The 40738-nt window shown below is 51.6% G+C and carries 35 protein-coding genes; 10 read left to right on the forward strand and 25 right to left on the reverse strand.

The features are described from left to right. Window positions 1–19: 19 nt before the first annotated feature. The 4 genes from B0I18_RS07295 to B0I18_RS07310 form a co-directional block, all read right to left on the reverse strand. Window positions 20–379, reverse strand: coding sequence for a hypothetical protein (locus tag B0I18_RS07295; RefSeq protein WP_106521967.1), 360 nt, complete (start codon window positions 377–379; stop codon window positions 20–22). 40 nt (window positions 380–419) lie between these two features. Next, window positions 420–767 carry a cytochrome c maturation protein CcmE domain-containing protein gene (locus B0I18_RS07300; RefSeq protein ID WP_106521968.1) on the reverse strand — a complete coding sequence of 116 codons (348 nt, stop codon included), beginning with the start codon at window positions 765–767 and terminating at the stop codon, window positions 420–422. Window positions 768–836: 69 nt separating this feature from the next. Further along, the gene (locus tag B0I18_RS07305; RefSeq protein WP_106521969.1) at window positions 837–1412 is read right to left on the reverse strand and encodes a DUF417 family protein; all 576 of its coding nucleotides are present in this window, start codon (window positions 1410–1412) and stop codon (window positions 837–839) included. A 26-nt stretch (window positions 1413–1438) separates the two neighbouring features. Then, a complete protein-coding gene (locus B0I18_RS07310; protein WP_106521970.1) occupies window positions 1439–2284 on the reverse strand; it encodes an alpha/beta hydrolase in 846 nt (281 codons plus the stop codon). Between the two features lie 129 nt (window positions 2285–2413). Between B0I18_RS07310 and B0I18_RS07315 the strand changes: the two genes are divergently transcribed. After that, window positions 2414–3007 (forward strand): Crp/Fnr family transcriptional regulator, encoded by a 594-nt coding sequence (locus B0I18_RS07315; protein ID WP_106521971.1) that lies wholly within the window; start codon window positions 2414–2416, stop codon window positions 3005–3007. 79 nt (window positions 3008–3086) lie between these two features. Here the strand turns inward: B0I18_RS07315 and B0I18_RS07320 are convergent, their stop codons facing one another. The 3 genes from B0I18_RS07320 to B0I18_RS07330 form a co-directional block, all read right to left on the reverse strand. Further along, complete coding sequence (locus B0I18_RS07320; RefSeq protein WP_245882066.1) at window positions 3087–3707, reverse strand: DUF4269 domain-containing protein; 621 nt, start codon at window positions 3705–3707, stop codon at window positions 3087–3089. Continuing rightward, complete coding sequence (locus B0I18_RS07325) at window positions 3670–4479, reverse strand: helix-turn-helix domain-containing protein (protein WP_106521973.1); 810 nt, start codon at window positions 4477–4479, stop codon at window positions 3670–3672. Before B0I18_RS07325 ends, B0I18_RS07320 begins: the two co-directional genes overlap by 38 nt. 84 nt (window positions 4480–4563) lie before the next feature. After that, window positions 4564–5559, reverse strand: coding sequence for an SDR family NAD(P)-dependent oxidoreductase (locus B0I18_RS07330; protein WP_106521974.1), 996 nt, complete (start codon window positions 5557–5559; stop codon window positions 4564–4566). Window positions 5560–5939: 380 nt separating this feature from the next. On the opposite strand from B0I18_RS07330, the gene B0I18_RS07335 reads away from it, so the two are divergent. Together B0I18_RS07335 and B0I18_RS07340 are read left to right on the forward strand one after the other, a co-directional pair. Continuing rightward, window positions 5940–8852: a sensor histidine kinase gene (locus tag B0I18_RS07335; RefSeq protein WP_181358364.1), complete on the forward strand. Its 2913-nt coding sequence runs from the start codon at window positions 5940–5942 to the stop codon at window positions 8850–8852. After that, window positions 8846–9607, forward strand: a complete 762-nt coding sequence (locus B0I18_RS07340) for a LytR/AlgR family response regulator transcription factor (protein ID WP_106521976.1) — start codon at window positions 8846–8848, stop codon at window positions 9605–9607. Before B0I18_RS07335 ends, B0I18_RS07340 begins: the two co-directional genes overlap by 7 nt. Before the next feature lie 4 nt (window positions 9608–9611). Here B0I18_RS07340 and B0I18_RS07345 read toward each other — a convergent pair whose 3' ends face one another. Beyond that, window positions 9612–10313: a LytR/AlgR family response regulator transcription factor gene (locus B0I18_RS07345; protein WP_106521977.1), complete on the reverse strand. Its 702-nt coding sequence runs from the start codon at window positions 10311–10313 to the stop codon at window positions 9612–9614. Beyond that, on the reverse strand, window positions 10313–11386 hold the full coding sequence (locus B0I18_RS07350; protein ID WP_106521978.1) for a sensor histidine kinase: 1074 nt from the start codon (window positions 11384–11386) through the stop codon (window positions 10313–10315). The genes B0I18_RS07345 and B0I18_RS07350 overlap by 1 nt, the downstream gene beginning before the upstream one ends. On the opposite strand from B0I18_RS07350, the gene B0I18_RS07355 reads away from it, so the two are divergent. The 3 genes from B0I18_RS07355 (at window position 11385) to B0I18_RS07365 (ending at window position 13784) form a co-directional block, all read left to right on the forward strand. Then, window positions 11385–11636 (forward strand): hypothetical protein, encoded by a 252-nt coding sequence (locus B0I18_RS07355; protein ID WP_106521979.1) that lies wholly within the window; start codon window positions 11385–11387, stop codon window positions 11634–11636. The genes B0I18_RS07350 and B0I18_RS07355 overlap by 2 nt on opposite strands. Window positions 11637–11735: 99 nt before the next feature. Beyond that, complete coding sequence (locus B0I18_RS07360) at window positions 11736–12272, forward strand: hypothetical protein (protein ID WP_146146679.1); 537 nt, start codon at window positions 11736–11738, stop codon at window positions 12270–12272. A 189-nt stretch (window positions 12273–12461) separates the two neighbouring features. Continuing rightward, a complete protein-coding gene (locus B0I18_RS07365) occupies window positions 12462–13784 on the forward strand; it encodes a TCR/Tet family MFS transporter (RefSeq protein WP_106521981.1) in 1323 nt (440 codons plus the stop codon). Window positions 13785–13864: 80 nt separating this feature from the next. On the opposite strand, the gene B0I18_RS07370 is transcribed toward B0I18_RS07365, so the two are convergent. The 14 genes from B0I18_RS07370 to B0I18_RS07435 all read right to left on the reverse strand — a co-directional run bounded on the left by B0I18_RS07370 (window position 13865) and on the right by B0I18_RS07435 (window position 28948). Next, window positions 13865–14323 (reverse strand): YciI family protein, encoded by a 459-nt coding sequence (locus B0I18_RS07370; RefSeq protein ID WP_106521982.1) that lies wholly within the window; start codon window positions 14321–14323, stop codon window positions 13865–13867. Between the two features lie 68 nt (window positions 14324–14391). Beyond that, a complete protein-coding gene (locus tag B0I18_RS07375; protein WP_106521983.1) occupies window positions 14392–15165 on the reverse strand; it encodes a helix-turn-helix domain-containing protein in 774 nt (257 codons plus the stop codon). Window positions 15166–15176: 11 nt separating this feature from the next. After that, window positions 15177–16583 carry a tetratricopeptide repeat protein gene (locus B0I18_RS07380; protein ID WP_106521984.1) on the reverse strand — a complete coding sequence of 469 codons (1407 nt, stop codon included), beginning with the start codon at window positions 16581–16583 and terminating at the stop codon, window positions 15177–15179. A gap of 121 nt (window positions 16584–16704) precedes the next feature. After that, complete coding sequence (locus tag B0I18_RS07385) at window positions 16705–17124, reverse strand: VOC family protein (RefSeq protein ID WP_106521985.1); 420 nt, start codon at window positions 17122–17124, stop codon at window positions 16705–16707. 76 nt (window positions 17125–17200) lie between these two features. Next, window positions 17201–17767: a Crp/Fnr family transcriptional regulator gene (locus B0I18_RS07390; protein WP_106521986.1), complete on the reverse strand. Its 567-nt coding sequence runs from the start codon at window positions 17765–17767 to the stop codon at window positions 17201–17203. 12 nt (window positions 17768–17779) lie between these two features. Continuing rightward, window positions 17780–18514, reverse strand: coding sequence for a protein phosphatase 2C domain-containing protein (locus B0I18_RS07395; RefSeq protein ID WP_106521987.1), 735 nt, complete (start codon window positions 18512–18514; stop codon window positions 17780–17782). A gap of 56 nt (window positions 18515–18570) precedes the next feature. Next, window positions 18571–18948 carry an iron chaperone gene (locus B0I18_RS07400; RefSeq protein ID WP_106521988.1) on the reverse strand — a complete coding sequence of 126 codons (378 nt, stop codon included), beginning with the start codon at window positions 18946–18948 and terminating at the stop codon, window positions 18571–18573. Between the two features lie 85 nt (window positions 18949–19033). Continuing rightward, window positions 19034–19852 carry a penicillin-binding transpeptidase domain-containing protein gene (locus B0I18_RS07405; RefSeq protein WP_219905917.1) on the reverse strand — a complete coding sequence of 273 codons (819 nt, stop codon included), beginning with the start codon at window positions 19850–19852 and terminating at the stop codon, window positions 19034–19036. A gap of 10 nt (window positions 19853–19862) precedes the next feature. After that, on the reverse strand, window positions 19863–20348 hold the full coding sequence (locus B0I18_RS07410) for a GNAT family N-acetyltransferase (protein ID WP_106521990.1): 486 nt from the start codon (window positions 20346–20348) through the stop codon (window positions 19863–19865). A 128-nt stretch (window positions 20349–20476) separates the two neighbouring features. Then, entirely contained in the window at window positions 20477–21355 is an 879-nt protein-coding gene (locus B0I18_RS07415; protein WP_106521991.1) for a cupin-like domain-containing protein, read from the reverse strand. Between the two features lie 136 nt (window positions 21356–21491). After that, window positions 21492–23441, reverse strand: a complete 1950-nt coding sequence (locus B0I18_RS07420; protein ID WP_106521992.1) for a peptidylprolyl isomerase — start codon at window positions 23439–23441, stop codon at window positions 21492–21494. Window positions 23442–23555: 114 nt separating this feature from the next. Next, window positions 23556–26795 (reverse strand): M1 family metallopeptidase, encoded by a 3240-nt coding sequence (locus B0I18_RS07425; RefSeq protein ID WP_106521993.1) that lies wholly within the window; start codon window positions 26793–26795, stop codon window positions 23556–23558. Between the two features lie 148 nt (window positions 26796–26943). After that, a complete protein-coding gene (locus tag B0I18_RS07430; protein WP_106521994.1) occupies window positions 26944–27201 on the reverse strand; it encodes a hypothetical protein in 258 nt (85 codons plus the stop codon). Between the two features lie 304 nt (window positions 27202–27505). After that, the gene (locus B0I18_RS07435; protein ID WP_106521995.1) at window positions 27506–28948 is read right to left on the reverse strand and encodes a S1C family serine protease; all 1443 of its coding nucleotides are present in this window, start codon (window positions 28946–28948) and stop codon (window positions 27506–27508) included. Window positions 28949–29734: 786 nt separating this feature from the next. On the opposite strand from B0I18_RS07435, the gene B0I18_RS07445 reads away from it, so the two are divergent. The 3 genes from B0I18_RS07445 to lolA1 all read left to right on the forward strand — a co-directional run bounded on the left by B0I18_RS07445 (window position 29735) and on the right by lolA1 (window position 35671). Beyond that, on the forward strand, window positions 29735–32302 hold the full coding sequence (locus tag B0I18_RS07445; protein ID WP_106521997.1) for a T9SS type A sorting domain-containing protein: 2568 nt from the start codon (window positions 29735–29737) through the stop codon (window positions 32300–32302). Window positions 32303–32648: 346 nt separating this feature from the next. Further along, the gene (gene fusA / locus B0I18_RS07450; protein ID WP_106521998.1) at window positions 32649–34796 is read left to right on the forward strand and encodes an elongation factor G; all 2148 of its coding nucleotides are present in this window, start codon (window positions 32649–32651) and stop codon (window positions 34794–34796) included. Window positions 34797–35029: 233 nt separating this feature from the next. Next, window positions 35030–35671 (forward strand): outer membrane lipoprotein periplasmic chaperone LolA1, encoded by a 642-nt coding sequence (gene lolA1 / locus B0I18_RS07455; protein WP_106521999.1) that lies wholly within the window; start codon window positions 35030–35032, stop codon window positions 35669–35671. Window positions 35672–35769: 98 nt separating this feature from the next. Here lolA1 and hutI read toward each other — a convergent pair whose 3' ends face one another. Then, window positions 35770–36999 carry an imidazolonepropionase gene (gene hutI / locus B0I18_RS07460; protein ID WP_106522067.1) on the reverse strand — a complete coding sequence of 410 codons (1230 nt, stop codon included), beginning with the start codon at window positions 36997–36999 and terminating at the stop codon, window positions 35770–35772. 267 nt (window positions 37000–37266) lie between these two features. Between hutI and B0I18_RS07465 the strand changes: the two genes are divergently transcribed. Then, on the forward strand, window positions 37267–40008 hold the full coding sequence (locus tag B0I18_RS07465) for a T9SS type B sorting domain-containing protein (RefSeq protein ID WP_106522000.1): 2742 nt from the start codon (window positions 37267–37269) through the stop codon (window positions 40006–40008). A 439-nt stretch (window positions 40009–40447) separates the two neighbouring features. Here B0I18_RS07465 and B0I18_RS07470 read toward each other — a convergent pair whose 3' ends face one another. Next, a complete protein-coding gene (locus tag B0I18_RS07470) occupies window positions 40448–40654 on the reverse strand; it encodes a hypothetical protein (RefSeq protein ID WP_106522001.1) in 207 nt (68 codons plus the stop codon). Window positions 40655–40738 lie beyond the last annotated feature (84 nt).

The following is a 40738-nucleotide window of genomic DNA, read 5'->3' on the forward strand; positions in this document are numbered from 1 at the left end:
GTAATTATGCTCCTAAGCGTTATTGCTGTGTGACTGCTTTTAAAAACATACTTATCTCATCGTCCACATTGCCCTTGTATCTTTCGATGGCAGCAACAATACTACCGTCTCTTAAGTAAACAAGCTCTCCCCTGCCATGACTTATAAAGTTATACCGTTGTGCAAACAATTGGTAGGCCGCGGTATCGATATCATAGATATAAAGCGGGCTGCCCGGGTCGCGCTCTTCCAGGTGTTTTAAAAAAGACTTTAAGATCATATAACTACTGCTCCATGAAGGATAGCAGAAGACCAGGCCGTTTTCCGGAACCTCTTTGCTATTCACAACATAGTTGCGAAAGCCGGACTGCGTCAATATTTCCTTTAAATAATCGGGCATGTTTATCGTGCTTGATATTCCTGGTGTTGCTGCTCCGGTATTACCCGCGTATCCTTACCTGGTTGCAATAAAAAAACTCCTGTTGTATATAGCCGGTAATGACCAATTGCTTTGACTTTGCAAATTCGGCAGGTGGCGGTCCCTGCAGCACTACCTTACACGAGGTGCCATTTTTATCGCGGGCCGTAAAGATAAAATGGTCCGGCACGGCAGTATCGAAATGCGCGGGTTGCAGGGTATCCAATATGCCGATCACCTGGAAAGAGCTACCCGGGCTTTGCCTGGCTGAGGTAAATGTTGCGTAGGTGCTGATCTTTCCGAACAGCGCTACGATAAGGGCAATGCCCGTAGCAACGAGCAACAGGATGAGCATACTGCTTTTCTTCATCAGCTGGGGTTAAGACAGGCAAAAATAATAAAACTCCCGGCCTCCGGGGCAAGATGCCGGAATAAGTGGCTAGACGGCTTGAGGCTTCAGGCGTTGCAGGTAATACTTTGCCGTATCGCTGAGCAGCACCAGCGCAGCCCCGAGCAGCGCAGCGTCTTTAAGTACGAGCCTGCCCCGGCCCGAGAGAAAAGGGAATCCCGTATCCTTGTCGCCCAAAGCCGGTACCCAGCTTTCCGGTGTGGTAACCAGGAAGGACAAGGTGCCCAGCGTCATCAAAAAGATGAATGCCGTGCCGATCATACTCCATACCGGCGTTACTGTATACATAAGCGGCGCCAAACCCAGGATGACCAGGAATATACCCAGGCCTTTCGAAAAGCCATAGGTATTGTTTTGCTCATGCCAGCTGTGGTTGCCGGCAATGAGCTCGCCTTCCTTGTTCATATGCGTTTTGTAACCGGCGGGATGATTGTAGAAGAACGACATAAAAGGGCTGTTGGCTACAAAGGGTACGATACCGTCGGCTTCATAGTTAAAGAATTTGAGCCCGCCGATCCACAGGAATATAATGGCTACAGCAACCCGCAGCAATTTTTTGCCCGCGCCTTCCATACCCGCCAGGGCCCTTATAATCTTATGTTTCATGAAAAATAAATAGCCTGGTTGATAATTTACAGGGCTTCCTGCGTGGTGCTTTGATGTTCGCCGGCAAACGTGTGCATGGCCTGTAATGCCTGTTGCGCGGCCCTTGTATCGATGTCCATAAATGGCCATACATGTTGCTCGGCTTCAAATGCGAGCAGTTCGGCTTTGACGCCGGCAGCAACCAGCCTTTGGTATAGTTGTATGCTGTCGCCTGCCAGTATCTCGGCGGTGCCGTAAAGAATCTGTACCGGGGCAAGACCTTCGAGCGACGCATAGACCGGCGAAAGCAGCGCGGTATTCAATGGGGTGGTGCCGGCATATAATCCTGCAGCCCATTCCAGGTAGGGTCGGTTTAGCATAATATCTTTATCCTGGTTGGTGTTATAACTCGCGTTTGTACAGGTCAGATCTACCCAGGGCGATACCAGGATGCTGTAGCAGGGCCGGGTACCACCAAGCTCCCTGAGTTGGAGTTGTATGGCTATACTGAGATTACCGCCCGCACTATCGCCGATCATACCGAAGCGGATTGCCGGGTATGTGGTCCTCAGCGCGTTGATTACTGCAATGCCGTCATCGATACCTGCAGGAAAGGGATGCTCGGGCGCCAACCGGTACCCGATAAGCAGGATATTGCGTTCCAGCGCCGATGCGATATGGCTTACCATCGGGGCATGCGATTCCAGGGATCCGTAAATAAAAGCGCCACCGTGGATATAGACGATCACTTCTTCCGTTAGGGTCTTCCCGGGTCTTACCCAGGTGCATGGCACCCCGGCCAGGACCAGGTGTTCAAAGCTTACGCCTGCTGCGGGCGGGTACTGCCGGCCCAGTAGTTCAAAGCCGGCGCGTCCTGTTGTTACTGCTTCCATGAATGATATTGACAGGCACAAAATTCGTGGCGGGTAACCGGAAAAAAAATTAAGGTATCTTAGTTTTTTGAATAGCGCCCGGATCGGAACTTTGCAAGTTATCAGCTGTTCAAAGCCTGTAGTTGTTTTATGAATAAGCCTTTCTCAAATTTCCTGGCCAATATAAAACGGTATACGGTCCTTACGCCAATGGAGGAGGAGGAACTGTGCGGGCTGTTGCTGCTGAAGACCGTAAAGCGGAAGCAGCTCCTGTTGCGGGAGGGAGAGGTTTGCAGCTACGAATATTATGTGCATACAGGTTGTCTCAGAACCTATTATACCGATGGTAAAGGCACGGAGCATAACCTGTACTTTGCCGTAGAGGACTGGTGGATATCCGACCTGTACAGTCGCACTACCGGTAAGCCGGCGCATTGCACCATTGCAGCCCTCGAGGATTCGGAGGTAATCGGTATCCGCCAGGATGACCTGGAGGCTTTTATGATACGGGTGCCTGCCATGGAGCGTTTTTTTCGGAAGGCTTACCAGCAGGCCCTTATCGCCAATCATCTCCGCAGTCTGCGCATGTTGTCGGTGAACGGGCAGGAGCGGTATAAACTGTTCCGAGAACAATTCCCGGAGCTGGCCGGGCGGGTACCGCAAAAACATATTGCTACGTTCCTGGGGCTTACGCCCGAGTTTTTTAATACCATCCACGCCCGGGTATTGCGGCAGGATCAGTAAGCGGTCGCAAAACATAACATCGCCACGCGGTCCTCAACAGGTAAATAGGATAACTGTTAATCGCGTTCGATATCCGGGCCTACCGTTGGCCGGCGAGTTGTTGTGCCACGGCAACAATGTCGGGGCGCAGCAGTTCCCGGTAGGGATCGCCTGGAAGCCCTAAGGCCCGTGCAAATGCGGGTTCTGTTTTATATCCCTGGTTTTTTAGATCAATAACCTGTTGCCGGAGTGCCGGCCCGAAGGCCAGTAATAACCGGTATTCGGCAAGCATATGCCGGTACCCCTGCTGTTGTGTTACCGCAAGCTGCTGACCAAAAACTTCGATTTCGAAACCGCCGCATATAAAACCTGCAATAATTGCCGTGCCTTCCGGAAGCTGCCTGGTACGGATCTTGAAATGCGCTTCCTGACCGAAACGTGCGGTAACTACCGTTGTAAACCGCGTTGCATCGCTAAAGCAACAGAGGATGTCGAGATCGCTTCCGCTTATATCGATAGCCAGGGGGATGGTGCCGGCCAGCACTGGTGTAAAGCCCTGGAGCTGTTCCATGATCCGGAATTCGGTCAGCGCTGCATAGGCTTGTTGCTGGCGGGTGTTGCCTTGTCGTAAATAGGTAATGTCGGTAAAGTCCATAAGCGGGTTGGTCGTGTGGTATGCTGTACTACAGGGCGCGGGGCAAGTTACTGGGCGGATAGCCAAAGTATTTTTTAAACGCATGCGAGAAGTGCGAAAGGTTCTCGAAGCCTACTTCATAACATACATCCAGCGGCTTGTGCTTTTGCGTGGTCAGTTGGTAATGCGCGAGCTCCAGGCGTTTGCGGGTAAGCCACCGTTGCGGTGTCATATCGAAGGCTTTTTTAAAGTCGCGTTTAAATGTAGTAAGACTGCGGCCGGTCAGGTAACCAAAGCGTTCCAGGGGCAGGTTAAACATAAAGTTCCTTTCCATGTAGTCAGCCAGGTCTATTTTACCGGGCGTTTCGAAATTGGCCAGGACCCGATCTGTTTTTTTATCGATCGCTCTCAGGATGCTGATGGCCTCGGCGATCTTCAGGGCGGCAATATCTTCGGGCAATACATCCATATCGAAATAAGGAATAAGCGAGGCCAGGCAACTCTCGAGCAAGGGGTGTTTGTTGTAACAAAGAATACCGGGCGAGGGGAGCGGCGCCGGATTAACATCCAGCTTGCTGTAATAAGTGCGCAGGCGTTCTGCCGATAAATGCATCACTACCGTTTTATGGGGTAGTCCATCAGCAGGGTAATTGATGATCGTAGCCAGTTGGTTGCGCGGTATCAGGAAGATATCGCCTGCTTTAAAGATATAAGTTGCATCGGCCTGTACGATTTTCGTAGTACCCGACAGGAACCAGATCAGCATATGGTGATCAAACACAATATCGGATTTGAAAAACTTATCCTCATAACAGGAAAGTTTGATGTCTGCTGTAATGTATTTGGCTTTGTATTCCATCGTACCCTGTTTTATAAGCCGGTGTCCTGCAAAATTATAAAGAAGCGGCACAAGTTGCGCCCGTGCCGCGGTACCTGCTATCGCTTAATTTACCGGGAAACGGATACCGGTCGCCTGCTCGCTCCATTGCCATAAGCGGCGTGCATCGTTTTTATCGAGGCTATCGGCGGTTACGCCCTGTTGTACCAGGCGCTCCGCTGCCAGCGGTGCTATGTCGGCGTCCTCGCAGTATACGCCCCCAATCCTGTCGAGCATAGGGCTCGTGGCACACCAAACGGTGGTGGCTGCGCCCTGGGCTATGGTTTTCAGAGACGCTGCTTTTTCCGGTGTCAGTTTGCCTTCGGCATCGTAGTAGCCCAATTGCTGAAACAGTTCCAACGGGGCTTCCCGGGCAAGTTCCGTGCCGTTTATAGCGCCGGGATGTAGGGCATAACTGCGCACCCCGTAAGTCCTGGCCCGCTCGTCAAGGGCCAGGGTAAAGAGGTTGAGCGCTGTCTTGGATTGGCCATACCCTTCCAGTGTTGCATAGGGTCGGTGTTGGAAATTGGGATCGTCGAAATTAAAAGGGGCAAACTGGTGTCCCAGTGAGGATACATTGACTACCCTTGCCTGTTGTGCCTTTTTTAGCGCCGGCCACAGGCGGGCGGTCAGCTGGAATGCAGCCAGGTAATTGGTTGCCAGTTGCGATTCAATGCCCCTGCTGTCCCTGCGCAACGGCACCCACATAATACCGGCATTATTGATCAGCAGGTGCAACGGGCTGCCGGAATCAAGGAATTGACGGGCAAAGGCATCTATCGATATGGGGTCCATCAGGTCCAGGGGCGCCGCTTCGGCCCGGGTAATACCTTGCAGGTTCTGCGTGGCTTTGGCCAGGTCGCGGGCGGGCACGATTACCCTGGTGCCTGCTGCCGCCAGTGTTTTTACGGTTTCCAGGCCGATGCCCGTATTGCCGCCGGTTACGATAGCCGTTTTGCCGCTGAGGTCGATCCCGCGGATCACATCGGTTGTTGTGGAGGTGGCATTGAAGCCGGAGCCTAAGGCTTGTTGCAGGGCTCCCTGGTCATTATTCAGGTTCATTTTTTTTTGTTTTGTACAGGGCAAAAGTAGGGCGCCTGTAAACGGGTGACTTTGTTTAAACGTCCGAATAAGGTTTGTTGAAAAGGCCGCAAAAAAATTAACCCCGGCAGGCGCCGGGGTATTTCGCTGATGATGGAGGTCTGTAATGATGCATTGTTCCCGGGAGACCTGCCCGGGTTTGGGGTATAGTGGTTATTTTATCGCTGCCGAAAATGCTTTATCCCGGGCAGATAAAAAAATGGTATTTAGCATCGGCGCATTTTCGAGGTATAACTGCGTTGGTTGTGCAGCTAGCTGCACAACCCGCTTACGGGCAAATATGCCCTGCCGTTTCGCCTTTCTCTTTTTGTTTATCTTGCCGGCATAATATTACCATTGTCTTGTTCCTGAGATTCGTTTATGTGTTGCTGAGCCTGCTGTTCGCGGGCTTTTCCGCCGCGGGCCAATACCCGCTGCTGCGGCACTATACCCTGCAGGATGGGTTGCCGAGTAATGTGATCTACGATGTGTACCAGGACAGCAAAGGCTTTATCTGGTTCTGTACCGACCAGGGCGTAAGCCGCTTTGACGGTAGCGAGTTCCGTAACTTTTCGATCAAGGACGGCTTGCCCGATACCGAGGTATTCCGCATCCGGGAAGACGGCGCACACCGCTACTGGCTCATCTCCTACAACGAAAAGGCCTGTTACCTGAAGAACGGGAAGGTGTATACCGCGGCCAACGACGCCCTGTGCCGGAGTGTAGAGCAGGCAGGTATTCACTACGACGAATTGTTCCAGGCGCGCAGTGGCAATTATTGTCTTGCCGGCGAGCGGATAGGCGAACTGCTGGACGAGCCGCCCTACCTGCGTTTATGGCCCAGGGACGTTGTCCGCGACGGGCGTGTTAACTATTTCCGGAAGCACGATGCGGAGTATATGGTGGTACAGGTAGACCTGGTCAACCTGACTACCGGCAAGGTTTATAAGGTTTCGAAGAGCCTGATACCCGAGTCTTATTACGACGGACGGGACCTGTTCCTGTTCCAGAACACCCTGCAGGAACTGCTGCTGGAACAATGGGATATAGGCCGGGATACGGTAAGCCGGCGTAAGGTGGTAACGGCGCCGGCCGTCATTCACCAGATGATCCGCGTCGACGACGACCGCCTGCTTTGTTCTACAGACAGCAGTTTATATGATTATCACATTCCTTCGGGCGTCTTCAAACGGGATACGATGTTCCCCCGGCATATCAGGGCTAATAAAATGCAGCTGGACAAGGACGGCAATTTCTGGTTGGGTACCCTGAACGACGGGGTATACTGCCGGCCGGTAAATGGGGGGCGGATTGTGAATGAGCAGTCGGGCCTTATAAAGAATAAAATACTGTCGCTGGAACTTGCTTCGGACGACGGCCTGCTGGCAGGCGACGACGCCGGGAATATCAGCCTGATCCGGAAGGGCAAAATCGCGTTCCGTTCGGGGGTAAGGGCAGGCACGGCCAACCGCATCCTGTTTATACGCGAGCTGGAACCCGGGCATTTTATTTTCGGCGGAGATCAGGGCCTGTACCGTTCCGATTGGAGACAGAACGCGGCATCCTTGTCGCTCGACCTGTTTTCCTGTAAAGGAGGAATATGGCGGCCCCCTTTTTTCTATTCGGGTTATATAGGAGGCATGTCGGTACTGAATACGGTTACCGGTGTCCTGAATCGTATTGAATGCGGCAAGATTACCGCGATCGAAATGGATGCCGCGGGTATAATATGGCAGGGCCGCACCTCGGGGCTGACCTATAGCAAGAACAACCACCAGTATGTATACGGGCCAGACCCCGTACTGAACCAGAACCGCGTAACCTGTATGGCATTGAGTCCCGACGGTTATGTGCTCGTAGGTACCAGCAGTGCCGGCTTGTTTATTGTTAAAGATCCACGACAGTTGCCCCTGCACCTGGACCGGAACAGCGGCCTGAGCAGCAACAATTGTAAAAAAATGTTTACCGCCGGCGATGGCTGCATCTGGCTTTGCTCCGAAGATGGTCTTGACCGGCTCCGGCCCGTGGGTAACGGCCGATTTTCCATCAACCACTTTCCCCTTTACGGACCCGTATCCGGGAATAAAATCAACGACCTGCGCGAACGGGACGGGAAACTATACCTGGCAACCGACGATGGCATCGTGATCCTGGACAGCCGCGATACTGCTGCGACCAAACCACCGCGACTCTATATCGAAGCGATCAATAACCGGGTATTCACCGAACCGGAAAAAAACGTGATACGGGAATTCAGCTACCAGGAAAGAAACGTACAGGTGAGTTATACCGGCGTTTGTTTTACCACCGTAGCCGACCTGCAGTACCGTTACCTGCTGAACGGGGGTACTAAAGACACTTTGTATACCAGCGAGCGGACGATTAACTTCAGCGCACTCAGCCCGGGCATTTACGAACTCTACCTGTGGGCACGCAGTACAGGTAGCAACTGGACGGAACGACCTGTGCGCCTGGCTTTCCGGATATTACCACCGTTCTGGATGCGGGGCGATTTTCTCGCAGCTGTTGCCCTGGCGGTACTGTTTACAACCATCCTGCTATACAGGGCCCGTATCCGGAAAATAAAACGGAGGGCTGCAGCCCTTGCCCAGAGCCGCCAGCAGCTGGCCGAGCTCGAGATGAAAGCGTTGCGGGCACAGATCAACCCGCACTTTATCTTCAACGCGCTTAATGCCATCCAGTCGTATTATAGCCAGAACGACGAGCTGAAGGCCAATCACTATATGACCTCTTTTGCCCGGTTTATCCGGCTTACACTTACCCATTCGCAATCGCACTGGTTGGCGCTGAGCGAAGAAATAGCCATGTTGCGTACGTATATCGAACTCGAGCAGATGCGTTTTAAACAACTTTTTACTTTTGAGATCGTTGTCGGACCAGGTATCAATCCTACCGAAGTAGCGGTGCCGGCCATGCTTATCCAGCCTTATGTAGAGAACGCGATTAATCACGGACTGCGTTATCTTAGCGACCGGAAAGGTGTATTGCTGGTCCGGTTTGCCCTGCTGGGCGACAACCTGCTGTGCGAAGTGGACGACAACGGTGTGGGCATGAAGGCTTCGGCCGCCGGCAAACCGATGCAACATAATTCGCTGGGGATGAAAATAAACCGGGAGCGTATCGATACGATATGCCGGATGTATGATATCCGGATCGTACTGAACGTAACGGAAAAAGATGCAGTACAAACCGGGGACCACGGCACGCTGATCTCCCTGCTTGTGCCCTTAAGAAAAAACGTGCAGCCATGCTGAAAACTTTATTAGTCGATGATGAACAGGATAGCCGCGACGCATTGCGGCACTTCCTTACCCGCTACTGTCCCGGTGTGCAGATCGTAGCGGAGGCAGCCTCTGTAGCCACTGCCGTGACCGCTATCAACCTGTATCATCCCGACCTGGTTTTTCTCGATATCAATATGCCGCACGAGAATGGCTTCGTGCTTTTTGAAAGGATATCCCGGCCTGAGTTCCAGACGATCTTCGTAACCGCTTATGATGAATATGCCCTGCAGGCCATTAAACAGCAGGCCCTGGACTATATTCTTAAACCGCTCAATATAACGGAGCTGATGCTGGCAGTAGGCCGGGCCCAACAGGCTGTAGAGCAGCAACAGGTAGCCCGGCGCTTTGACGAGCTGCTGGCGGCACGGCAGTTACCGGCTACCCCGGTAAAAATAGAGCTGCCCACAAACAACGGGTTTGTGTATATGCCGGTTACCGATATTATCCGCTGCGAGGCGGAAGGCAGTTATACTCTTTTCCATTTTACGGGCCGTAAACCGATGATCGTCTGCAAGACCCTGGGCGCCTACGAAACCATACTGAAAGAGTATGGGTTTGTACGCGTACATCACCGGCACCTGGTTAACCTGTCGCATGTAGAGCAATACCAGCGCGGCAGGGGCGGCATTATACTGATGAGCGATAAGAAAGAAGTGCTTGTCTCCCAGCGGAAAAAAGATGATTTTCTCCGTTCGATGAAAGGCGGTATCATCATCGAGAAATAAGGACCTACAGGATGCGCATGGCTTCGAGGAAGGGATCCCTGAACAGGCCGCCCAGCGGGATCTCGTGCCCGGAACTCATTTTCAGGATACCATTATCGATCTCGTTGATAAAGTCTTTATTGACCAGGAAGGACTTGTGTACCCGGTGTATGAACGGAAACCGGCGGAGTTGTTCTTCGAGGTATACCAGGGTACTGTGAATAATAATTTTCTGGCTTGTGGTGCAGATACAGAGATAGTTTTTGAGCGCTTCTACATAAATGATTTCCCTGGGATTGATCTTCACCAGCTTCCGGTCGCTACGCACATAAAAGGCATCGGCCTGTCCGCCGTCATCGCGGTGGACGCCGCTTGCAGCCTGTTCAGGTTTTACCTTGTCGATTGCCTTCAGGAAACGCTTAAAGGAAATCGGTTTCAGCAGGTAGTCGACCACATCCAGTTCAAAACCTTCCAGGGCGTATTCGTGGTAGGCGGTGGTCAGGATCACTTTAGGCGGATGTTTTAAGGTGCGGAGAAATTCAAGGCCCGTCATCTCCGGCATTTTTATGTCCAGGAACATCAGGTCTACGGGCTCCCGGTTCAGTGCTGCAAAAGCCTGTATGGCATTGCTGCAGGAGCCGGCCAGCTGCAGGGTATCTACCTGCTGGATGTAAGATTGGATCACTTCCCTGGCCAGCATTTCATCATCAACGATCAGGCATTTCATCAGTTCAGGATTAAATTTAGGGTTACGGTAAAAATAGTGTTTTCATTGCGGATGTCCAGCTCATGCTTGCCGGGGTAGAGCAGCGCCAACCTTTTGCGTACATTCTCCAGGCCTATACCGCCGGCCCTTTCGGGGCCGCCGGTCTTGAAGTTGTTGCGGCTGTAAAACCGCAATACGCCCTGCTTTACCTCGATATCGATATGGGCAAAGGCATGCTCGCTCATCGAGTCGATGCCGTGTTTGACCGTGTTTTCAACAAAGGGTAACAGCAGCATAGGCGCGATCACACAGGCTTCAGAGTCGGTAACCACGTTAAGTGTGATTTGCTGGTGTTGCTCTATTCTTATTCGTTCGATATCCAGGTAATTCTCTATCATTTCCAGTTCTTTCGCCAGCGGCACTTTCTCCTGCTTCGTCTCGTAAAGCATATAACGCAGGATATCGGAGAGCTGCAGTACCACGGCCGGTGTCTGGTCCGATTTTTTAAGCGATAGGGCATAAATACTGTTGAGTACATTAAACAGGAAATGCGGGTTTACCTGCGATTTAAGCAGGCTCAGCTCCGAAGCCATTTGCTGCCTGCCGATGGCCTCCTGCTGTACCCGCACACGGAAGTACTGCTGCATCAGGAAACCGATAGAGAACATAAGCAACACCAGGAAAATAGCCGGGAACACATTCAGGTAGTAATCGCTCCAGCTCATATGCCGGCCCCGCATACTGACCGCTATGGAGGAGAGATCGCCATCGGTAACATCTTTGAAATGTTGCAGGATCCATACATTGTACCGGCTCACAACCATGGTGGATGTTACCACAAGAGCCAGCAATGCCGGGAAGTACACGCGGTAGCGCCGGGTAACGAAATAGGCCGGCATAAGCCAGAAGGTATTGATGCTGCTGGCCGATATAAAGAGCAGGTTGTACAGGGCGGCATGCCACAGAAAGGCCCGTTCCATACCGGGTTCCGGCTGGTAGCGGAGCATATTGTGATAAGAGGCATTCAGGATAAGACCCCAGGCAATAAGGTTCAGGATGATCCTGATGCGATGTTTGTAAATCCAGGCTAACATGGTACGAAATTCTGTATGTTCCGGCAGCCTCGCGGGCGGCCTGGGACGAAAAGTGTTTTTTTATAAACGAAAACAAGATAAGGCACATCGATGGCTTTATATCACCAGGCAGCGGAATTTTGTAGTTGCGATGATGCTTACCCGGCCATTTGCCCGGACCACGGTCCTGTTACTGCTTGGCCTTGTATTGCCGCACCTCATTTTCCTGCCGCTTTTCTTTTACCAGTTGTACCGCAGGTCGTTGGCCTGAAAAGGGCACGATTTGTTTTGAAGAAAAAAGGATGGCCGGGAAGCCATCCTTTTTGATTTTTACAGAGATATTTTTATGTGATCGCGAAAAAAAATATATTTGACGGCTGAAACAGACCCGCTCATGCGTACCCGGATCAAAAACGTCTTTATTTTTTCTGTTGCCGGATTGTTGGTATTTACCGGATGTAAAAAGGAGCGCTACATCTGTGGCCATTCTTATACCTACTTTCCCGGATCTGTTGTCTTCTCGGGCTTCTCAGCCGCGGCATTAAAGACGGTTGTCGTCGGGCGCTATGCCGCCGGCAGCAATTTCAGCGCTCTTATCGGGCAGGATACGCTGGACGCTTCGGCCGGTTATTTTGAAGGTGATACTGTATATAACTCCAATAAGGATGGGTTTTTCCAGACGGCGACCCAGGTCGATTATAGAATTTCTTTACCCGAGGCAGGCAGGGTATTCGAGCTTACCGGCATAAGACAACTTGAAAAGGATTATACCTGGGAACAAAACGAACGCTGCGGGATCGGCAGCGTACAAACCCGCTTCAGGCCCTATGCGCATAAGCTCGATGGCATTGACTATGTGTTCACCAGTGGCGCGGGTAATAAATGGTATATCTACCTGGTCAAATAACCAGCGCCTTGCACAAGGGATGAAATGCCTGCTTCCTGATACATAATATCCTACGGTTTCGTATTGCCGGTCGGCTTGTCTGTTCTCCCCTTTAAATTGTCGCATCTGCACCCCGGCGATCCCGGGATAATTTGGAAACTTGCATCTCGTAAGGAAAGGTCTTTAAACTGTTTTCTCTAAACCAACTATATGAACACACCTAAGAAAGCCGCAATCGGATTTATTTTTGTCACCCTGCTGATCGATGTCATGGGCTGGGGGCTTATCATCCCGGTGATGGCCGACCTGATCGCGCAACTCAAAAAAATACCGGTCAACCAGGCCAGTCCATATGGGGCCATCCTGCTGTCTGTATTTGCCATTACGCAATTCCTGTTTGCGCCGGTAATCGGCAACCTGAGCGATAAGTTTGGCCGTAGGCCCGTACTGTTGTTGTCGCTGCTGGGTTTCGGCATCGACTACATTATCCTGGCCCTGGCGCCCGCTTATGGCTGGCTGTTTATAGGCCGGGTTATCGCCGGCATTACCGGCGCCAGCTTTACCACGGCAACCGCCTATATTGCCGATGTGAGCACCGACGAAACCACCCGGGCTAAAAACTTCGGCATGATCGGGGCGGCCTTCGGCCTGGGTTTTGTACTGGGACCTGCACTGGGCGCACTCCTGGCCACCTGGGGTATCCGTGCACCATTTTATGCGGCTGCAGCCTTATGCCTGCTCAACTGCCTGTACGGTTATTTCTTCCTGCCCGAATCTTTAAGCAAGGAAAATCGCCGTCCCTTCGACTGGAAGCGGGCCAACCCCTTCGGCGCGCTGAAGTTCCTGACCCGCCACCCGGAAATCGGCGGACTGGCCGCCAGCTTTTTCCTGATCTACCTGGGCGCCCAGGCGGTACAGGGCAACTGGAACTTCTTTACGATCTACCGGTTTAACTGGAGTGAGAAAATGGTAGGTATCTCGCTGGCAGTTGTAGGTGTGTTGGTAGGCGCTGTACAAGCGGGTTTGACGCGCGTGGTCAACCCGAAGATCGGCAATGAGAAGAGTATTTACCTGGGCCTGTCGCTGTACACCCTGGGCCTGGTACTGTTTGCATTTGCCTCGCAAAGTTGGATGATGTTTGCCTTCCTGGTACCTTATTGCCTGGGGGGTATCTGCGGTCCGTCGCTGCAATCAGTTATATCCGGTCATGTGCCAGCCAACCAGCAAGGCGAGCTGCAGGGCGCGTTAACCGGGCTTATGAGCCTGACCACCATCGTAGGACCATTGATCATGAACAGCACGTTCTCCTACTTTACCACGGACAAAGCGCCATTTTATTTCCCGGGTATTCACTTCCTGATCGGCGCCTGTTGTATGCTGGTCAGTATCCTGATTACCTACAAGGTGCTGAGTCGCGAAAAGAAAGATCATCCTGAGTTGTTACCCGTAATCAAAGGCGCCGACGATGGCAGCCATACGGAAATCAACCTGGCTGCATCTGCAGAGGATAACAAGCATACACCGCTGCATTAATACGATAACCATTTACTTAAAACACAAGCGATCCGCTATCGGGGATCGCTTGTGTCATTTATGCCAGGTCCGGTAAAGTACTAATCGGTCGTATTGAAGCGGGGCTGCGGTATTTCCCGCACTTCGACGGTGCCGCCATAAGCGAGTACCGGGCAGGCGCCGGCCTGCAGGAGGGCTTGTTCCATATCTGTAGCCTGCAATACGATATTGCTGACCACCTTCAGGCTGTCGCAGATCACGGTTTCCCGGCGCACTTCCTTTTCCGGTCCGGCTACGACATAACTTGTGCCGGGGAAAGCAAAGCTGGTTACATAAATGCCCGCTGCTTTCCACTGGGCAAGCACCTGGTCCCATTCCGGTCCAACGGCTTTGGCCTGTGCCGTGGTATAACTTACCGGCACCCTTACTAATAAGCTGAATGTTTTCATCGCGATGGTTTGTTGATTTTTTAAAACTACCGGGTTATGCCCGTTTTGCGCCATTGCGCCTGTGCCCGAAAGCGACAGGCAGAGCAATGTAAACGACAGTTTGTGTTTCATTTTATTCCTGTTTTAGCAGTACAAAATTCGACACGAAACCGGCAATAGCCTTGTATAAAACCATTGATTTACCAGCGCGGAGGCGCGAGGAAGAAGTCGGTAGGAGATTGACCGGTAAAGGTTCTGAAGTCTTTATTAAAATGCGGCTGATCGGCATAACCCGCATCCAGGGCAATGTCCGTAAAGGTCCTGTCTTTATTGCCACGGCTTACCAGCGCATTCATCCGTACCAGGGCGCTGTATTGCTTGGGCGAGGCGCCTACGGTTTTGCGAAACCGTTTCTCGAATGCATCCTGGCTGATATACAAAGCGGCGGCCAGCGCTTTGATCTTTAAGGCGCCTTCGGTTGCCTGTATCCTGCCGAGAGCTTCTGCAACCAGCGGGTCGGTTACCGGCGATTGCAGCCTGGAGGTTAAAAGTCTTTCTACAACCCTAATACGCTCACTGTTGCTGCCTGCTGTTGCGAGTTGTTCGCTGAGGTGATCTGCTGCTGTTGGGGTTATTAAATGATCCAGTGAAGCGGTGGTGCCGAACAGTTCGTGCAGCGGTTGCCGGAAAAATGCAGCCGCTCCGGCCTCACGGAATAATACCAGTACATTGCCGCTACCCGGGGCATACCGGATCAGCCGGGCGGATTTTTGCATACCGGACAACATGTTGCGGGGCAGGAGGCCAGGCTGTGTACCGCCCAGTTCGCCTACATCGCCCTGGTACCGGAAAACCAGGGTCAGGCCGTTACCGGGCAATATCCTGTTGACGGATTCCTGTGCACAGGCAATCACCAGGTAATGCCTGATATAAGGCTGTAGTAAAGGCGCCGGCTGGAATTGTTCTATAAGCATGGATGCGGTGCTCAGGCAAAGAAAGAACCGGGTACCGGGCTTTCTATGGTAAAGTTATAACGGTTGTCGTTTGTTTTTGTGCCAATGCCCTTCAGGTAGTCCTTATGCGCCAGGTAAAATTCAAGGTTAGGGCTTGCGCCGAGGAGCTCGGGTTCCATCGCAAAAATGCCGGCGGCAATTACTTCGGCAGGGCGTTGATCTGCTGCTGTTTTTTCAACTTCGCCTTCGCGGGTTTCCGATATCCGGAAGCCTGCTTCCCAGGGAAAGCTGTAACTCTGGGTCATAAAGCCGATAATGTCGGGTGTAACTCCCGAAGGCGCCAGCCAGTTATGGTTCAGGGCAAAAGTAACCTGGTTGTTACGGATGGTCGAAAATGCTTCGTAGGACAGGTGCCTGCTATCTGCGGCCACCACCAGGCAATCTTCGTACTGCCCTTCCTCCTGGTACAAGCTGAAGGGCAGGCCGTATTGAAGGGCCAGCAGGCGTCCTGTTATTTCCGAATCCCGGTCGTCGCAGGCAACGATGCTTTGTACGTTTATACCTAATTTAGTTGTGTATTCCTGTAGCTTCCTGGCAATATGCTTCAGGGTTTCCTCTTGTCCCCAGCTGGCTACATAACGGCCCCCGGCCACGAAACCATCTTCTTCCTCTTCATCGAAATAGTCGAGGATGATACCGCCATATTGAATAAATTGCCAGTCGCGGATATGGTGGCGTACCTCGGATAGGGTATTGCAGCGCTGCAACATTTCTTGCAATTCAGCCACTTTCTGCCGGGGTATATCGAGGTCGTCCTGCTCCTGTTGTGCATCGAGAAATGCCACGAGTTCGTTTGTGGCATCCCGGGCATTTTCCGTTTCCCGGTTCAGGATCCTGCATTTGGTCAGGAAATAAAGATCCCAGAAGTCATAGGCGCCTGCTGTTGCGCTCAATACTTCGATCGCCTTGTTCATGTTGAACCGCCGTGCATAGGCGATCGCCAGGTCATGCCGGGCTTCGGCATTACCTGGAGCGAGTAATAGCGACCGCTCGTAAAAGGGCTGTGCCAGGTCGTACATGCCGTTGCTAAAATAGTAATTGCCCAGTTCCTGGTAGGCGGTGGCATCCGATGGATTACGGAGCACCGCTTCGTACAGGGCTTGTTCCTCCGGCGCCTCCAGCGCTTCCAGGCATTGTGCCGCTATTTCGTAAAGCGGCAGGTAGTCCGCATCTTTACGGAAGCCCCAGCCCGATGCCCGCAGGGCATCCTGGAAATTACCCGCCTCGAAATCTGCTTTTGCCTTTTGCAGGTCTTCTTCAGCGGGTGAAGCAACAGGCGCTTGCTGGTTTGCGGCAGCAGGGGGAGGCGTTGGCTGTTGCTGATCGGTTGTAGCCGGCGATGGCGTTGTTTTCTTTTTCAGGAAGTCGAAGATACCCATGTCTTTTTGTTTATGGTCAGGTTGTAACCCGCTGTTGTGGTGTCGCAGGTAAGCTAAGATACGCAAAAAGCGCAGCAACCCTTAAGGCTGCTGCGCGTCACCGTTGTATGGGCATTCAAGCTTATGCTTCGGCATGCAGGCCGATGCGGTTGCCCTCGGTATCGCTGATCACTGCTATAAAACCCGCCTTGATGTAAACAGGGCCGGAGATGATCTGACCACCCGCCGGTACAACCCGGTCCAGTACCGCTTGTATCGACGGACTGGCATTAAGATAAACCAGGGTGCCCTGCAGCGAAGGCTGTGCCGTAGCCGATTGGGTAAGGGCGCCGGTTACCCGGCCCGAAGTAGCCTGGATCACATCGTGGTTAAAAGGGAAGAAGGTTAGCGTTTCGCCGCTTTCGGGGAAGTGCAGGGTCTCCATATCAAGATCGAGCAGGGTTTCGTAAAATTGTTTGGCCCTTGCCGTATCGGTTACAGGTATTTCAAACCAGTTGATCACATTGGTGGTGGCATCCGTTTTCCTGAGTTGCTGTTTCATTGCGTATATGCTTTTGTTCGTACAAAGTTCGTACGCAAGGGCCGGATCAACCTGTGACGATCGTCACGAAACAGCGTTACATCCTGCGTTTGCGGATCCGGCTCAGGGTTTCCCGCGCAACGCCCAGGTACGAAGCGAGTTGGCTGAGCGACACCCGTTGCAGCATTTCGGGCTGATGCTGTTCCAGCCAGGCATACCTTTCGCCGGCGGTATAAAGCTGGAACAGGTTAGCCTGTTCTTCCTGCCTGCTGGCAAACAGGCGGATACATTTGCGGCCCAGGGCTTCGATACCCGCCGATTGCTGCGCTGCCCGGGCCAGGCCCTGCTTGTCGAATGCAATGACCTGTAGCGGCTCACCGGCTACCAGGTTATAGGCCGAGGGCTCACCCGTACCAAAACTCTGGATATTCGTGGCGATATCGTTTTCAAAATAGAAAGCCGTATTCTTTTCCAGGCCGTCTTTAAGATAATAGCTCCGGCAATAACCCCGGTCGATATAAAACAAGGCATTGCATACCTCGCCTTCGCGCAGGAGGTGAGCGCCCTTTTTAAAAGCCACCGGTGTAAGTACCGGATGCATCAGTGCCCAGTCGCCGGGCGACAGGTCGGTTAAGGATTGAAGGTAGCGGAGCAGGTTGTTCATGGTAAAACATGCTTAAAGTATAACGCGGATAATGGCCAGGTCGTCGGTGGGGGCCAGGCCCCAGGTATGTTCCAGCTTTTTGAGCTGCAGGTAAAGCATGTCTTCTTTTGCAGCGCCTGTAGTATCTGCCAGCAGCAAAGTTACCGGGTCGACCGGCTGGGCAGCTGTTGCTTGTCTTACCGGTGTAAAGGTGCCGATGCCGTCGGTAGCTATGCTGAGGTCGCGGATGTCATCCAGCCGGATCTTCTGTTGCTGTTGATCGTACCAGGTATCGAAGTCTTCATCGAGGTGGAAGCCCAGGTAGTCGGGCTTGTTGTCTTGCTCAAATTCGTGCAGCACCCCGTTGATGCATACCAGTCCGTCGCCGGCCGCCAGGCAGACTCCCTGTTTTTTGACCGGGTCGATAACGGCGATAACGAGGGTAGTCAGCAGTTCTTTGCGATCCAGCAGGAGCTGGTTGCGGATGCTGTTCAATTCGCGGAACAAGGCTTTGAGCAGGGCGCGCAGGCAGGCTTCAGGCGCGGTGTCTGTACCCGGTTCGTAGCGTTGTTTGTATCCCTTTTCGGTAACGAGTTTGTGCAGGATCTTACCCACGAGCGTGGCGGCAAAATAGCTGTCGGTTCCCATGGTACAGCCGTCCATAACGGCCAGTACGGTTTGGCTGCTGCCGATATGTCCTGTATATAAGTAGTCTTCACAATGATCGGTATGGTAGGCGCCGATCTGCAATGCGGAATAAATCTTCATGAATCGGTAGTAAAAGTACGGATCTGTTGCGGCTTACAAACGTGCCGCTGCCCGGTTCATGTGTTTTTCTTATTGGGAGTTGCTGTAACAAGCTGTAGCCGGTGTTGCAGGATCTTCAGGATCAGCGCATCGGGCATCGGGCGCTTAAGCGGGAATTGTACCGAGCCTTTACCTGTTTTATACCCGGCCAGGTCGGCTGCAAAATCTGCATGGCCAACAGGGGCAGGGTAGAAGCCGATATGTTGTTTGTAGGCTGCGAAATAAACCAGGGGCCGGCCATCGAGCCGGAAGGCCGGCATGGCATAACTGATGCTTTCGGTTACAGCGGGCACAGCTGCCCGGATCAATGCACGGATGTGTTGCATCGCCTGTTGTGCTTCTTTGGGGAAGGATGCGATATAGGCGCTTACACTTGCTGGTTTTTCAGTAGTCATGCCTGGTGTATTTGCTGTTGGTCCTTAAAGTTACGGTATAAAATTTACCACCCCGGCCATCCTATGCACCCCTATTTCCCGAAGCCTATTCGATCACCTGTAATTGCCGCAATACCTGCAGGGTAATGCTTTTCCGGCAGTCGCCAAAGTCCGGATTTTTTTCGCTGCGCAGCTTACAGAGCCGGGTGGCGAAAAAGGTGGTACGGCCCGCGCTTTCTACATAGCCTACCCACCAGCCTATATCCCGGCCGTCGATGCGTGTCCAGCCGGTTTTCGACCAAACCTGGTACTTGCTGTTACTTTCGGTAAGCATTACTTTCCGCAGGATGCCGGTGTTGCGCCTGGAGAAAGGCGACTTGCCTTCATACACCTTTACCAGGAACCGGATCTGGTTGACCGGTGTTATGCAGAAAGGACCGAAGTTCCAGAAGTCGGTACCTTTTTCGGACAGGTTGCCATTGCCATAACCGCTGCGGTCGAGGTAATACGCGTAACGTTTACGGCCCACCCGTTTGGCCAGTTCGATAAACACCCAGCCCGCCGATACGCGGAAGGCTTCCGCCACCGTCATATCTTTATAAATATCCGGCCGGTAGCCATACAATACGGTATCGGTATGCCCGGGCCATTTTACCACTTCCTGTTCATCCCGGATCACCCCTGATTCCAATGCGATCAGCAGGTTGATGATCTTAAAGGTAGAAGCCGGCTGGGTAGCCCTGGCGGCATCTATGCTGTCGCTGAAGGTCCAGTGGCCGGTCTTGTAATCGTAGAGGGTAATGCTGCCCTGTACGCGGCAATCGCGGAAGGGCTGCGCCAGCTCCGGTTGGGCGAAGCCGGGTATGGTTCCAAAAATAAGTACCATTAAGGCAAGTAGTTGCAGGATCCCTAAGGTCGTTTTCATAACTGTTGGTTTACAGGTCCAGCTCAAACCAGAGCTGGCCTGTAGCTTTGTCTTCACTCACTAAATCGAAGCCCGCCTTTTGTAAGAGCCGTGAAGAGGCTGTATTTTCTGTTTTGGTAGTGGCTAGCAGGACGTGGTAGCCCATTTGCCGCAGGTAGGCCTGCATTGCCTGTACCGCTTCCAGCCCGTAACCGCGGCCCCAGTATTCCCTGCCGATCGAATATCCGATCTCGCAACTGGTCTCGCTCAGGGTTTTGTACAGGAATGAGCCGATAGGCTGGTCCGAAGCGGTTTCTACGATAGCGAGCCGGCATTCGCCATTGCTGCCGTAGTCGCGGAGCGTCTTTGCAATCATCCGGTCGGCATCTTCGAGGGTCGCCAGCGGCGCGTTGCCCCGGTATTGCATGGCTTCTTTATCGGAATAGATCCGGAAAAATGCGTCGCGGTCTGTCGGGCTTATCGTTCTGAAATAAAGGCGTGTGGTGGCTGTGATCATCGGTGGCTATCGTGGCTATACCGGCATAGGCGCTATCTGCGCCGCCGGGCTTCAGTTGTAGAAAACGGGTAGTTACAGGGATATCCCCTGTATTACAAATGTAAGACTTTAACCGGCGCCGGCGGGTTTCAGGGTTTCATGCCGGCCATATAGCTGGCTGCTTTATGCTGGGCCACGCGGCGTTTGTACCGGTACCACCATTGCGGACTTAGCCTGATCAGCATGTTGTTGAAATTGCGCAGGCCTACCAGGTGGTAGAGGCCGTTGAGTTTGCCGGTAATGGTATCGGGCATGGCGCGCAGGCTCATGGCATAACCGCTGTCGAGGTATTCCATATGGTGCCAGTAGCCGCTCGGCATAAAGAGCGTGTCGCCGTGGCCCAGTACTGCCGTATAACCCTGCGCATAGGACAGGGCCGGGAAGTTTTCGGTATCCAGTCCTTCGGTCCAGTTTACGAAGCTGGCAGCGCTTTCTACGGTGCCCGGCATTTTATAGATCAGCGGCGACTGGTCGTTGGCCAGCAGCAATATTCTTTTACGGCCAATGAACTGGGTGTGGAAGATATGGGCCAGGTCGATATCGTAATGCATATGGGCGATCGATCCGGCGCCGCCTACAAACAGCATGGGAAACGATTTCAGGAAGCCGTGCAACAGGTGTACCGGGAACTCAAAATCTTCCTTCAGGAAAGGGGCATGCTTAAACAGGTTGAAGAGAAAAATACGCCATTCGGAGGGGCCTTTACGGATCATATCCAGGTATTCGCCAAACTTCATGGTACCGTCGCCGCCGTTTACCAGTACCTTGGCACCGGCCCTTGTATTGTTGTACACCGGTACTTCGGCATCGCCTGCTATTGCTTTAAAATAGTCCCAGGTCCATTTGGTAAATGCCGTCCATTGCGGGGCCAGGTTTTCAATAATAACTGGTTTCCCCGGAACCAGATATTGTTTGCGAAAAGCATCTCCCCGGATATCGGCGACCCGTTCGATCTCTTGTACCTGCATAGCTAAGATATGATCTGCGAAAGTATCCGGACTGGCTGAATAAAAGTATGGGGCAAAAAAGTTTAATATAAAGTTTACAAAAGCAGAAAGCTACCTGCAGGAGGTAGCTTTCTGTATAATAAGGATGGATTGCCTGTTATTTAACGATACTGTTCAGGGCTTTCGATTCCACTTTAACCGGGTATTTCTCTTTCAGGTCCTGGTTCCATTTCTTTTCCAGGTAGTCCTGGTAATCGGCTACGGCAAAACCGCGGGCTTCTTCCAGGCTTTTTTCGGTGGCCTGTGTAAATACTTTGTGTGCGAATACCATGCTGAAGGTGCCGTTTTCGTTACGGAATACGGTGCTGGCCGCGCCTTCTTTAAACGCTTCGATACCTACGGGGAAACGGTTGGCTTCAAACCTGCCGCTTTCCTGGGTGATCTGAGAAGGATTCTCCGGTGTGTTGATCTTACCTACTGCATCGGCAACATCGATGCCTTTGTCGATCGCTGCTTTAAGTTTGTTCAGGTCTACTTCGCTTACCGACTGGTATACGGTACCTTCAAAACCGGGCTGCCACTTGTATTTGGCTTTGTTGGTATTGTAGAATTCCATCAGGCCGGTAGTGTCTTTCGACGCTTTGCTCCATACATTCTTATCCATCAGGTCGAACAGCAGGATACCGTCGCGGTATTCGTGTACGAGGTTACGGTAGTCGGTATTGTTCTTTTCCAGCTCGGCCTGTTGCAGGTCGTTCAGGGTTGTGTTCTGGTACATTTTGAACAGGTCGCGCATGGTGTTGTTCTTGCTGCCCATCAGGTTGCCGCGCGTAAGACCGGTTACATAGGTCATAAAGTCGTACTGCGTGTATTTTTTACCACCCAGGTCAAATACAGGAGCGGTATAAGCTTTGAAATCTTCCAGTTTGAAGCTCTTGTCCTTGGCGGTATCGGCTGGCAGGGCTGCAACCAGTTTGTCGAAGTTTTCGGTGTATTCTTTAAAGCCGTTTTGCTTTTTCACTTTCTCCTGGTAGGCTTCTTTGGCAGCCAGGGCGCGGCTGTCGTTTTCTACCCTGCGGCTGATATTGTCCTGTACTTCATTGAAGGTTTGTACCGGTATCTTTTTTACCAGCTTCATGATGTGCATACCATATTCCGTGGTAACCGGCTCAGATACGTCGCCTACATTTTTCAGCGCGAAGGCTGCATTTTCGAAAGTAGGCGCCATACGGCCTACGCCGAATGGTTCCAGCAGGCCTTCTTTATCTTTGGTAAACTTGTCTTCAGAGTATTGTTTTACCAGCGATTCGAACGAAGCGCCTTTTTTCAGGGCTTCCTGGATCTCTGCCATTTTTTTACGGGCCTGGGCCAGTCCTTCTTCTCCTTTCGATTTTGGCGAAGCAATCATGATCTGGGCTACCTGCACCTGTCCTTTGCTCTTGCGTTTGTCTTCTACCTTTACGATATGATAGCCGAACTGTGTGCGGAAGGGTTTGGACACCTGTCCTACCGGGGTTTTATAGGCTGCGTTTTCGAAAGGGTATACGACCTGCAGTGCCGTGATATAACCTATTTCGCCATTCTGGGCGCCAGAGGCCTTATCGTCCGAAAACTCGCGGGCCATGGCGCCGAAGTCGGCCTTGTTGCGGGTAATGGCGTTATAAATGCTGTCGATCTTCTGGTAAGCTTTGGCGGTATCGTCGTTGGGACGCAGCGCCACCAGGATATGCGACACGCGTACCTCTTCCTGCATCCTGTCGTAGGCTTCGCGAATCAGGGTTTTGGTCACCTCTTTATCGGAGAGATAGGTACGGGCCAGTTGACCTTTATAGTTGTTCAGCTCGCTGATTACCGCAGCGGTGGTATCCAGTTTCTGGCTTTCCGCTTCTTTTACCTTCATGCGGAACAGGGCATAGAGGTCGAGGTATTCTTTTACCGATTTTTCGCTGTAATCCGGTTTTTTCTGAGCATTGTTTTTTTGATATACTCTTAAGAATTCTTCCTTGCTCACCGGGTTGTTGCCGTAGGAGAACAAGGTTTGTGCATTACCCGGTAATGCAAGGGCTGCAGTACCGACTCCTAATGCAATCGAAAATAAAATGCGCATATAGTTGCTGGGTTAAATTTTTTTTGAATAGGGCGTAAAGATAAAAAAGTATTTTTTCGGACAAGGGCAAGGGTGTTAATGCGATTGTTAAATTGCTTAACAGGTTTTTTACGCTTAAAAGGCCCTGCTGACCCCGAACAGCCAGCGGGCGCCCAGGTACTGTGGCGCGCCATAGGGCGGCCTGTTGAGCCATAACGGCATGTCGAAACGGATGGTAAGCGGCTTCGCCTTTTCAAACACGCCCCAGCGTTTTATGGTAAAGGCCGCCCCGATACCGGCATCCATGCGCAGATCGGATACCTTATTGGCCGGCGTGGTCACATAATAGAATTTCCATACGTTGGGTGGCGCCGTTTGCCCGTAAGTGCTGAGTTCCATAATACCTGCATCGGCAAAAGCGTAAAGGTTTACCGACAGCCAGTTTTTGGTCAGCGCGGGCTGCCAGCGGAAATACCGGCTGAAATCGGCTTCTATATTGAGGGCGGCGCCGCTGCGGCCTTTATAGCCTACCAGCTCCTGTCCATTACGTATATCGAAGGCATAGTAACCCGCATAACCACGCAGGTTAAGTCCGCCGCCGTATTGGAAATGATTGGTTTCGTAACGCGAAAAATTGCGCCAGTCGTCGGGTACAAAAGCCATGCTGCGTACATATTTATCGTCCATCATCTCCTCCGGACTTGCTCCTGCGAGGAACAGGCTGCTTTCGCGCGGCATACGGTCGCCCAGGCCGTAACGGGCAAAGAGCCGCGTACGCAGTTGCAGCCTGCCCAGCGCATGGGTATTGACGGCCTCGACCTGGGCGTAGTTATAGTTGAAATAGTCGGAAATAATAGGTGTGCGGGCTGAGAGGGTAACCTGTCCGCCGCCGCGTTTATAACCGTAGGTATGGGTATAGGCAATATTCAGGCTGTTGTTTTTCCTGTTGGTTATACTGCTCCATTCATAATAGTAGAGCAGGTAGTTAAGGCTGCTGCCGTTGGGCCGGTAAAAACTCTGTGCGCTGATGCTGAGCCGGTCGCTATTGCCGATGTCCCAGTTCAGGCCGGCTTTATGGAACCAGAGACCGTCGAGCAGCCGGCTGGCTGCAGTAACCTGCAGTTGGGTAAGGTTACGGCTTACCGGCGTAGCGAAGTTAAAGGTGTAATTAACAGGCGCATAATTGCTGTAGCGGTGGGGATTGTACGAGCGGCTGAATAAGTCCCAGCGGCCCAGCTGGCTGTTGAACCATACCGATCCTTCCATTTTGAAAAAGGTGTTCATCTGCGCGCCTTCGAAGTGCAGGCCGGCCTTTACGCCATCTATGGCATTGTACCATACATCCGGGCGCAGGTACAGGCGGTAGTGCTTCCAGTCGAAAGCCGGTTTCAGACCGCCATCCAGGCGGGTAACGATTTTGGGTATGCCCCGGCTGTTGTTGAGCATATTGCGGTCGGCCAGGCGCAAGGTCGTATCGATCTGCACCGACCTGATGCCTTCGGGTACGGCTACCCGGGCCTTGTATTGCTTGTTAAGCTTGCCCCAGCCGATCCAGCGGGGCAGGGTAGTGGCCGTAGTGGCCTTTTCGAACCAGGTATTGGGAATGTAATAACTCTGTTTATTGCCTTGTTGGGTAGTAATGGTAAAATCGACAGGCATCTGCATGGCGCCGCGTCGGCTCAGCCCGATCTCGAAGCTATCGGTGCCGCGTATCTTTTTAATGCGGGATATGCCGTAGTCCAGGGGTTTGGTGGTTTCGAGCCATTGGTCGAAAAACCAGTTCAGGTCCGCTTTGGTATACCCGGTTATGGAATTGCGGAAGTCTTCGAGGTAAGGATGGGCAAATTTCCACTGGTCGAAATAGTGTTGCATCGCCTTGCTGAAAAGGCTGTCGCCGAGTACATATTGCAGGTTGTACAGCATGGCGGCGGTTTTATAATACACGAGGCGGTAGCCGCCGTCATGGCCCAGCGCGCCGCCAAAGTCGTCGGACTGGGTATTGAGCTGGTGGTCTTTACCCGTGGCCACATCGCCGATATAGGTATTGTACACTCTTACGTCGCGGGCCAGGCGGGGTTCGGCAAAGCGTTGCCGCCATTTGCCCTTTACCGGTTTTTCCACAAAGGTATCGCCGTCGATATAACGCAGGCCCTCGGCCGTCAGGAATTGGGTAAACCCTTCGTCGAGCGCGGCGCGGTAGGTTTCGTTACTGCCCACCATTCCGTAAAACCAGTTGTGCCCGATTTCGTGTACCAGCAGTCCGCGGTATTCCGGGTCGCGGCTGTCATCCATCGTGATCATAGGGTATTCCATACCATCGTTGGCATCTGCGGCCACCATTTTGGGATAATGGTAAGGACCTATGTGTTCCGAAAAGGTGCGTATGGTGGCCGCCACCAGGCTCGCTGCATTCTGCCAGCCCGAAGCATGCGGCTCCTGTGCTATGGCCACGCATTCCACGCCATCCTGGTATAGGGTGGCAATGCGGTAACTGGGATCGGCCGTAAAGGCGAAGTCGTGTACGTTAGCCGCTTTATAGTGCCATTGTTTACGCTGTGCTTTATCATAGGGAATAATGACGGATGGTTTTTCGTCCCATTTTTTGTGGGCAAAGTGTTTCAGGTCCAGTTGTTCCCTCAGGGCAGGGGGCAGCACCGCTTCGCGGTTTTGCAATACGCCGGTGGCTTCTACGATATAGTTGGCGGCAAATTCGAGGGTTACATCAAAACTGCCGAAGTCGCCGTAAAACTCTTTACCCAGGTGCTGTTGCGTATCCCAACCGAATTTGGCATCGTAAACGCTTATTTTGGGAAACCACTGGCAGCCGTTGTAATGGGTAAAGCCCCAGGCATCGTACATCTGCATACGCCGGCGGGTGCCGCCGTTATCGAAAAAGGTTTCGAAGTCCATCTTAAATACCACGGCGGCGCCGGGCAGCAGGGGCCTGGGCAGGTATACCTTCAGTATGGTATTATCGAGTTCGGTTTTTACCGGCTGGCCATCGGCGGTAAGGTTATCGACGAGTGTGCCGTAACCCTGTGTTTCGTACGATCCCAAGCGGGGTATCACGCCATTCGCTTTTTCCAGGCGATGGGTATAGGCGTCTTTGATAAAGGCATTCTGGAAAAGATGGAAAAAAACGAAATGCAGGGTATCGGGCGAATTGTTGGTATAAACAAGCTGCTCTTTAGCGGTAATGATATGGGTGCTTTCGTCGATAGCGGCGTCGATGGTATACGCTACGTCCTGTTGCCAGTAGGCGGCATGGGGTTTGCGGTTTTTCCAGTACAGGGCATCATCGCCGGGTATTTGCTGCGCCTGCAGCGCCATGGTACAAAAAATAAACAAAAAAAACAGGGGTAAAGCTGGTTTCATCAGTAAGGACCGGGATTTTTTAATGCCGTGAAAATACAAAAACCTGCTTTGGTAAGGTATAAAAGAAAGTGCCCCGCCCAAAACGGACGGAGCACTTGGTATTCCAACCTGCGCATTTGTTGTTCAAAGCAACAGGGTGTCAGCTTTCTTATTTAGGAACGCTGTCTGTAGTTGTTTGTTCTTTTACAGGCTGTTGGTTCGGATCAAATTGTTTTTGCTGATCTTCTTTGCCTTTTTGCTCTTCGTTGCTCATTTGCTGAGGCTGTTGGTTCGGATCCTGCTGTGCTTCGTCTTTTTTCAGTTCTGTTTTTTGCTCTTCTTTCTTTTGTTTGTCTTTATCCTGAGCGTTAACTGTTCCTACTGCGAAAAGGCCTAATAAAGCCATTGACAAAAATACTTTTTTCATAATTTTTAAATTTTGTGCCTCTTAGACTGGTTCCCCGAAGTAACCGAAAGGGTGCTGGTCAGTGAGACGAAAATGATTAAAAAGGTTTTGGTTGACATTAAATTTTTTCCCGGACACTCAGGAAGGCTACTTTCTTTTTGCTGTCCGTGCCTGCATTACTGCTGCCCGGTCAACTACGACAAAATAACGCCTTACGACCCGGAATGGTTACCAAAGAACTGTTAAAGCATTAACCACCGCTTAACGAATTAACGTTGCCTTGCAATTCCCGCAACGTTTGTTTTGTGTTTTGGCAACAGTTAAGTTAATTCCGCATCTGTTGGGGAATGCCGTATTTGCGCAATATTTCGGCATTGGTCTGCGCTAAATCTTTGGTATCCAGTACATATTTATTGCCTTCGGTATCTTCGATCACGAAATAATCGGTCACGTGCGCAAATATCTTTACCAGGTCGTTGAAGTTGCGGATCGGGTAGGTATTTACCCGCGCCACGATCTTATTACTGATATCATGATAACCGATGTTGGATTTATCGGGTAATACCGACGAGATCATCACCAGCTCTTCCACATCGGGTGTATTCAGTATTTTACCATAGTAGTAATAGCTCAGCAGGGGATTATAATACTGCCAGTACGATTCGTTCTGAAAGTAATAATAGGACGGCGTAGTAAACACAAAACCGTCCTGTATATAATACTTGGGCGCCAGGTCTACTTTACCCACCAGCAGGTCTTTACTGCGGCTGTATTCCAGTACCTTTTTCATGGTAGTGTCCAGGCCGTCGCGCAGTATGGTCAGCGATACGGTATCGCCCACGCTTTTGTTTTTAATAATAGTCTCGAAGGTGGTTTTTACATTGGCATTAAGGGCTACAGAGCCATCGTTCTGGATATCCATACTATCTACCGACAACAGGATATCGTCGGGTTGCAGCACGCCCGTAAGGGCCGAGCAGTGGTGGATCTTGTTGATGAGCACGCCGCTGGCGGTATCGCTGATGCCATAACATTTACGCAGCGCAGGGTTTTCCAGGTTCTGCCATTGCAGCAGTACGGGCACCGGGCCTTCGTAGGTGCTGTCGGCTATATCCCTCAGAAACGATTTGATAATAGTGGTAGGCACCATATACCCGATGCTCTGGCTCGACGACCGGCCCTGGAAGGCAACGCCGGCCAGCGCGGTGTCCATAATTACCGGCCCGCCGCTGTTGCCCGGGTTTATGGCGGCATCGATCTGTATGCCCAGGTCGTTGTAGTTATCGTAGCTGTATTCTATATTCTCAATGCGCGACACGATGCCGGAGGTGATGCTGAGGTCGTTGCCCCCGGTAGGGAAGCCCAGCACAGTTACCTTATCGGCTATATTGGGCAGGCCGCCTATAGGCATCGGTTTCGATTTGTTGAAAAAGGCATCGTCATCCACGGTCAGTATCGCCAGGTCGTATTCGGGCGACAGGAAGGCCACCGATGCGGTATAACGCCGGTTGTCCTTGGCTTTACGTACTTCGATAAACTCTCCGTATTCCACCACATGGGCGCAGGTCAGTATCCGGTTGCCTTCTATAATGCAACCCGAGCCCGAAGCCTTGGATTGCTTCGATTTTTGCCAGGGCTGGCTATAATCGTATTCCTGTTTGGTAATGGAAATTTTAACAACACTCCGTTCCAGGTCCTGGGCCGGAAGCAGCAAGGTGGAGCATAACAAAAAGGTTAAAAAAGAAAGACATAGGGAATAAAAGCGCATAAATGAAATTAGGTTTAGTAATGCAGGGTGGCCTGAAAGCTATGGGGAGCAATCGCCTAAATAACAATCTGAAACATCATATACGGCAACCGCATGTAAACGGTCTCTTTGTTAACAAAATACCCGCTAAATCGTTTAGTGCCTCCTGTTGCCGCCAGGCTTTAAAGATAGGTGGAAGCGCTTAGCTGCGAGGAAATTACCCCGGCTGCCCGCCGCCGTACCTGCCCCGGATGAAATGCAGTTTGCCCGGTACAAGTTTTATTTTTCTATGTATGTAATGTGTTTTTTATTGTAAAACAATATTTTATAAATTTTTATTTAATTAAAATATACAAAACACAATTTTTGCCTTGTAAAATGTTAAAAATCATAGATTTTAATTTTAATGATATAAATATGTAAAAGCCGCGGGTGCAATAGCAATATCGTTGATTATCTTTATGTGATTAATTGAATGACTAGCAGGTTACTAAATAGCTAATTTGTGCAAATGAGTTTTGGTATTATTTGCAAATGATATATCTACAGTAACTGCGTTTTTCCGGTACCGCGTGTAGTTGCTCGCCGGTCCGTAACCAGGCCGCCGGCAGCGGTAAGGCCTGTGAGGCATTCAAATATCAGGGACGAACGGCGCCTGGCGGGGCCCGTTAGCATCTCCCGGTTTGCGGCAGGGTATAAGCACCGCCGCCAGTTATTCCGCAATTTATTTTTCCTTGTTTTTGCTCGGGGCACACCGGGCTGCAGACCTGTGCGCCTATTATTTTATATTAAAAACCAAAACCAATTATGAAAAACGCTCTATGGTTAAAGTGTATGAGCCTGGTCACGGCCGGGTTAATGGCCCAGGCTATGTATGGGCAGAGCTTGCCACCCGGTTTCCAGGCCGCCAAACAACTGGAGTACAATAACCTGTCCGAAAAGGACTTCACATTCACCCAATTCCTGGAAAGCGAAACGGCCGAGTACTACCGTAAGCAAAGCATCAGGCTCGATACCTCGCTGATCTATTTCCCCGGGCCCGTACGCGTAAGCGCCTGTACCAACGGCGACTTCGAAACCGGCATCAATCCCCTGCAGTGGCGCGGCGGCTATGGCCGTGTGCTGGGCAGCGGCGTGATAGAGTATGATAGCTTTAGCACCGGTTTGATGTCTGGCCCCTATAACAGTGGTACCGCGCATCATACGCTGATGACCGCCGGCCCCGATTCCATACTGCTGGCTTCGACACCCAGCGTTACCATGAGTCGTGTAGCGCCTGGTGGCTCTACACAGTCAGTACGCCTGGGCAATGCTTTCAGCCTCAGCGGCGCCGAACTGATTTCCAAAACCTTTACAGTAACGGCTGCTAATTCGAATATCAGCTTCTGGTACGCACTGGTACTGCAAAATCCCAATGATGCCAGTCATACCGGTATCAATATCGCTAAACAGCCTGGCTTCCGGGTACGTGTGCTGGACAATAGCGGCGCAGAGATTCCCGGTCTGGTAGACCTGGGCGGCGGTAGCGACCAGGCCCTGGCCAATGCAGCCAATCCCTTTTTCCAGAACACTAGTTATGGTGGCCAAACCCTGGTATACCGCGGCTGGACCTGTGCGCAGATCAATTTATCTTCGCGGGTAGGCCAGGTGGTTACCGTACAGTTTGTAACCAAAGACTGTGCGCTGGGCGGGCATTTCGGTTATGCCTATATCGACAACTTCTGCGGCGATTGCAATACCGTGGGCAATACCAATGGTACCATCAGGGCCACGACCAACAGCGGTTGCGGCGATGGCACGATCTGTTGCAGCTTTACCGTACCGCGTGCGCCTAACGGCCAAACCGGTTTTGTAAAACCCATGCTGCGTATCTACCAGAACGGTAACCTGGTTACGACGATCCCCGGCATGACCTTCTCTTCCGATGGCAGCTATTGCTTCCCTGTTAACCCATCCACAATGGGCCTCGCCCCGGGCGGTTTCGACTACACCATCGAAGGCTTGTTCAGCATGAGCAGCGGCAGCCTCGCGCCTATTATGGTCGGTAATGCTTCCATTGGACAAGGCGGTGGTCAGAACGACGACTACCAGGTAGCCTGCAGCAAGCAATGCTGCCCCGGTACCAACCTGATCGTAAACGGCGATTTCGAAGCGGGCAATACCGGCTTTACCTCTGGCTATACCTACCAGGCTCCCGGCGGACTGAACAGTGTAAGCACCGGCAAATACAGCGTGCTGACCAGCACCGAAGCCCTGGCCGTATCGCCTACCTGGACTACCGCTTGTCCTGATTATGGCAGGTCGCTGATCGTAAATGCCGCTACCGAAACCGCTACGCTGAGCAAAGTAGCCTGGAAACAGACCATCAACCTGCGTGCCGGTACTTATAAGTTCTGTGCCGACTTCAGGAGCATGGCCCAGTGTGCCTTTAATGCTGCTACCCGGGTAACCCTGGGCGTGGGCGGCGACTCCGACATGACCCGCGAAAGGACGGTGCCCCTCAGTCTCCCCGGATCAGGATGTGCCTGGTCTACCCTCGAAACAACGATTACCATTCCGACTGATCGTGCCGTTACCCTTACCGTATACCTGCCCGAAAATATGATCGGCGATGGTAACGATATTGCTATGGACAACTTTAACCTGGTAGCCCTGCCACAGGTGCCGCTTGCCGACGTTCAGTTCAATGTTAACTTTACCAATGTAACGGCTACTTCGTACAACGCTACCGCTACACCGGCCACATCCGTGTCTTCCAAGAAGTGCGAACACTTCTGGCAGATCGAGGAGATTACCTCAACAGGCGCCGTAGTGGCCAATACCCAGGTGGTGAATGCACCGAGCTGGACCACACCCAACAACTTTAAAGGATACAATGGTACCAGCACCCTTTCCGGTACGGCTCCCGGTGTATTTAGTCCGAATAAGAACTACCGCTTCATTTACGGCCGTTCCTGCCCTTGCGAAGGCTTACGCCTCTATGCACATACCTACGGACCGGGCGTTGCCGGCAGGGGCGCTACTGCACCACCCATGTTGCTGGGCTCAGGCGAATATATCCAACCGGAGTTAAGCCTGGCTTCGCTGCCTTCCAGCGCCGAGTCGGCTAAGGTTTCGATCACAGGAGCAAACGAGATCCGTGTGTTTCCCAATCCGACCGACGACAAAGTGACCCTGCAGATGGCGCCGCTTACAGGCAGCGCTACTGTTAAGGTGTTCAGCGCTACCGGCCAGGAGGTTAAAAATACCACGCTGCGGACCGGTGCTACCCAGGCCGAACTGTCGCTGAAAGACCTTGCAGCCGGTGGTTACCTGCTCAAGGTGATCAGTGCGGAAGGTATAACCCTGATGAGCCAGAAAGTAGTAAAATTGTAAGCCTGACTATTTCGATACCAGGCAAGAATACCGAGGCTGCCCGTTGGGGCAGCCTCTTTTTTGATCCTTCAGGAATGTTTTTAACGTGGTAACATTTATTGTGCCGGAAGGATGGGGGAGCGTTGCCCGGGGGATGAGATATCCTGTTTTAATTACCATACGTTTTCGTTTCTGGTAAAATACAGGAACCCGGCTGCCTCAGAAGGGGCCTGGAGGGCTTTTTTTCGTTCATATAAATTTAATAGCACCCTCCCGAAAACATACTTAAAATCATTTTCTGATATTAATTTAAAAAACTTACCTTTGCACCCTTAAAATTAATTTTTAGTTTTTAATCTAAACTGTCATGGCAGATTTACGCTTACAGCGCAATTTCGGTATCGCCGCGCACATCGATGCGGGTAAAACCACTACCACAGAACGTATTCTGTATTACACCGGTGTTAACCACAAAATAGGTGAAGTGCATGAAGGTGCGGCAACAATGGACTGGATGGCTCAGGAACAAGAGCGTGGTATCACCATTACTTCTGCGGCTACAACCTGCTTCTGGAACTTCCCTACCGTACAGGGCAAGCCGCTTCCGGATTCTAAAAAATACAAATTCAATATCATCGATACTCCGGGCCACGTTGACTTTACCGTAGAGGTGGAGCGTTCTATGCGTGTTCTGGATGGTCTGGTAGCCCTGTTCTCTGCAGTGGACGGCGTTGAGCCCCAGTCTGAGACCGTATGGCGCCAGGCTAACCGTTACCGTGTACCCCGTCTGGGCTTCGTAAACAAAATGGACCGTATCGGCGCCGACTTCCTGATGGTAGTACAGCAGGTACGCGACATGCTGGGTGCAAAGGCGGTTCCGCTGCAGCTGCCTATCGGCGCTGAAGATAACTTCAAAGGTGTGGTTGACCTGATCACCATGAAGTCTATCGTATGGGACGACGCTACACAGGGTATGACCTATACCGAAGGCGAAATTCCTGCAGATATGCTGGAAGAAGCGCAACAATACCGTGCTGAACTGGTTGAAGCCGTTGCAGAATATGACGATCAGCTGATGGAGAAATTCTTCGAAGATCCTAACTCTATCTCTGTAGACGAGATCCACGAAGCGGTACGTAAAGCAACCATCGATCTGAGCATTATCCCTATGCTGTGTGGTTCTTCTTACAAGAACAAAGGCGTACAGAAAATGCTGGATTGCGTTATCCGCTACCTGCCTTCTCCGCTGGACGTAGAAGCCATCAACGGTACTGATCCTGATGATGCTGAAAAACAACTGGTACGTAAACCAGACGCTAAAGAACCATTTGCTGCCCTGGCGTTCAAGATCATGACCGATCCGTTCGTAGGCCGCCTGGCGTTCTTCCGCGTATACTCCGGTCACCTGGATGCAGGTTCCTATGTACTGAACGTACGTTCCGGTAAAAACGAGCGTATCAGCCGTATCATGCAGATGCACGCTAACAAGCAGAACCCGATCGACTTCATCGAAGCTGGTGATATCGGTGCTGCTGTTGGTTTTAAAGATATCAAAACAGGTGATACCCTGTGCGACGAGAAACACCCGATCGTACTGGAAAACATGTTTATCCCTGAATCCGTAATCTCTATCGCTGTTGAGCCTAAAACTCAGGCTGACGTTGAGAAAATGGGTATGGCAATTGCCAAACTGGTAGAAGAAGATCCTACGCTGCGTGTAAAAACAGATGAAGAAACCGGCCAGACCGTATTGAGCGGTATGGGTGAGCTTCACCTGGAGATCATCGTAGACCGTATGAAGCGCGAATTTAAAGTAGAAGTAAACCAGGGCGCTCCCCAGGTTGCTTACAAAGAAGCCTTCACCATTAAAATTGAGCACCGCGAGGTTTACAAAAAACAATCGGGTGGTCGTGGTAAGTTCGCCGACATCCAGTTCGAGATCGGACCTGCTGATGAAGAGTTCTTAGCCCAGGATAAAGGCCGCTTCCAGTTCGTAAACGACATCTTCGGCGGATCTATTCCTAAGGAGTTTGTACCTGCGATCCAGAAAGGTTTCGAAACCTCTATGAACAACGGTGTACTGGCTGGCTTCCCGCTCGAAAATATGCGTGTTCGCGTATTCGACGGTTCTTTCCACCAGGTCGATTCCGACTCTATGTCATTCGAACTTTGTGCCAAGCAAGCTTACCGTGAGGCAGGCCGCAAAGCCAAGCCGATCATCCTGGAGCCGATCATGAAAGTAGAAGTACTGACTCCTGACCAATACATGGGTGACGTTACCGGTGACTTGAACCGTCGTCGTGCGATGCTCGAAGGTATGGATACCCGTAACAACCTGCAGGTAATCAAAGCTAAAGTTCCGCTGAGCGAAATGTTCGGTTATGTAACCCAGCTGCGTTCCCTGTCTTCAGGCCGCGCCTCTTCTACCATGGAGTTCAGCCACTACGCCCAGGCGCCTAAAAACGTAGAGGAAGAAGTAGTGACCAAAGCAAAAGGTAAAGCTACTGCTAACTAATCTGATAGCAAGTACATTGAAATAAAGAAAACCGCTTCCCTGGATATCGATTCCGGAAGCGGTTTTTTTATACGCTTATAGAAATAAAACAGCGCTGATAATCAATAGCCTTTTAAACCTTTAACGGCAAATTGGCTCTAAGCTGTGCAACTTTGTTTCCTGCCTGTTTGTTCAGATAGGCATAAAGCAGATTTATTGATAATTGTTAATCTAAATTTTAAAAGCAAATTGATATGAAAAAGTTCCTTTCTTTATTGCTGGTGGCTGCTACCCTGGTAGCCGGTACCGCAAATGCACAGGACGCCAAAGCAAAAGCTATTCTGGATAAAGCCAGCGCCAAGATCAAAAGCATGAAAAGCCTGAAGGCCAATTTTGCCCTTACGATCAATAACGCAGCCGGTAAAGCTACCGGTAGCAAAAAAGGAACCTTCCTGATGAAAGGTGAAAAGTATAAAGTAGACCTTTCCGGCCAGCAGATTATCTGCGATGGTAAATCGGTATGGACCTACCTGCCTGCCAACAAAGAAGTACAGATTACCAGCTTTAACCCTGCTGAACAAACCATCTCCCCGGCTAAACTGTTCTCCGGTTCTTATAACAGCGAGTACAAAAGCACTTATGTAGGCGAGAAAACCGTAGGTGGTAAAAAAGTAGACGTAGTGGAATTGGTGCCTGTATCCGCCAAATCATTTAAAAAGGTACAGCTCTTTGTCGACAAGACTTCCGGTATGATCTCCGGCGGTAATATGGCCGATAAAAAAGGCGGTTCTTACGATTATACCATTTCCGGTGTAAGCAGCTCTGCCGCTTCTGATGCCGAATTCAGTTTCGATACCAAGAAAAATCCCGGAGTCGAGGTGATCGACCTCCGTTAATAAAATTGCTTCAATGCAATGCAAAAGGGAATTGACCATGTCAATTCCCTTTTTTCGTTTCAATAAATAGTGTTGTCTTGGTAGCGGACATTATCCGCTTATACGATTACCCGCTCGATCCAGTTTTCGCCAAAGCTGTAGGGCAGGTAGGCCAGCGAGGGCACCGGCCTGGTAAGGATAAGGCTGGCTTTTTTGCCCCGGGCTATCGTGCCCAGTTGCTGCTCCAGTTCCATAGCAGCCGCGCCGTTAATAGTTTGTGCATGGATCGCTTCCTCGGGCGTCATTTTAAGCTGGGTGCAGGCGAGCGACAGCAGCAGGTTCATATTGCCGGAAGGGCAGGAGCCCGGGTTATAATCCGAAGCCAGGGCAACCGGCAGACCGGCGTCGATCAGGGCGCGGGCAGGCTGGTAATGCATGGCCAGGAAAAAGGCGGCGCCGGGCAGCAGGGTCGGAATGGTATTGCTGCCTTTCAGCGCGTCGATCTCTTCTTCGCCCATGCTTTCGAGGTGGTCTACACTAATGGCATTGTATTGTACGCCTACCTGCACGCCGCCGGAGCGGTGCAGCTGGTTGGCATGTATCTTCGGTTTGAGTCCGTACTTCAGCCCCGCTTCCAGCAGGCGGGCCGTTTCTTCGACGGAGAAAAAGCCTTTTTCGCAGAAGGCATCCATATAATCGGCGAGGCCTTCGCCGGCAACGCGGGGCAGCATCTCATCGATAATCAGGTCGATATATCCTTTATGGTTTTCCTTGTACTCCGGCGGGAAAGCATGGGCTGCCAGGAAGCTGGCTTTAACCGGTATCGGCGCTACTTCCTTCAGCCGGCGGATTACCCGTAGCATTTTCAGTTCGCCTTCGGTGCAAAGACCATAACCGCTTTTTATTTCTATGGCGCCGGTGCCCTGTGCGATCACCGCTTCGAGCCGCTGCAGCGCCTGTTCAAACAATTGCTCTTCACTGGTTTCGTTTAGCCGGCGTGCCGAGTTCAGGATGCCGCCGCCTCTGCGGGCTATCTCTTCGTAAGACAGGCCTTTGATGCGGTCCATAAATTCCTGCTCGCGGGGGGCTGCAAATACCAGGTGGGTATGCGAATCGCACCAGGTAGGCAGTACCATGCGGCCGGAGGCATCGATGGTCTCGTCGGCCTGCAGCTCTGCGGGCAGGGTGTCCATGGTACCGAAGCTATGGATCATGCCCTGTTCGGCGTAGAGCCAGGCATCATCCAGGCAGGGCAGGGTACCCATGTCCTGTCCGTATACCCGGGATTTTCTTTCGGCGCCGGTTTCTACCTGTGCCAGGGTTTTAATATTGCGGATAAGAAGGCGCATAATCAGTTTTATAAGGTTGGAAAGGGCCAATACAGGCCCTGTATTACTTTGGCCTGCAAATAAACAAAAGATTCGCCTATTGGCCGGAGATTTTCCTGTGTAGCCGACTGTTTATAACTATAGCTTGTGTTTTTATCCGCGTAGCCCTTAACGTTACATGAGCTTTGTTAAAGAGTACGATATCGCGCTTATTCAGTGTTAATTATTGCAAACCGTGAAATGTTGCAGCTACTTATTTAGTTAATTGCATCATAAAATTTTAATGCCATGAGCATGCGCTCCTTTCTCCTGCGGCTTACTTTACTGTGTCTCCTGGTTTTACCGGTTAGTGTACTGAATGCCCAACTCCTGCCTCCCAATCAACCCGAACAAGATGCCTGTACGGCGCTACAGTTATGCGGTAATTCTTTTTTTACACCCTATAGCTACCAGGGGCACGGTGTCGTTAGCGACCTTGCAACTACCCCCTGTGGATTCGGTACCGGTGAAGATAATTCCGTATGGTTGAAACTGGTGGTAAATGCGCCGGGTTCAATCGTGTTTACCATAACGCCGGTCGTTGTTTCTGACGATTATGACTTCGCCATTGTGAATGCCACGGGCATCAATTGTAACAACCTCAGTTCTTCGAATGTAATTCGCTGCAACTTCAATACGAATATACCGGTTGCGAATAATGGTATTGTAGGATTGAATTCGACCTCAACGATTACTTCGGTAGCGGCGGGTGCGACCGGTAATCCTTACCTGCAACAGATAACAGCGGCAGCGGGTGATATCTACCTGATCATGATCAATAACTCGAGTTCGGGTGGTGGGGCCAGTTCCGGGTTTACCATCAACTTTGCAGGTTCTACGGCGGTGTTTGGCGATAATACCCCACCGCATTTCAGCACCCTGGTCAATGGCTCGCCCTGCAGTAACAAAACCGGTGTAACCGTACAGCTCAATACCCAGGTCGCCTGCAATTCTATTGCGGCCAATGGCAGCGATTTCCAATTGTCACCGTCGGGTACGGTAACCAGTGCTTCGGGGGTTAACTGCTCCGGTACCAATGGGTATACCAATACGATCGTTGTTAACTTCTCCCCGGCGCTTGCCCCGGGTAATTACGCTATCAAGGCCAAGACCGGCACGGATAACAATACCCTGCTCAACCTTTGTGGCACAGCCCTGTCGCTGCCCGATTCGCTTACCTTTACCGTAGCAGGCGGGCCGGTGTACAGCCAGGCTACCCTGGCCTGTACTAAACTTACGGTACAAACCTCCACGCCCATTAAATGCAGCACGGTAGCCGCCAACGGCTCCGATTTTCATATTACCGGTCCCTCGGCGGTAAGCGTAACCGGTGCGGTAGGGGTAGGCTGTAATGCCGCAGGGTATAGCAATACCATCGATCTGACGCTTGCGGGACCGATTACGACAACTGGCACTTATACGCTCACCGCGCAAAACGGTACGGATGGCAATACGCTTACCGACAGCTGTAATACCAACCAGGTAGTAGGCAATAGTATAACCTTCCATGCGCTGGCCAAACCGGTGCTGCAGTTGCCGGACAGCCTGACCACCTGTAGCAATACGGGAGTGACCTTACCGCTTAATCTTACCAATGCAGATGCCGGTACCACCTATACGTATAGCTGGGCGCCGGCTACAGGCTTGTCTGACGCAGCCATAAAGCAACCGCTTGCCACACCTCCCGGCGACCAGACGTATGTGGTAACCGTGGGCAGTAATGACGCCTCGATGTGTACGGCCAAAGATTCGGTATTTGTACACAGCTTGCAGGGCTTTACCCTGCTCAACCACGATACGACCATATGTGCGGGTGCTGCGGTAACGGTGCATATAACGGGTAGTGATGAATACGCTTATAGCTGGGCGCCGCCCGCAGGCGTGTCGAACCCTGCTGTGAAAGAGCCTGTACTCACGCCGGCTACCACCACCACTTATACGGTTAAGGCGAGCCATGCGGGTTGCAGGGATACCTCACAGACCCTCAAGATAACCGTAGAGCCGAACCCGACGAATATAAAACTGGTGGCCGAACCGGGCAAAGCAATGTGCCAGGGCGATACGATCGTATTGCATGCGGTAGTAAGCCCGGTTGGTTTTAATTTTACCTATGCCTGGTCGCCTGCCGGTGACCTCCAGTATACCGCCGGCCCGGATAATGTGTTTTTCGGCGATACCTCGACAACGATAAAAGTAACGGCCACAACGCCCATTGGCTGCGTAGCCAGCGATAGCGTACGGCTTACGGTTTATCCTGCAGACTTTGGCAGCCTGCTGGTAACCGATACGGGGGTATGCCCGCTGGATACCGTGCAACTGGCTGCTGACGGAGGCGTTTCCTATACCTGGTCGCCTGCCTACGGGCTTAGCAATACTACGATCGCCAACCCGCTGGCCCACCCGCTTACCACTACAGACTACACGGTAGTGATCAAAGATATACATGGCTGTATCGACCGGAAACAGGTTCGTGTAGCGGTATACCCGGCTGCTGTGCTGCAACTGCCCGACAGCGTGAATATCTATCCCGGCGAATCGTATGCCTTCGAACCGGGGGGCAATTGCCTGTATTTCCAATGGTTCCCCTCCTCGGGGCTCAGCAACGCTGCTATAGCCAACCCGCTGGCCCGGCCGGAGGTACGTACCCGCTACTTCGTAAAGGCACATACCCAAAATGGCTGCGAAGTATCCGACTCGGTTGATGTGCTGGTAAAAGAAACCGTTATCGATATTCCGAATGCGTTTACACCAACAGGAGAAGGCAATACCACCTTCAAACCCGCCAAGCGGGGTATCGCTACCCTTAATTATTTCAAGATCTTTAACCGTTGGGGACAGCTCGTGTTCGAAACGACCGATATCGAGAAGGGATGGGATGGCACCTTCAAAGGTGCTGTACAGCCCCTGGGCGTTTATGTATACCTCATCAGCGCGGTAACCGATTCCGGGCGGGCCTTTACCCGGGAGGGTAATGTAACCCTGGTCCGTTAAAAAAGGAACCGGCAGCGTTGTGTTTTGATTGCCGTTTATTTGAAAAAAAAATGCTCATGCTGTATCAGGCATGAGCATTGTTTTTTGGGGTATGTGGCGCCTGCTTATAAAGCCGGCTTACCGGTGAGCTCCTTCGCTGCGCTCAGGATGACAGGTTTCCTTTTGGGAGTTGATGCTTGACACGCTAATACGGCCAGCTTACCGGTGAGATCCTTCGCTGCGCTCAGGATGACAACATTCCTCCTGGTACTTGATGCATTACACGTTAATACGGCCAGCTAACGGATGAGCTCCTTCGCTGCGCTCCCGATGACAACATTCCTCCTGGTACTTGATGCTTTCACGTTGATACGGCCGGCTTACCGGTGAGCTCCTTCGCTGCGCTCAGGATGACAATCGTCTTTCTGGTCCTTGATGCTTTACACGTTAATACGGCCAGCTAACGGATGAGCTCCTTCGCTGCGCTCAGGATGACATCGAACCTTTTGGTACTTGATGCTTTAAACGTTAATACGGCCAGCTTACTGATGAGCTCCTTCGCTGCGCTCAGGATGACAACATTCCTCCTGGTACTTGATGCTTTACACGTTAATACGGCCAGCTTACCGGTGAGATCCTTCGCTGCGCTCAGGATGACATCTAACATCTAACATCTAACATCTAACATCTAACATCTAACATCTAACATCTAACATCTAACATCTAACATCTAACATCTAACATCTAACAT

The organism is Taibaiella chishuiensis, assembly GCF_003014535.1.
Lineage (GTDB): Bacteria > Bacteroidota > Bacteroidia > Chitinophagales > Chitinophagaceae > Taibaiella > Taibaiella chishuiensis.

What these genes read in the sequence shown, in the direction of transcription:
- B0I18_RS07295 (WP_106521967.1), bottom strand. Translation starts at nt 379, where the DNA reads ATGCCCGATTATTTAAAGGAAATATTGACGCAGTCCGGCTTTCGCAAC.
- B0I18_RS07395 (WP_106521987.1), bottom strand. Translation starts at nt 18,514, where the DNA reads ATGAAGATTTATTCCGCATTGCAGATCGGCGCCTACCATACCGATCAT.
- B0I18_RS07310 (WP_106521970.1), bottom strand. Translation starts at nt 2,284, where the DNA reads ATGGAAGCAGTAACAACAGGACGCGCCGGCTTTGAACTACTGGGCCGG.
- B0I18_RS07405 (WP_219905917.1), bottom strand. Translation starts at nt 19,852, where the DNA reads ATGAAAACGACCTTAGGGATCCTGCAACTACTTGCCTTAATGGTACTT.
- B0I18_RS07445 (WP_106521997.1), top strand. Translation starts at nt 29,735, where the DNA reads ATGAAAAACGCTCTATGGTTAAAGTGTATGAGCCTGGTCACGGCCGGG.
- B0I18_RS07420 (WP_106521992.1), bottom strand. Translation starts at nt 23,441, where the DNA reads ATGCGCATTTTATTTTCGATTGCATTAGGAGTCGGTACTGCAGCCCTT.
- hutI (WP_106522067.1), bottom strand. Translation starts at nt 36,999, where the DNA reads ATGCGCCTTCTTATCCGCAATATTAAAACCCTGGCACAGGTAGAAACC.
- B0I18_RS07390 (WP_106521986.1), bottom strand. Translation starts at nt 17,767, where the DNA reads ATGAACAACCTGCTCCGCTACCTTCAATCCTTAACCGACCTGTCGCCC.
- B0I18_RS07340 (WP_106521976.1), top strand. Translation starts at nt 8,846, where the DNA reads ATGCTGAAAACTTTATTAGTCGATGATGAACAGGATAGCCGCGACGCA.
- B0I18_RS07385 (WP_106521985.1), bottom strand. Translation starts at nt 17,124, where the DNA reads ATGAAACAGCAACTCAGGAAAACGGATGCCACCACCAATGTGATCAAC.
- B0I18_RS07325 (WP_106521973.1), bottom strand. Translation starts at nt 4,479, where the DNA reads ATGGAATACAAAGCCAAATACATTACAGCAGACATCAAACTTTCCTGT.
- B0I18_RS07410 (WP_106521990.1), bottom strand. Translation starts at nt 20,348, where the DNA reads ATGATCACAGCCACCACACGCCTTTATTTCAGAACGATAAGCCCGACA.
- lolA1 (WP_106521999.1), top strand. Translation starts at nt 35,030, where the DNA reads ATGAAAAAGTTCCTTTCTTTATTGCTGGTGGCTGCTACCCTGGTAGCC.
- B0I18_RS07400 (WP_106521988.1), bottom strand. Translation starts at nt 18,948, where the DNA reads ATGACTACTGAAAAACCAGCAAGTGTAAGCGCCTATATCGCATCCTTC.
- B0I18_RS07350 (WP_106521978.1), bottom strand. Translation starts at nt 11,386, where the DNA reads ATGTTAGCCTGGATTTACAAACATCGCATCAGGATCATCCTGAACCTT.
- B0I18_RS07465 (WP_106522000.1), top strand. Translation starts at nt 37,267, where the DNA reads ATGAGCATGCGCTCCTTTCTCCTGCGGCTTACTTTACTGTGTCTCCTG.
- B0I18_RS07375 (WP_106521983.1), bottom strand. Translation starts at nt 15,165, where the DNA reads ATGCTTATAGAACAATTCCAGCCGGCGCCTTTACTACAGCCTTATATC.
- B0I18_RS07305 (WP_106521969.1), bottom strand. Translation starts at nt 1,412, where the DNA reads ATGAAACATAAGATTATAAGGGCCCTGGCGGGTATGGAAGGCGCGGGC.
- B0I18_RS07425 (WP_106521993.1), bottom strand. Translation starts at nt 26,795, where the DNA reads ATGAAACCAGCTTTACCCCTGTTTTTTTTGTTTATTTTTTGTACCATG.
- B0I18_RS07345 (WP_106521977.1), bottom strand. Translation starts at nt 10,313, where the DNA reads ATGAAATGCCTGATCGTTGATGATGAAATGCTGGCCAGGGAAGTGATC.
- B0I18_RS07315 (WP_106521971.1), top strand. Translation starts at nt 2,414, where the DNA reads ATGAATAAGCCTTTCTCAAATTTCCTGGCCAATATAAAACGGTATACG.
- B0I18_RS07470 (WP_106522001.1), bottom strand. Translation starts at nt 40,654, where the DNA reads ATGTTAGATGTCATCCTGAGCGCAGCGAAGGATCTCACCGGTAAGCTG.
- B0I18_RS07415 (WP_106521991.1), bottom strand. Translation starts at nt 21,355, where the DNA reads ATGCAGGTACAAGAGATCGAACGGGTCGCCGATATCCGGGGAGATGCT.
- fusA (WP_106521998.1), top strand. Translation starts at nt 32,649, where the DNA reads ATGGCAGATTTACGCTTACAGCGCAATTTCGGTATCGCCGCGCACATC.
- B0I18_RS07355 (WP_106521979.1), top strand. Translation starts at nt 11,385, where the DNA reads ATGGTACGAAATTCTGTATGTTCCGGCAGCCTCGCGGGCGGCCTGGGA.
- B0I18_RS07300 (WP_106521968.1), bottom strand. Translation starts at nt 767, where the DNA reads ATGAAGAAAAGCAGTATGCTCATCCTGTTGCTCGTTGCTACGGGCATT.
- B0I18_RS07370 (WP_106521982.1), bottom strand. Translation starts at nt 14,323, where the DNA reads ATGAAACACAAACTGTCGTTTACATTGCTCTGCCTGTCGCTTTCGGGC.
- B0I18_RS07435 (WP_106521995.1), bottom strand. Translation starts at nt 28,948, where the DNA reads ATGCGCTTTTATTCCCTATGTCTTTCTTTTTTAACCTTTTTGTTATGC.
- B0I18_RS07365 (WP_106521981.1), top strand. Translation starts at nt 12,462, where the DNA reads ATGAACACACCTAAGAAAGCCGCAATCGGATTTATTTTTGTCACCCTG.
- B0I18_RS07330 (WP_106521974.1), bottom strand. Translation starts at nt 5,559, where the DNA reads ATGAACCTGAATAATGACCAGGGAGCCCTGCAACAAGCCTTAGGCTCC.
- B0I18_RS07430 (WP_106521994.1), bottom strand. Translation starts at nt 27,201, where the DNA reads ATGAAAAAAGTATTTTTGTCAATGGCTTTATTAGGCCTTTTCGCAGTA.
- B0I18_RS07380 (WP_106521984.1), bottom strand. Translation starts at nt 16,583, where the DNA reads ATGGGTATCTTCGACTTCCTGAAAAAGAAAACAACGCCATCGCCGGCT.